The following is a 57,671-nucleotide window of genomic DNA, read 5'->3' as shown; positions in this document are numbered from 1 at the left end:
TGGCCTACCCCGTCGAAGTGCGGCGCATTCTACCTATACCAATCTTGAATGCAATGCTTTTCTGCTTCCAACAAGTCGTTTGCTCAAAATACACACAAACGTCCAGTAAACAGCCAGTCTCTGCGAGTACCAACCCTTTGCGCAATGTGTCGAGATTTCTTACAAATATTATCAAGGTGAAAAAACATGGCAGAAATATCAATAACTTACCTATTGGTTCACATTTTGCTTACACTTTTTGCTAGCTTGGTATCCAACCAGGACACCATACCTGATAATCCAAGGTCTAAGCCGCTTAGCTGGTTTTCACCTTATATACGATGCACTAACCCTATCGCCAAATCTTAAGATTGGCCGTTAGTATTGTGATGGATATATCAGAGTAACTAAGAAAAGAATTATAACAGGAGAATAAGATGACGTTCAGAAAGTCGCTATTAAGAGGCTTGATTACGGCAGCCCTCACTTCCAGTGCTATTGCCAATGGCGCGATAGCCAATGAAGTTCATATTAATACCAACAAGCTGAAGGAAACTAAGTCAAATCCCCCTGCTGTCAATAAAGGCAGCGCCGAAGTTACCGCTTATATTGTCCAGTTGAAAGGGCAATCCGGCGTAGCGCATGCGCAATCAATTGGTGAGCTGACACCCAGTAATTATCTGGCAGCGAACAAAGGCAACCTGTACAACGAACGGTCAGCCAACATGCAAGCCTATACAGCAAGGCTCAAAGCCAAGCAACAGGCTGTGGTAAAAGAAATTGGCGCTGCAGATGTTCTTTACAACTATGTTCACACATTCAATGGTTTTGCAGCTCGCCTGACAGCTGAACAGGTAAGGAGCCTGCAAAGCCATCCCGATATCGCCGGTGTCTGGAAAGATGAAGCCCAGCAAATTATGACATCCAACACCCCAGAGTTTCTGGGGTTGAATGATGCCAACGGCCAACATACCCTGGGAATTAAAGGCGAAGACGTTGTCGTGGGCATAGTGGACACTGGTATATGGCCAGAGAACCCAAGCTTCGCAGATGATGGCAGTTACAGTGACCCTACTGATATTGGCTGGACTGGCACCTGTGACGCCGGAGTCGAAGCTGACGCCGGAACCTTCAACTGTAATAATAAACTGATCGGAGCCCGGTATTTTAAGGCGGGTTTTGAAGCAGCTTATGAAGTCCAATATGCGCTGGGTGAGTTTGAATCTCCCCGGGACGCAGATGGCCATGGCAGCCACACAGCTTCTACCGCCGCCGGTAACGAAGCTGTTCCGGCTTCCATTTCGGGCATCCCCCTGGGTACTGTCACCGGTATGGCTCCCCGTGCCCGGGTTGCAGCATACAAGGTCTGCTGGAACAGTGACTATGTGAGCCCTGCAGGTGTTAACGAGCGTGGCTGTTTCTATTCTGACAGCATGGCCGCCATTGACCAGGCTGTAGCCGATGGTGTTGACGTAATCAACTACTCTATCGGGGGCAGCCTCACTGACCTGACCACTCCTGCTGCGGCCTCTATGTTACGCGCAGCTAATGCCGGGGTATTCGTGGCGGTATCCGCCGGAAACGACGGTCCGGAGGCCGTAACAGTCGGTACACCCGCCCCCTGGGTGACTAACGTGGCAGCCTCAACTTATGACGGCACCTCTGCCTTAATTGGGAATGCTCTCGAAGTCAATTCCGGTGATCTGGCAGGCAGTGCTTTCTTGAGCGTACCTGCTGCAATTTCACCAGCAGTGCCTGAAGGTGGCATGAGTGGCGATTTGGTAATTGCAGAGCCACTGGAAGCTTGCGGAGCATTGACGAATCCAGCTGAGATGGCGGGTAAAATAGCCCTCATATCTCGCGGTAGCTGCGCGTTCACCGATAAAATCAACAACGCTGAGGCCGCAGGTGCAACTGCTGTAGTGGTATACAACAACGCAGCCGGGTCGCCCTTCGCTATGGGCGGCGATCCGGTGAATATCCCCGGAGTGATGGTCAGCCTCAATGATGGTCAGGCGCTTCACACCAGTGCCACCAACGGCGCGGTTAATGTGACCCTGAGCACCAATTTAACCTCAGACAGCGTTACCGAAGTGGGCAACATCATTGCTAACTTCTCGTCACGGGGGCCCAATGGTTCCACCACGGATATCATCAAGCCCGACATCACTGCCCCAGGTGTGAAGATTCTTGCCGCTACCAGCTCTGACCCCATGTTTGAGCCCGCTGGCGAGTCTTTCAAGTATCTGCAGGGTACCTCTATGTCGTCGCCGCATATTGCAGGTCTGGCTGCACTGTTAAAAGGACAGCATCCAGAATGGACACCGGCCCAGATCAAGTCTGCCCTGATGACCACAGCCAGACAAAACCTGGTCAAGGAAGACGGCGTCACTCAAGCCGATCCATTTGACTTCGGTAGCGGTCATGCCGCACCGGTGCTGGCCAAGGATCCTGGTCTGACCTACAAGTTAAATGGTGGAGACTACCTGGGTTTCATGTGTGGACTGGATGAAGATGCCTTTGTGGAAGCCGAGTCAGGTATGACCTGTGCCGAACTGGAGGCTGCTGGTTTTGCCACAGAAGCAAGTCAGCTCAACTATCCATCCATTGCTGTTTCCAAGCTTTCTTCAAGCACCACGGTTTCTCGTACCGTGACAGACGTGTCCGGCATTGGCGGTAATTACATTGCCAGCATTGAGGCGCCGGCCGGCATCGAAGTTGAGCTGAAGACCTATGACTCAGAAGGTAACGAAACAGAAACGGATGTGCTGGCAGTCGCTGCCGACGGCACAGCCAGTTTCACGTTGACCTTTACCAAGACTGAAGCGGCGGTAGACAATGAATGGGCATTCGGCGCCATTACATGGACCGATGAAAATGGTCATGTGGTACGCTCACCAATAGCCATCATGCCGGTGCCCTCAGTGAAGATCGAAGCTCCGGAAGGCCTGTCCATTACCTTGAACCGCAATCGTGCCTCATTCCCTGTGAAGATGCTGTATAGCGGTGCCACCAGCTTGGATTATGTCGGCCTGGTTGCTCCGTTTGGCAGCGCTGGTACTGTGGCACAAGATCCCGATTCTACTTACGCCTTTAATGAAGCGGGGCTTGGTTTCCACGGTTATCTGGTTCCGGAAGGTACCCAGGTGGCCCGGTTCAGTCTGCGTGACAGCTTGGTCGATGTGGAAGGCTCGGATTTGGATCTTTATGTATATCGGTGTGACCAATGGCTCTGCACTCTGGTTGGCCAGTCCACTAATAGCAGCTCCAATGAAGATGTTATTCTGACCAATCCCGAACCCAGAGCTAATGGGGATATCGGTGATGTTTACATTACCTTTGTTCATGGCTGGGATCTGGCCGGTGCGGCAACCACAAACTATACCATGCCGGTATGGATTGCGGACCAGGCAGAGTCCTCAACCAGGGTGAATTCAAGTCGTCGAGCAATCAATGGTCGATATAACAATGTGAATATCACTGCGTCTGGCCTTGATGCAAACACCCTGTACATGGGCGCCATCACTTTCTATGATGATGAAGGTGTAGCACAGGGTACGACGGTCCTGGAAGTTCAACCTCAGTAAGCTTTGACTGAAAATAGGCTGGGATATGCCCCAGCCGCTGTTAAAAGGCCGGTTTTAACCGGCCTTTTTATTTTCTTATGCCAGCTGGATCTACAGGTTGTTAATCGATACAGGCTCTAAGACAGCCGAAGCCTAAATCTACCTTACGGGCATTCTCAGATGTACTTGCTCTTTTCAGGGCAAACAAGACAGCTCTGACAAGCCGATCTCAGAGGATTGAATAACCGCCTCTTGCTTAATTCAATTCAGATGGATGAGCCAGGGTATGTGGAAACGCCTTGCAAATCACTGCATCAGCGACAGGAGAAGAGCGCGGACAAGTATTTCTTGCATAGAGCGAGGCGAGGTGGTCTTTATGATATCTTAAGCATTGTCCACCTGTGGTTTCGATGAACAGCGCAGACATCTACAGCCAGATAACTGGCCAATCCAACAAGCATCCAGAAGTTAAAAATGCAGAAGGAGGACAATGTAGGCACCGTTCAGATTGACCTCAGATAGAAGAACGAGCGCCTAGTAGAAAGAGCCGTCTTGGCTGGCCAAAATAGAAAAGGCCGGCTATAGCCGGCCTTTTAATATCAAGCAAAACTATTTGGTGAAGACTCAGGCACGCTTTTTAAGGCGCAGCCCCATCAATACCAGCATCATTGAGAAAAGGGCAATAGAGGTCGGCTCTGAAACGACGCTTGCCTGCCCCAGACTCAAATTACCAGCGTAAAACAGGCCTTGCGCATCAAATACACTGAAGTAATTGAAATCAGGATTGTCAAAGGCATCGTAATACCCATCGATCGCCCATCCAACCAGCGCAAAATCCACATCAAAATTGAGGAATTCTATACCTGCATACAGATTGTCTGGATTGAAGATGGCCTGGAAGAACAATACGTCCTCTCCCGGTATATCGAAGCCAAGGAAGTTGAAGGAAACCGCAGCATATGCTTCACCGAAACCACCGAAGATATCGGCATCATCAGTATTAATGCTGATGGTCCCAATAACATCAGAGCCCTCCATGAGGTCCTGAGTAATCAGCACCGCATTGGCATTGGATGAGATTCCGAGCATTGTAAAAATCAGACTTGTTGCAATGATTATTTTTTTGAAATACTTCATATCTTTAACCCATTATTGTTGTAAGTAAACGCGGGGGTGTAGACACCACAAGATATCATAAGCAATAACCAAGCCCATTTTCTTTATCTTTTAAATTCATAGGTTTAGCCGAGATTTATGATAACAGTGAGTGAAATTGTAAAAGAAACGGACAAACTGTACCAAGACGCGAATCCGGCAGCATCTGCTGTTTCAGGCACAAAGCCCACGGGGCTGAAGATTATTTTTGAAGCAATCCGATTGAACCAGATCCATATTGAAAGAACGCTACAAAGACATGCCGCCCAAAGCAACATGTCTATTCAGCAAAGAGACAAAATTTAGGAAGGCCTGTTTGTATGCCGTTCGGATGACTCGTGTTCACTCTTCTCAGAACTGTTTGTGGGCTCGGTTGTAAAGTCAGCGTCGGAGTCATCCGTATCCCCTACCACATGCTCCAATTTCACCTTATCAACACTTCTAAAGGTATTCACCGGCCCCGCCACCGCGTATAAAAGGAAAGCAATAAACAGCACTAACGAAGGTTGAGTGGCCACAATGACTATAATCAACATCACCAACAGCAAGGCGACAAACGGCACCTTGCCGTGCCAGTTAAGCTCTTTAAAGGAGTTGTATTTAAAATTACTGACCATCAACAGACCAGCTGCGGCAGTGACCAGTGCGACTATGACACCATAGTCCGTGCCAACAGCGTCATACTCTACCCCTACCCACACCATTCCAGCTACCAGTGCCGCAGCGGCCGGGCTGGCCAACCCCTGGAAATAACGCTTGTCCACAGTGGCTATGTTGGTGTTAAACCGCGCCAGTCGCAACGCCGCACCGGCAACGAAGACAAAGGATGCCAACCAACCAAGTTTCCCTAATTCCGTCAGCCCCCAATTGTAGGCTACCAACGCTGGGGCAACACCGAATGACACCATATCAGCCATCGAGTCGTATTCTGCGCCAAATTCACTTTGCGTATTGGTCATACGCGCCACCCGACCGTCCAGACCGTCAAACAACATAGCGACAAAGATGGCGATGGCCGCCGCCTCAAATTGACCATTCATGGCCGAAACAATGGCGTAAAAACCTGAAAACAACCCACCGGTTGTTAACAGATTCGGCAATAAATATATTCCCTTTCGCTTGGCTTCTGACATAGATACCTCTTTCTACTCATATCTAAACAATAACATAGAAGAACGTTTTGGCTGTAGCCCTAAAACTGTCTAAGCAGCTTGCTCTACTTTAGATTGCGTTGCCCCTGAACTTAGATTCCAGCTTCATAGTGAAGTGCTTTTGCAGGGGATCCGGCTTAATGACAGTGTCAGGATTTTTAACATAGCATCATCAGCAACAACCCTTCCTTTGGAAGAAAGCTAATTAAATACAACAGCTTGTGAGCTGGCCCAGAATTTGCTTATCACTAGTGTGGCGCAGTATATTCACCTTCGAGGAACAAACGATGTTTAAGAAATCGTTACTGATAATAATAAGTTTGTTTGCCGGTTCGGCAATGGCAGGGACAGAAACCTGGGATTTCGGAACAGCCGATGCCGCACTTGACAGTTGGGGCATGGGAAACTCCATTACAATGAATGTCGGCGGAGTCGAGCTGGTAATTAGCGGCTGGTCAGATACTGGCGGTTCCAGTGATAACAGATTCGAAACCGGGCAACTGATGAAGTATGGCAATGGCATTGGTTTGATTAACCGGGATGAGGGTGACAACGATCCTAACCATTCCATAGACAGCAGATACTCCAACGATTATGACTTTCTGCTGCTGGAATTCGATACTGCTGTTCGCCTCGATGAATTCGGCCTGAGCTGGCGGATGGACGGCGATATGTCCGTGGCTTCCTATAATGGTGACTTTGCTGGCTTTGACAGTTCATCCACCTGGGCCAACCTGATCAGTAGTGGCTGGGAAACCACAGGTAATTACAACAATGTCGGCACTTCCAGCTACCAGGCAACGGGTGCTTCTACGTACTCAAAGACCTGGCTGATTAGCACCTTCAACGCCGCATTCGGCACTCCCGACGGCGGGCTGGATTTGGGCGATGATGGTTTCAAGCTCAAAGGCTTGGTCACAACCTCTCCTCAGTTGACTCAGGTGTCAGAGCCGACAGTGTTGTTGATCTTCTCTCTTGGGCTGGTCATGCTGTTCGGACGCGCCCGTCGAAGATAGTTTTTATTCCGGACGGTTTGAAGGTAAAGTATTTTTAACTTTGTCCCAGCTGTTACCCTGATGAATCATTTCTACCCTCTATTAGGCCTGGCAATGCTGATAAGCAACCAGGCCTTTGCAGTTTCCGAAGCTGAAAACTATGAATCAGCCATGTCAGCTTTTACCCAAGGTAAGAACGAAGAGGCATTTATTTATCTGAAAAATGCCTTGCAGGAAAGTCCCTCTCATCTGCCCTCTCTCATTTTACTGGGCAAAGTCTACTTCAATACCGGAAACCTTGCCGCCGCCGAGGAGCTATTCCAGGAATCCTTGCAGTTGGGCGCAGACCTGAATCTTGTCTTACCCATGTTGGGAAGCAGTTTGATTCTGCAGAAAAAACTCGCTCCCCTCCTGGCTCTTGAAAGCCGCTATGTTGAACTCAGCAAAGACGGACGGTTCGAATGGCACCTGCTCAGAGGACAGGCCTATTTATTGGAGGGTAAAGCTGAATTGGCAAATACAGAATTCAATTCAGCCAATGAGCTCTATCCAAATGATGCCAGGGCAAAAAACACCTTAGCTTCCTTTCATATCAGTCAGAAAGACTATGTAAAGGCCGCTGCTCTTGTACAAGAGTCATTGAATATTGCCCCTGACAATGAAAAAACCTGGCAACTCAAAGGCGATCTTCACTATCTGCAAGGTGAAAAGTTAGCAGCACTACAGGCTTTTACCAAAGCATTCAATCTGGACGATCAGGACCCGGTCATACTGCGCAGCATGGCTCAAGTCCATTTTTCTTTAGCCAATTATGCAGAAGCAGAAAATTATATAGAGATGGTCCTGACACAATCACCCAACGATCCGACTGCGAATCTAATCAAGTCATGGCTGCTATCCAGTAAGGGAGAGAGTAAAGCAGCAGCAGAGCTTCTGGCTGCTCTAAGCCTTAACCTGTCGACATTGGATCCTAAGGATCAGCTATATGTCAGCAATAGCCGCTACGCTTATGGTGTATCAGAGTTCTTGCAGGGGCACCATGAATCGGCGCAAGCCATTTTGACCTCTTATCTGGAAGACCATCCGAATGACAACATTGCCTTGAAAGTGCTGGCGATGACTTTTGTCAGTGCCGGTAAGTCAGACAAGGCGATACAATTACTCAGACAAAGAGAACGGCAAGTCCTGTCCAATCTGGATCTTGGATTAACATTGGTCGACTTGTACCTGGACGACGAAAACATCTTTCAGGCAGAGCAAACCATCAGGTCATTGCAGCGAAAGTTTGGCGAGTCTCCTGCGCTGCTGTTAACTCAGGCCAAGTTGCTGGATTTACAGGGCAAGTCCACCGATGCCCTTGATGTGGTGCAAAGAATTAAGACGACTCAGGAGAGTACAGGATTTCAGTTGCTCAAAAGCAAGCTCCTGCTCCAGACCGGTGCGCTGACCGAAGCGCGCCAACTGGCCGAGGCAATAAAGACAGATCAAGAAACGGATACAGACAAATTACATCTGCTCGCTGCAATCGACTTGGCGGAAGGCCAATTGCAAATGGCGGAAGAGAAACTTCGCAAAGTGCTTAATATTTCTCCACAAAACCTAAGTGCAAAGTTCAACCTGGCCAGGGTGGCCCAACAGAAAGGTGATACCTCCAAGGCTTCGGCAATTCTCACAGATATATTGCAGAGTCACCCCAGGCACCGATCAACGTTATTCTTCCTTACAGACATGGCCCTACAAAAAAATGATCTGAAAGAAGCCGAGAAATGGCTGAATAAAGTGTTGATCTATTACCCTGAGCATTTGAAGGCAAAGGAAATGCTACTTAACGTCCATATCCAGCAAGAACATTGGCAGGAAGCCTCAACCATTGCCAGCCGGTTGCGCCAGGAGGACCGCCTTAATGCGGATTATCTGTTGCAGCAAGCCAGGGTCTTTACTGCACTTCGCAATCAGCAAGGTGCACAATATAATCTGGATGTTCTGGCTGACCTTTGGTCGGGCTCTGCTGAAAAGCTCAAGTTCCTATCAACTGAACAACTCAAGGCTGGCGATCTGTCCGGAGCCCGTGTCAGTCTGGAACGCGCCCAATCCATCTCTCCCGATGACATCGACGGCAAAGTACAGTTGGCCAGGGTACTGTTGAAGGCCGGCGATCTAACCCAAGCCAAGCAAATGGTCAGACAACTCTCCACCTTAACCATCGCCCCTTCACCACTCGCATTGCTCAGCGCAGAAGTTGCCGTTGCAGAAAAAGATTGGCCAGCGGCGATTGAGAACTATCGGCAGGCCCTGGAAACTGACAACCAAAACCTTGCGGCATTGGTTGGTTTTTACCAGCTGACCAGAGTCGGCCAGGGTGGTGAAGAGTTTCGGACTCAGGTCGAGCGCCTCCTGGCGTCACAAGCCTATCCAAATTGGGTCACAAAGTTGCTAGGCGACAGTTATCTGGATAGTGGCGCGTTGCCTCAGGCTCAACAACATTATGAAAAATTGTTGACTACAGAAGAGTTTGCCAATCATCCTTCCGTGCTCAACAACCTGGCTAACATCTATGCGCAATATGATTTGAGCAAAGCAATACAGACAGCCACCAGAGCGCTGGAAACGGGAGGGGAAAATAATCCGGCGTTGCTCGATACATTGGGTTGGCTCCATGCTCAAAACGGTAGCTACAGTCTGGCCCTGACGCATCTTCGCAACGCCTATTCGATGAATGCCTCCAATCTGGAAGTGCGATATCACCTGGGTTATGTTCTGGCCAAGTTAAACCGTATCGATGAAGCCAGGAGCCAGCTACAAGCTGCTACCCGGGAAAACAGCTATCCCGGCTATCAGAAGGCCGTTGACCTGCTGAACAGCCTTCAGTAAACCGTGACAAGCAGGGCCATATGGCCCTGCTTTCGCATCATGCTATGGTGAATCCAGAGTCTGATACATCAACCTGAACAACTGACTCTGGCAGGATATCACCAGCCAGTAGCTTCTGAGCCAGCGGATTTTCTATCTGACTTTGAATCGCACGCTTCAATGGCCGTGCCCCATAAACAGGATCGAATCCCGCGTCAGCCAGTTTGTCCAACGCTGCGGCGCTCAATTCCAGTCGATAGCCCTTTTCAGCCAGTCGTTTGGTTAATGCACTGAGTTGAATCTCAGCGATAGCCTTAATCTGATCATGGCCCAATGGATGGAAGACGACCGTATCATCGATGCGGTTGATAAACTCCGGACGAAAATGCTGGCTGACCACCGTCATAACCAGTCGTTTCATTTCTTCGTATTGACTTTCCTGATGCTTATCCTGAATAACGTCAGAGCCGAGATTTGAGGTCATGATGACCACGGTGTTTTTGAAATCCACCGTGCGCCCCTGGCCATCTGTCAGCCGACCATCATCCAACACCTGCAACAGAATATTAAAGACATCCGGATGAGCCTTCTCCACCTCATCCAGCAGCACCACAGAATATGGCTTGCGTCTTACTGCCTCGGTGAGGTAACCACCTTCTTCGTAGCCCACATAGCCTGGGGGTGCACCCACCAGCCTGGAAACTGAGTGCTTCTCCATAAACTCCGACATGTCGATACGGACTATTGCATCCTGGGTATCGAATAAGAATTCGGCCAATGCCTTACAGAGTTCTGTTTTTCCCACTCCGGTTGGCCCCAGAAACAAAAAGGAACCAATGGGCCGGTTAGGGTCTGCCAAGCCGGCACGGGAACGCCGAATGGCATTGGAGACGGCATTTACCGCTTCTCCCTGGCCCACCACTCGCCTCTGCAGTGCCTGCTCCATACGCAACAGTTTTTCCCGCTCTCCCTCAAGCATCCTGGATACCGGGATGCCGGTCCAGCGTGACAGGACATCGGCAATTTCCTCATCCGTGACTTTATTCTTCAGTAACTTGGTTTCCTGAGCTTCGGACTCATCGGCCCGCTCCAGGCGACGTTCCAGTTCCGGGATACGTCCATACTGCAGTTCGGACATCCGGCTGAGATCGCCGGCGCGACGAGCGATCTCCAGATCAAGCTTGGCCTGTTCCAGTTCCGACTTGATATGCTGAGTCCCCTGCATGGCCTCTTTTTCCGCCAGCCATAACTTTTCCAGCTCCTTGAACTTTATTTCAAGCTGTTCCCGCTCCTGCTCTATCAGCTCCAGCCTTTTATGGCTGGCGTCATCGGTTTCCTTGGCCAGCGCCTGCTCCTCAAGTTTGAGCTGAATAATGCGACGCTCAAGCCTGTCCATCTCTTCCGGCTTCGAGTCAATCTGCAGGCGGATGCTAGAGGCCGCTTCATCAATAAGATCGATGGCCTTATCCGGTAATTGCCGATCACTGATGTAGCGATGCGACAAGGATGCCGCTGCGACTATAGCCGGGTCGGTAATATTAACCGAATGATGCAACTCGTATCGCTCCTTCAGGCCGCGCAGGATAGCAATGGTGTCCTCCACGGAAGGCTCATCCACCAGCACTTTCTGGAAACGCCGCTCCAACGCTGCATCTTTTTCAATATATTGGCGATATTCATCCAGCGTAGTGGCTCCCACACAGTGCAGCTCGCCCCTGGCAAGGGCCGGTTTGAGCATATTGCCCGCATCCATGGCCCCTTCGCCCTTTCCTGCCCCGACCATGGTATGTAATTCATCGATAAAGAGGATCACTCTGCCCTCTTCCTTGGCCAGTTCATTTAGTACCGCTTTGAGACGTTCTTCAAACTCCCCCCGGTACTTGGCTCCAGCCACCAGTGCGCCCATATCCAATGACAGCACCCGTTTGTTTTTCAACCCTTCAGGTACCTCTGCATTGACAATTCGCTGTGCCAAACCTTCTACAATGGCAGTTTTGCCCACTCCAGGCTCACCAATCAGCACCGGGTTGTTCTTGGTCCGGCGTTGCAAAACCTGGATGGTCCGGCGAATCTCCTCATCGCGACCAATGACCGGATCAAGCTTGCCCTGCTCGGCCCTTTCGGTAAGGTCAGTAGTGAATTTTTCCAGCGCCTGGCGCACATCTTCAGCGTTAGGATCGGTCACTTTCTGACCACCCCGCAGTTTCTCTATGGCCTCTTCGACTTTGTTATCAGTGAGCCCCAACTGTCGAAGGGTTTCCCCTAAACGGCCCTTGTCCTGCAACGCAGCCAGAACAAAAATCTCCGATGTGATGTAGTCATCTTTGCGTTTCTGGGCAATCTTGTCGCACAGGTTAAGCAGCACAGCTGTGTCTTTGCCCAACTGCACGTCGCCGCCTACGCCCTGGACTTTTGGCAGGCGTTCGATAATTTCAGACAGAGCAGAACGCAGGGCATTGTTATTGACCCCGGCTTGATCCATCAAGGGTCGGACCGATCCTCCTTCCTGGTTCATTAACGCCATCATCAGGTGGGCGGGTTCGATATACTGGTGATCTCTGCCCAGCGCCAGAGACTGGGCATCGGAAATGGCGACCTGAAATTTGCTGGTCATTTTATCCAAACGCATGATAGCTACCTCTGTCATTCATAACTGAGCTATTTATGGGTATGAATCGTCTGGTAATCAAGTCATAGTGGGCCAAGAAGCTTGCGCTGGATCAAGCAAACAAAGGCTAACAGATTAGAGTTCTGTCAACCAGATGGCGCTGACCATCCTGCCCGTCTGACCATCACGTCGATAAGAGTAAAATCGCTCTTTGTCGGTGTAAGTACAGAAACCGCCCCCATAGATTTCCTGTAATCCTGCTACCTGGAGTTTGTGTCTGGCGATCTGATAAATATCGGCCAGGTACTTATGAGACATCTGTGGATGAAGTTTAAATGCCTTTTGCTGAGCGGGAAAAGCTGACTTTACATCTTCCCCCACTACAAAGGATTTGGCGCTAATGGCCGGTCCCAACCAAGCCAGATAGTCACCCGCACCGCCAGGCAGGTTTTTCAGGGTGTTTTCCAGTACCCCCGCAGCCAGTCCGCGCCAACCTGCATGGGCGGCAGCCACAGCATGGCCGAACTTATGACAAAAAAGTACCGGCAGGCAGTCTGCTGTCATCACAGCACAGGTTACTCCTGGCATGACAGAAAAGGCGGCATCAGCCTGCTGATCCTGTTCACTGCCCCGGGTCAACCGGACAACCCGGTTACCATGAACCTGACTCAGCCAGACAATCTGCTGATGCTCCGGCAACTGCTGACGATTGTCCTGCACGTGCTGCGGGTCATCACCGACATGCAATCCCATATTAAAACTGTCGAAGGGAGCCTGACTTCTGCCCCCCTGGCGGGTCGAACAGAAAGCCTGCACAGATTTCGGTGCGGGCCAGTCAGGATAAATGAAGTGCTCAGTCCCAGCCCTGGTCATGCTCTTTGTCGTCCTGCTTTAACGCCGCCAGTAAATCCACCATATCCTGCGGGATCGGAACCTGCCAACTCATCCAATCCCCCGTCACCGGATGGGCCAGTTCCAGTTGCGCCGCATGCAGTGCCTGTCTGGAGAAATCCCTGAGCATCTGTCTTAACGACTCACTGGCCCCTTTGGGAGGGCGAGGCCGGCCACCATAGAGAGGATCGCCAACCAGAGGGTGATGCAGATAGGCCATATGCACCCGAATCTGATGGGTACGCCCTGTTTCCAGCTTCAGCCGTAAATGGGTATGGGCACGAAACTTCTGCATTACCCGGTAATGCGTCAGCGCCGGCTTACCGTTCATCCTCACCGCCATACTGGTACGCTTGGTTTCATGCCGGCCAATAGGCTCATCCACCGAACCGCCGGCCACCATGGTGCCATTAACCACGGCTTCGTACTCACGGCTAATTTCCCTGGCCTGCAACTGTTCCACCAGACTGGTCTGCGCGGGTATGGTCTTGGCCACCACCATCAGACCCGTGGTGTCCTTGTCCAGCCGGTGAACAATACCCGCCCGGGGGACAGCCCCAATACCCGGCACATGACTGAGCAGAGCATTGAGCAGCGTGCCACTGGCATTGCCAGCGCCGGGATGAACCACCAGGTCCGCCGGCTTGTTCAGTATAAGGATATGCTCATCTTCGTACTGGATATCCAGGGTAATTTTTTCCGCCTGGTGTTGCTGGGATACTTCAATGCTGGCCTTGATCTCAACTTCTTCGCCACCCAGCAGTTTTTCCCTTGGCTTATCCACCACTTTGCCGTCGAGCCGGACCTGGCCGGCGAGAATCCATTCCTTGATGCGCGAACGGGAATAGTCGGCAAACAACTCGGCCAGAATCTGGTCAAGACGTTTACCTATCAGCTCATCCGGAACAACAGCTTGTAACTCAATTTTCTTATGCATGAAAAGACACAGGCGGGCTGCAGCGTGACCCTGGCTAGCCGCCGTCTAGCACAAAGGGAAATCCGCCCACCCAATTCCGCTGGGGTATTGGACGGGAATATCATGTGCATAGCCACCCACAGTCGGGTAGAATGCGATGATTTTACGGGCACTTATTAGGAAATCGGGTGTCTATTCTAGCGGATTTTTCCCCCCGGCAGAATCGCGATAATATAATGAGCCTTATGAACAGAAGATTTATCCCCCAAACAATATTGATTACCGGCGCTCTCCTACTTTCCGCCTGCTCGTCTTCCCCCGAAGAGGACGAATTGGCGCTGGTTAACCAGGGTCCCCAGATGCTGTATGAGAAAGCCAAGGAAAATATGGAGAACGGTAACTTCAACGCCGCAGCCACGACCCTCAGCGCCCTGGACTCCCGATATCCTTTTGGCCCCCTGTCGCATCAGGTTCAGCTCGACCTTATTTATTCCTATTACAAAACCCGAAATACGGATCAGGCCCTGGCCACTATCGATAGATTTCTGCGTCTGAACCCCAACCATGCAGACATCGACTATGCCCATTATATGCGGGGTCTGGTCAATATGGATGCAGACTCAAACCTTTTTCAGGATTTTGTTGGCATCGACAGAGCCGACCGGGATCCATCCAAGGCCAGGGAAGCATTCAAGGATTTTCGCCAGTTGATCGAAAAGTATCCGGACAGCAAGTATGCTGCAGACGCCCAGAAGCGTATGCTGTTTATCAAGGATCGGCTGGCCAAGTATGAGCTTGCCATTGCCCGTTACTACATGAAGCGTCAGGCTTATGTCGCGGCAGCCAACCGGGGCCAGTATGTGCTGGAGTATTTCCCTGACTCACCTCATCTCAAGGAAGCGCTGGAATTGATGGTGGAGTGTTACGACCAGTTGAAACTACCCGAGCTGAAAGCTCATGTGTTGCAGACTCTGAAGTTGAACTTCCCGGACAGCCCCTACGCAAGCTGAACGGTAATGCCGATTAAAAAAAGCGCCCCCTGGCGCTTTTTTATTTGAAGAATAAATGACTGAAAGGATTGAGCAATCGCGCCAGCCCGGATGTGAAGTGTAAAGGCTGATCCACTATGCTGAACACCAGGCACCCCTCGTCTGCGTCAGTATGAGGCATATGGGTATGCCGACCATCACATAAAATAAAGTCACCGGTGTCATAGTCACGTAATCCGTCAGAAAACTCCCCATCCAGCACCAGGGTCAGCTCACTGCCCCTGTGAGTATGTTCCGGAACACTGCCGCCTTTCTCCATATAGATAAAATCCGCGCGCCCATCAATACCCAGGTCCACCCTGGCCTGCCACAACTTACCCACCATATGCGACCAGCCGTTAATCTGGCTGGCATAACGGCGCAAGGCTCGGGGCAAAGTAAACTGCCTGCCGTCCAGCTCCAGAGTCTGATGCAGGGCAGGTGTGCCACCTATCTCAGCCGGTAACTCGACAATTTTCCTGCACATCTCTGCATAAGCGGGATCCAGGGGCACCTGATTGGCCAGCATTTTATCTGCCAGCGAATTCTCCATCTCAGTCACCTTGCTGCGACATTGCAAACACATGTCCAGATGGGCTGAAACAATCAGGCCTTCACCGGCGTTACAGGAACCTTCGACATATCGTTCCAATTGAGCATAACTAGGGTGTAACTTAATCATCTTGATCCAACATCTCTTTGAGTCTTTGCAGCGCCAGCCTTGTTCTGGATTTGACGGTGCCAAGAGGAATCTCCAAATCGTCAGCCACTTCCTGTTGGGACTTGCCTTCAATGTAAATGGCCTCAATCACCAGCCGCTGCTTTTCCGGCAGACTTTCAAACAGCACACCAACCTGCTGCAGCGTCATTTGGTGATCCAGGCTGATTTCTCCCGGTGATGCTGTCTGTTCACAGAGGACGGGCCACAAATCCTCCGAGCAGATATCTTCCTTACGGTTGCGCTGCTTGCGCAACATATCAAAGCGGATATTTCTGGCGATGGTGAAAATCCAGGTAGAGGGAGTCCCTTTGTCCACGTCGAACAGGTGCGCCTTCTGCCATACATTTGCCAGGGTCTCCTGCACCAGCTCCATCGCCTGGGCTTCGTTGCCCATCTGCTTCAACGCATAAGAACGCAAGCGGGGAGCAAAATGGCTGAAGAGCTTGGAAAAGGAACGTTGACAACGACGCAAGGCCACGGCTTGCAGGTAACCAGCCATTTCCTCTACCACTTCAAAGGGCACAGAAGTCCGGGTCTGTCTGTCTTCCAATTGAATCCCAACTAGCATGAGTCCACCGCCGATTTTTTACATTGCAATTCATTACGGACGATGTGACAAAAAAGATCAGTCCACCAATTGTGTCAGAAACCTGAGTATTTTGCGGCAGTCTTTTTCCTGCAACAGCGATTGCTTGTAACCTGCATCAACAGGAAGCATCTCCAGCCAGCGGAACAATACCCAAAGGGGATCATCAAATCTGGGATCAGTATGAAGGTTGTTCATCTCTGGAAATCGTTGAAAGATCTCACGCAGCTTCTGCCCAATTGGCTGTATGCTTTGTGGTTGAGCGTCCCACTTCCATTCATCGACCCAGCGGCATTGGCCAATTCTCAGACCGTCCGGCTCTGTGCGGATGCTCTCAATCCTGACACAACGACCCGCTTCGACAGTAATGCCCAATAGCCCATCTTCCAAGACCGTGAAATCAATTACCTCCACCATGGTGCTTATCGGATATATGTGCTGATTCCTTTCCTGGTCTCCTTTGTTGTTGAGCATACAGATCCCAAAGTGCATCCTTCCCGCACAGGCCTCCCTGACCATTCTGATATAGCGGCGCTCAAAAATGCGCAACTGCATCCTGCCGCCAGGCAGGATATGTGCCGACAGCGGAAACAAAGCCAGTTCGATAGTGGGATCTTTCAACATCAGCTACACAGGTGATTATGCTTGCACCTATTACGGCGGCATCCGAAAAAGGATCGTCCTGAATACCAGTTTACATCCTGATCTTTTATTCTGAATCAACGTAATGAATACCAAAAACCAGCATCAGAATTTATGCAAAGTCTCAGTCAAAACTTCCGGACCTTTTATGAGCAGTTGTCAGTGCAAAGCCTGACGGAGCTTGACAGGATTTACGCCCAGGATGTGGAGTTCATCGACCCCGTTGGAACTCATTTCGGACTCAAATCCCTGCACAGTTACTTTCTGAATCTGCTTAAGGCTTGTCAGGACTGCCGTTTCGAGCTGACCTGTGTCGATGAGACAGAACATTTTCACTATGTCAGTTGGCTTATGCATTACCGCCACCCGAGGATTAACGGAGGGCGTACAGTGCAGCTTTCAGGTATCAGCCAACTGCGAATTGAGCAGGGGAAAATCTGTTATCAACGGGACTACTACGACCTTGGCGCTATGTTGTACGAGCATGTTCCCCTGCTCGGACGGCTGATTGTATGGATGAAGGGAAGGCTGAAGGCATGACCAGAATTTTAATCACCGGTGCCACATCCGGCATCGGCAAAGCGTTGACCCAGGCCTCTGTTAAACAGGGCTGGGAAGTGTTCGCCTGTGGGCGAAATCAGCATCAACTGGCAGAGTTGCAGAAACTTCCTTTGGTCACCCCCCTTAAATTTGATGTCTCAGATGCAAACCAGTGTATGGCAGCACTATCCGGGCTGCAGTTCGACATTATGGTACTGAATGCCGGCACCTGTGAGTATGTGGATCTGGACGAATGGAACGGCAAACTCTTTCAGCGTGTGTTTGACGCCAATTTTTTTGGCGTGGTTAACTGTCTGCAGGCCCTGTTACCTGACATGCGTGAGGGAAGCCAATTGGCCATTGTTGACAGCCTGGCCAGGCTCCTGCCGTTCACCCGCAGTCAGGCATATGGTGCCAGCAAAGCCGCCATACATTATCTGACCAAATGCCTCGAGGTGGATCTCAAAGCCCGCGGTGTGCATGTGCAAAGTATCAGTCCCGGCTTCGTCAGGACGCCCCTTACTGAACAAAATGATTTTGACATGCCCTTTCGGATCAGCGCTGAACAGGCCGCCGCTTCCATTATCAAAGGATTGGAAAAACGGCGCAGCAGCATATATTTCCCGACCCTGTTCGCCCTGATGCTCAGGACCCTGTCACTTTTACCCACGTCCTGGCAAACAACACTCTGCAGAAGGATGAAATCTGAATGAACCAGAAGATTGCCATTGTCGGCAGCGGTATCTCTGGATTGGTTTGTGGTCATTTGCTCCATAAACATCAGGATATTACGCTTTATGAAGCTAACGACTATGTCGGAGGCCATACCCACACCGTCGATGTGCAGGTGAACGGGCAGTCCTATGCCATTGATACCGGTTTTATTGTCTTCAACGACTGGACTTACCCTCTCTTCCTTCAACTGATGGACAAACTGTGCGTGCCAAGGCAACCCACGGAGATGAGCTTCAGCGTCAAGAATCTTGAAGAAAACCTGGAGTACAATGGTAATACCATCAACAGCTTGTTTGCCCAGCGTCGCAACCTGTTGAGGCCGAGATTTTATCTGCTGATAAGGGATATCCTCAGGTTCAACCGTTTGTGCAAAGCCAGGCTATCCGAATCGGACGGCCTGAGTCATCAAACCCTGGGCAGCTTTTTGACGCTAAATGGCTTCAGTGACTTCTTCTGCAGAAATTATATTCTGTCCATGTGTGCCGCTATCTGGTCGGCGAGCCTTGACGATGCCAAAGCCTTTCCTTTGAAATTCTTTCTGCAGTTTTTCAACAACCATGGGTTATTAAACATTCAGCACCGCCCCCAGTGGTATACCCTGATTGGCGGTTCCCGCGCCTATATTGCGCCGATGACGGCAGGCTTTACCGACAAAATACTGCTCAACAGCCCTGTGCTGGCGATCGATAAAGGTCCAGCGGGTTATCAGGTACGTGCCAAAAATCAGCCAGATCGCCAGTTCGATCAGGTTATCCTGGCATGCCACAGTGATCAGGCTTTACGCATGTTATCTGCGCCCAGCAAAGCGCAGCGTGACATTCTGGGCGCTATCCGATACGCCAACAATGAGGTGGTTTTGCACACTGATACCAGTTTGCTGCCGAAACGTCCACTGGCCCGGGCCAGTTGGAACTATCTGCTTAAAGGCCAACCTGGCGAGCGTTCCCTCCCCGCTTCAGTGACCTACAACATGAATACATTGCAGAGAATCCAGTCGGATACCACCTTTTGCGTCACATTAAACAACAGTGCAGATATTGACCCGGACAGCATATTGCAGCGATTTGACTATGCCCATCCGCAGTTTGACGAAAAGAGTCTGCTGGCCCAGCAAAGGCGTCACGAAATTTGTGCTCAGGATGGCCTGCATTTTTGCGGCGCATACTGGTACAACGGCTTTCATGAAGATGGCGTACGCAGTGCCCTGGATGTCTGCCGCCGCTTTGGAGCTGGCTTATGAGTGAAAACGCCTTGTACCGTGGCATCACCTGGCATAAGCGGCACCAGCCCAAGGTGCATACCTTCCAGTACTCCTTACATTTGTTCTGGTTGAATCTGCATGAACTGGAGACGCTTTCCCGGGGTCGTCTGTTTTCTACGGCCACCGGCTCTCTCTTACGGTTCAGGCGCCGGGACTATCTGCAAAACGCAGAACAGCCTCTTTGGCAGGAAGCCTTGCAGACCATGTCGGATCTGGCAGGTAAAGCATTGGACGGAAAAGTATATCTGCTCGGGCAGGTCCGCTGGATGGGGCTGTATTTCAGCCCGGTAAATTTCTATTTCCTGCAGTCAGAAAATGGCGACTTTACCCATATGCTCGCAGAAGTGAGCAACACTCCCTGGAACCAGCGACACTGCTATTTGGTGGATCTGAAACTGCAAGCTGACAGCCAGAAAGTTTTTCATGTTTCGCCCTTTAACCCTATGGATATGGCATATCAGTGGAGCATAGCCCAGCCGGGCGAACATCTCTCTCTGTGTATCCGTTGCAAGCGTCAAGAGACGGAGTTCGAAGCAGGACTGAAGATGACGAAAATTCCACTGAACTCAAACAGCCTTTTTCGCGTATTGCTGAGCACGCTGACATTAAAAACCCTGTTCGGGATTTATTGGCAGGCCCTGAGACTCTTTATCAAAGGGACCCCCATACATTCTCACCCGACAGGCAAATAAGGAGTCCTGATGGCATCGGCTGAGCACACCATGAAGCAATCGGTCCAGACAACCTGGTATACCAGGGTGGCCAGAAGCAGCCTGTTGGCATTACTTGACAGACTGCCCCAGGGGCAGTTGATTGTTAAAGAACATGGCATCCCCCTGGCAAAGTTCGGCCAGGATTCCTCCGAACTTCAGGCTGAAATAGACGTGCTCGACTGGCAGTTCTATCCGAAACTGCTGCTCGGCGGCAGTGTGGCGGCCGGTGAGACCTTTGTTGAGGGATGGTGGAGAACGCCGGATTTAACTGCGGTGATCAGGTTATTTGCCCGCAACATGCCCTTGCTGGACGAACTTGAAGCCAGACTAGGCTGGCTGCTGGCCCCACTGACTTTCTACAGCAGGCTCCGACTACGCAACTCAAAAAACCAGGCCAGACAGAATATCAGTGCCCATTACGATCTGGGTAACGCTCTCTACAGCCGGTTTCTGGACTCAAGCATGATGTATTCCGCTGCCATCTACCCAAACCCGGCGGCCACGCTTGCTCAGGCACAACAGCACAAGCTCAGGACCATTTGTGAAAAGCTTGCCCTGACTGCCGATGACCATTTGCTGGAAATCGGCACAGGATGGGGCGGACTGGCTGTTTTTGCCGCCAGACATTACGGCTGTCGGGTGACCACTACCACTATCTCCGAGGAGCAGTATCAGTACAGCCGGGAGTTGTTTGAGCGGGAAGGTCTGGCCGGGAAGATAACCCTGCTGAAACAGGACTATCGGGAGCTGCAGGGCCAGTATGACAAGCTGGTCTCCATCGAAATGATAGAAGCAGTCGGCAAGGAGTATCTGCCCACTTTTTTCAGCAAATGCAACAGCCTGCTGAAAGAGGACGGCCTGATGCTGTTGCAGTCCATCACCATTGCCGAACATCGTATGCAGACCTACGCCAAGGGCCAGGACTTTATTCAGAAACATATTTTTCCAGGCGGCTTTCTGCCCTCGGTCAGTCTGCTTGCCGGGCACCTGGCCCAATACACAGATATGCTGTTAAGGGACTGCCATGACACTGGTTTGCATTATGCCCGGACCTTGCAGGACTGGCATCGCAACTTACTGGAGCGAAAACAGGCTCTGTCAAAGTTTGGCTATGACGAACGCTTCATCAGGTTGTGGAGTTTCTACTTCTGTTACTGTGAAGGGGGCTTTCTGGAACGGACCATCAGTACGGTGCAGTTGTTGATGACCAAGCCGGGTTACCGATATGAAATTCAACGCTGCTAATCCCTGGTTCAATGTCATCTGGTTCCAGCTTTGCTGGTTGGTGGCGGTGCTCGGCAAAAACGAGGCCTTATGGTTACTGGGGAGTCTACTGGCCATTCATTTTATTCTGGTGGCGGATAAAAAGACTGAGCTGTTATTGGCATCAGTCTGCGCTCTGCCCGGCATTCTGGTCGACAGCCTTCTGGCCCTGTCAGGGGTTTTCGTATTCTCCCCTGCCCCCCTTGCGCCATTGCCGCTTTGGTTGGCGGGACTATGGCTGGCCTTTTGCGTGACCCTGAGACACAGCCTGTCCTTTCTGCAAAACAGGCTGGCGCTGGGAGCCCTGCTAGCCGCTATAGGCGGACCCACCAGTTACTTAGCCGGGATGAAACTGGATGCCGTCGACTTTACTTATGGGCCCTATGTGACTACGGCTGTGTTAGCACTTATCTGGGCTGCTCTGATGCCGGTATTGTTGCGATTGAACCGGTCTATCGCCCGGGAGTCCGGTTTATGAAGCTGCTGATATTCCCTTTCCTGGCACTCGGCCTGGCGCTGTTCAGTATTAAACCCCTGGCCAGTCCATTGGCTGACCTGAAGCTGGTCGGCCAGGCAAAGCTCAGTGTCTGGTTCTGGGATATTTATCAGTCCAGCCTTTACAGCCCGGACGGAAAATACCGACAGGGGCATTATCCGCTGGCGCTTCAAATCCGCTATCTGCGTGATATCAAGGCCTCCGAGCTGATAGAAGCGACAGAGGAACAGTGGCAGGCGTTGGCATTGAAAGACAAGGCCATCCCTTCGTGGCTGAAACAACTCGAAAGTATCTGGCCGGATATTCAGAAAGGGGATGAACTGACTCTGGAAGTGACCCAGAACAGGATAAGCCGTTTTTACCACAATGGGGAGCCCATAGGGACCTTTGAAGATCCGGATTTTGGTCCGGCGTTTCTGGCGATCTGGCTTGCCGAGAATGCCAGCTATCCAAAGCTGAGAGGCCAGTTAACAGGGAGAACTCAACCATGAAATGGCAAATGCTATCCGCTGCCGCGCTGCTGAGCGGTTGCTCAGCCTCATTGGACGAATACCGTAATCAGACCCCCGCCTTCGACCTGGCTGGCTACTTTGACGGCCATGTAACAGCCTGGGGTATAGTGGAAGACTACAAGGGCCACCTGACCCGTCACTTCTGTGTGGAGATAGTCGGCAGTTGGCAAGGCAACCAGGGCCAGTTGGATGAGACTTTCTATTATGATGACGGAGAGATCGATACCAGGTTATGGACGCTGACCATAGAAGACAATGGCTGGGTAACCGGATCGGCGGACGATGTCATTGGCATAGCCGGGGGCCGGGCCAGCGGTAATGCCTTTAACTGGCAATACAGGCTGGAGGTGCCGGTAGAAGGCGATCTGTATGAATTTGCCGTCGATGACTGGATGTATCGCCTGGACAAGCACAGGCTGATGAATCGCTCCTACCTTAAAAAATTTGGCGTAACCCTGGCCGAGGTTTCTATCTATTTCGATAAGTCCGATGCAAACCAGGGCTGCCCTGCCGCAGATCAGCCTTAGTCCAGTTAAACGGCATCCTCGTTCTCTTCACCGGTGCGGATGCGGATCACCCTTTCCACATCGTAAACGAAGATCTTGCCGTCACCTATTTTGCCTGTCTGCGCCGTCTGCATGATGGCCTCAATTGCCCGTTCTGCCTGTTCATCGGGCAGCACCAGATCGATACGGATCTTGGGCAGGAAGTCCACCTGATATTCGGCACCGCGATACAGTTCAGTATGGCCTTTCTGGCGCCCGAAACCTTTCACCTCAGTGACCGTCATGCCAGTCACCCCGACATCGGCCAACGCTTCTCTCACATCGTCCATTTTAAAAGGTTTGATGATGGCTTCAATCTTCTTCATCCTGTTTTTCCTCGTCAAAGCTCGTCGTAAATGGTTGGAATGGGTTGGCGTTTATGCTGTGTCCGCAGATAGATGTAGGTCAGTTTTTCGCTGACCTCGGGGGCGACGTCCTTACCTTCCAGAAAATCGTCTATCTGATCGTAAGTCAGCCCCAGGGCATCCTCATCGGTTTTTTGCGGATTCAATGTTTCCAGGTCGGCCGTTGGTGGCTTTTCAATGACATGTTCAGGAGCACCCAAAGTCCTGGCGATTTGCCTGACCTGGCGTTTGTTTAGACCAAACAGAGGGGCCAGATCACAGGCTCCGTCGCCAAATTTGGTGTAAAAGCCCGTGATATTTTCTGCAGAATGGTCGGTGCCCAACACCAGACCGTCCATCATGCCGGCAATTTCATACTGGATGATCATACGGGTTCTGGCCTTGACATTGCCTTTGACAAAGTCCTGCTTGGCTTCATCGTCGGGCCACAGATCCAATTCAGCCAACGCCTGGCTGGTTTGTTTATGGATGGCGTCGGCGCCGGGTTTGACATTAACCGTCACGCAATGGGTGGGACCAATGAAGTCGATACTGGCCTGGGCGTCCTTCTCATCGGCCTGCACCGAATAGGGCAGGCGCACGGCAACAAACTTGTAATGCTCGTGATGCTCCTGATTGAGCTCTTCGACGGCTATCTGCGCCAGCCTTCCCAGGGTACAGGAGTCAATTCCTCCGCTGATACCCAGGACCAGGGTATCCAAACCCGAATGGCGCAGGCGGGATTTGATGAAATTGACCCGTCGGGTAATCTCAAACTCAGGATCAATATGCGGCAGTACCCGCATTTCTTTGATAATGGCTTTAGTATCCATAGGATGGCAGCTCACTCCACTTGGGTTTGGCTGCCATCATAAATAATCCCGGGGCATTTTTCCCGCTCAATTTGGCCTATTGCACCAATTCCAGGATCAGGTTGTATTCCCCGCTTGAAGTCTGGTTAAGACCATCTGGCAGACTGATCTGATTGGTTTCAAGGATACTGCCGTCCGGTTGCTGCACCTTGATAGTAACGGCATAGCCTGTCTGGCTGAAATTGAAGGTGATGGTACCGGACCAGTTTTCAGACACGTCTTTGCAACTGAAGAAAGGGGTGGCGTTTCCTTTGGGGATGGTCACCGAACAAGTAAACTGTGACGGATCGGGCAGGATGGTCATGGAGGCCAGATTTACATAACTGGCTTTCTTATCGTTATTCAGCTCACAGGCCTCGTTCACACCGTTAATAATCCTGAGGCAGTTGACATCTCCGATCAAACCGAAGAATTTCTCAATGGCGGTCTTACCGTCCACCGTCACCTGGATGCTGTCGCTTCGCACCGCAGCCAGTTCGCCAGGACTCAGGGGCGAGGCACCGGTGATCCCCGCATTGTGAGGATAACTGCTGACTTGCAAGGCGGTTTGCCCGTCCTTAAGCGCTTCCAGACGGCCACGGCTGTAGGTTCCATAAAAGCTGTTGACCGGATCCACTATGGTTTCGATAGCCTCCTGGGTCACATTGGCAATGGTGCTGTCGGCGGATGACCAGTTGGCCAGCAGCGTGAGGTTAACATCATAGAAAGGCGTGATGGCTTTCCAACTGGCATCCCCTGCAGTAATCCGGCTTTGAACCTCGGCCAGATGATCTGCTTTCATATAATCCATGTAAATACCGCGGGCAATGATCTGATAGGCGCCTGGCGGAACGGTGATATCCCTGCCTCCGGGTTTGGCTGGAGCGGCGCCTCCTTGTATGTCGCTTGCCAGCAGGCTTTCCGTGTACCCAGTATAAGTGGCCAGATTGGCTTCAATAAACAGATGAGCATCATCAAACTCTATAATGTCGAGTAACTGCCAGTCCGGGTAAATTTCAAACAGTCCGTCCACCCGCTTGAATCGACAAATCTCATCATAAGGATCTCCGGCAGCACTGGCAGGGCTGAAATTTCCCGCCCCCAAATACTTGTAATGGCCATGAGGCAAACCACCTTCCTGCCGATAGTACTGCTCTTCACTGATCATATTGGCGGTATCATGGTGATCCCGGCAGCATTGGGTACACAGGGTGGGTTGTTGATTGTCTTGGGGCACGCCTGTCATCTTGCCGACCATGCTGCCGGGTAAGACCGTCAGTTCCCCGTCGTTCAGGGTAGTCATATGAGGAGTCGCTCCCGCCCCCACGCCCTGCATTGTGCAGCCACACTCCACTGTCACAAAATCTTCCTGTTCCAGTTTGGTCACATTGCCGGGCAACTCCAGGTACCGGACCGTCTCAAACTGTACCTGAGTCTTGTCCCCCTGCTTGCTGACATCCGGTACCGGCTTGCTTGTCTCCACCTTCTGGTTATCCCCCAGGTCATAGGCGATGACATCCGGTGCCAGACCGGGGGTATAGGTCACTGTGGGGGAAGCCTTCGAATTGGCCGACTCGTTAATGGCGTGGAGCGACGACGCCATGACTACCGGTGCCAGGCTGGCTTCCAGATCCAGGGACTGGGTCTCTCCTTGCTGATCTGTCCAGGTTACCGTCACCTGTACCTGCTTCTGGGCTGGCCAGGGAGGCAGAACCGCAGGCAAGCCAGGATCCCCGGCAGGCAGCCAGGCGTCCCCCAGGCCGTCCGCATCCGTATCGACAAAATATTGGTCCTCTGCCTGCCAGCTGCGGTTGAAGGTATAGAGCCTGCCACTTTCTGTCATGGTGATATCCACATCACCGGCAGCCAGATTTCCGCCGACATCATCGGCGATATTGACATAAGCAAACTGTCCCGGCTGGGCATTTAAACTGGTAAAGGTGCGTAAATCCTCAATCTTTTCCTGAGCGATACGCAGCGCCTGGGCACGCAGGTTCACCTCTGAATCGCTGCGGACATAGAGGCTCTGCAGCGTGACGTACCCCGTCACACCAAGCATAATGATGAGTGCCGCCACCAATACTTCTACTAAGGTAAAGCCATTTCGTTTCATCATATGCTCCTAGAAATCACGCCAGCTACCGGGTATCCGCCCCACTCGCCGAAAAGCGTCATGTTCCTCAATAGAAGACAGCACATCGGCGTCATAAACCGCATTATAGGTACCGTTTGCATGGCCAACAGGATGATTGGAAGCCACGACCCCGTTTACTCTGGCCCCCCCTATCATATTGATCTCAAATGGATTGACTGTGGTGGGCTTGCGAAAAGAAAACAGGATGCCGTTCAGCTCAGCCCCCCCGTTCATGGTGATATCCCCGTCAGTAACAATCAGGATGACCGGGTTGGCGAGGCTGCCGATTATAGTATTGGCATTAACACTGCAATTACCGTCCACCCAGATAAGCCCGACACTGGCCGGTCCCAGACCCGCGCAGGAGTTCAAGCGCAAGTCTGCATCGGCTCTTAATTGCGGCCACTCGGCTTCCGGTACATTAAACAGATACTCCATCAGATCAGGGGGAAAGCCGGGATCATCGTCGACAATATCCAGCCCTTTAAAGCCTTTCTCTGAATAGGCATCACTGCTACAGGTACCGGTCTGAGATTCATGCAGGCCACAGGTGGTGCCGCTGCCATTATTCATGTCAACGGCCATATCGGTCCAGATGGACAGTGGCACACCGGTGCCTCCCCCATTGGGGTTGGCGGTGACTTCGAAGTTGCCGCCCACATTCAGCCCTCCGGCCACTATCAGAGGGGCATCGGGTGGATTGGCCAGTACCGAATACAACAGGGCCTGCTCCTGAATTGTCACTGTCCCAAGACCATCCGGGGATTGTCCCTGGGAGGTCAGACTCACCACAGTGACCGTACTGGACTGACGCGGTACCTCCTGACGAACGCCGCTGACCGTATAGGTGGCATTGGTATCCAGATCGTCAACTACGGCAGCCCCGTTCCAGGCAGGTTCTTCGGAGAGCAATCCCAGCACACGCATCAGACCCGCTTCAGCTGCGCTAAAGCCAATACGATAGTTCTGTTCATTGAGCAGGACCTTTTGCTCCAGGACCTTGACCCGGCCGGTGTAGAGCGTTACCGCCAGGACTATGATGAGCAGCAGCACCACGGAAATCAGGATGACGGCCCCCTGCTGACGGGAGGGTTGTGTGCAACTAGTCATAACTTCTCACCGATATGGTTTCCTGATAGGTGCGGCTGATGTTGGGATTGTCGGTCAGATGGCCGGTAATAGTGAACGTAACGTCAGAGCGGGTCACATTGTTGGACACGACCTGATTGAGCACAAACTGCAACTGCGACACTTCGACCATGCCGGTATCGGTCAGATCCTGCCAGCCCACCTCTGTACAAGTCAGGCTTCCCTGGCGCATTTCAATTGCCTCATCCCTGAGCCGGAAGCCAAAATTCTCATTGCCTGCAAGCACATCCAGGACACCATCCGCATCCTGGTCATAGCTGAACAGAATACAACTGTCAGCGGCTTCTCCGGCATAAGCCGAAACTTGCAGGGAATTTCGAAAAGGTGACGGATTGGCAACAGGATCGGCGACCATCAAAATTGAATTGGCGTTGTAACCGGCACGCCTGAGCTCCCGTCCAATCAGCAGTGAAACGGCTTTGAGTTCTTCATTAAGACGCGATTGCATTAAGAGATTGCTGTTGGTTCCAATGCCATAGCCCATGACAGAGGCCAGCAGCATCAGGCTGACAAGCCCAAGGGTGGCAGCAATCATCAACTCCACCAAACCCAGACCTTGATGTTTTTGCCTACTCAGCACGCTGGGTACCCCGCGATATCACCTTGAACGCGACAAATACGTGCCCTAGCCAGATTGCTAAGAACCAGTCTCAGCCTGTCGTCAGCCCGGTCAAATTGCATCGAACCTGCACTGCCCACTGCCAGCCCCCGCATACCGTCGATAACAGACTGGCCGCCGACAAAGGTGACATTGGAAACACTGACACCGGGGAAATCCTCTGCATCTGCCACCTGTTCCACACCATTAACCAGACAACTATTGGCCTGAGTGCAATCGCAAGGGCCGGTGTCACTGATGCCCAGACACCAGTTTGTTCCATCGTTGATATCAATAGTGATATCAGCCCCCTGACTAATGGCGGTGGAACGGGCCAGGCCGAGCATATAGTAGCTGCTCTCAGTGGCTCCTTTGACATAATGGCTCTGAAAAGCATTAATTACTGCCGGTGCCCCCAGGGTGAGGGTGATGGCAATCACCGCAATAGCCATAAGTATTTCAAGCAGGGTAATACCGGCAGAATTATTAGGAGGGTGTGGTTCGCTTTCCATGGTTTTTGGAACGGTTCTATAATTAAAGTAAGAAACCAGATACTGTCTCTTGCCCAGACATGAGAAACCGCAGATGCCGATAGATAATAGCGTAAGATTCAGACCCTGTCGGGATCAGTATTATTCGGAGTGTAGCCAAGGATTTACATTACTCGAACTGATGATTGTCATCGCCATCGTCGGCATCATTGCCGCCATTGCTTTTCCCGCCTATCAGAGCCAGATACAGGAATCACGCAGAGGCAATGCCCAACAACAATTACTGCAATTGCAGCTGCAACAGGAAAATTATCGGCTGAACAATAATAGCTATGCCACTGAGGCAGACATCGGCATGCCGGTAAGCGATTACTATACCTTCAGCATCAGCAATGTCAGCGCTACCACCTATCAGCTCAATGCCACAGCCAAAGGCAGCCAGACGGCTGATGCAGCCTGCACGCCCCTGACCCTTGATCAGTCGATGAACAAGGCCCCCGCAACTTGCTGGTAGGAAAAACGGTTTGGCGCGTTGCACTACAGCACAGAATAACTTCTGCCTGAAATCCATACCTGTTTCGTGTCCGCTTCAAGTTATCCTGTGAGCATCAAAACAGTCTGTTTGAGGTCAAACATGAAAACTTTACACCGGTCTGAGCAAGGTATGACGCTATTGGAGCTGATGATCAGCATTGCTATTGTCAGTATTCTGCTGGTGGTAGTGGCCCCAAATGTCAGAGATATACTTATCAGCAACAAAATTACTTCGCAGCTTAATGAGACCAGCGCGGTCATGCAATTAGCCAGGCATACGGCCATTGATGAGCAGAACACAGCGATTTTTTGTCCCACGCAGGATTTTGCCAGTTGCACTTCGGACTGGACCGATGCCAAGATGGCTTTTATCGACCTGGATGCCAGTGGCGGCAGGAACAATAACGAGGAGCTGCTTGCCAGCACTGATGTGAGCCCAGAGGGCATTGATATAAAAGGGCCCAATGGGGCCATTCAGTTTGATCGTAGTGGCGCCGCCAACCTCAACACTATGCTGCTATTCTGTGATGAGGACGGTGAGGCCAGATTCGCCAGGGGGCTGGGTTTAACCGTCAGCGGCAGAGTAAAAGTCAGTCAGGATACAGACAACGACAGTATTCATGAAGATCTGAATGGCGTTGCCTTAAACTGCAACTAGTTATCTAACAGGCCCAGCAATATTCCCCGGCAGCCAGGCTGCCATCTTTATTCTGATCCCAGCCTTTACGTCCATCGCTGAAGTAATAGAGATCGCCGTCATCGGCTTGGGGAGTGCCACTAACTGGCTCCGCCTTGATGCTGTAACTATTGCCAGTGGCAGAGATGGTGGCAATCTTCAGATCATATTTCTTGTTGCCTGCAGGCTCACTGGATGGCGAATGAGCATGAAAAACGGCGGGACTGCCTGTATCGGCACCGCCTGACGCGGCACCTTTGTAGCTATAATTGGCCACCTTATGTCTTTCCATTGCTGCGGCCAAAGCCATCAAATCGGCCTGAGCCGCCCCCCGATTGCTCCCTACCACAAAGCTCACATAGGACGGGTAAGCAATGCTGGCGATGATGCCGATAATGGCCACCACTATCATTAGTTCTATCAGAGAAAAGCCGTTATTACTGATCTGTTTCATTTTCCGTCTTCCAACTGCTGCGTTGAACCCGTTCAAAGCGGCCATAAATATTCTCCGCCAGACATTCGAAGTCTGACCCACAGGGATCCTCCTCATCAATGACAGCCGAGGTGCATTCGGTTCCCAGGCAGACTACCGGCTTGATGATATCCTCAATGAGTATCTTGGTATCGGGAGCTATGCCGGTCTGCTTAAGGTCTGCGAACCGGTCTGCATGCTCTTTCTCATTGTTGTTGTTCAGATCCACCACGGCATTGCCGTTGATCAGTTCCACCAGATAGGCACGGCTGTTACCGGTGGGAGGAGCACATTCGCTCTCAGCGATGGAAGCCGGTATATAGGTGGTAAAGAATAGTCGGTAGTTAAGGATCAGCGGCGACGCCAGAACCTTCTCTCCCCCACTGCCCAGACGGATATACCAACCGGCCTTGTCAGCAAAAGCAGCGGTTTCCAGATCTTTTACTTCACTGTCGCTGTTGGTCAACAGATGATTGGTGGCATCGTAAAGATCATTTGCAGTGAGTGGAGCTGCCGGCATGGTGTAATTTCCATCCGTATCCAGGACAAACACGCCGCTGTCCTTGATCATATAAAAATTGTCCTGGATCTCTGTATTCAATGGATGGGCGCGGTAACCAGTGCCCAATGCCACGGCATAGTAATGCTCATTGGCCAGGCTGATTTCAGAAATATCCGGACCATAGTAGAAACGTCTGTTATCCGCAGCCGATCCATCTGCCGCCAGGCTGGCCATCAGCCCTCCTGTGACCAGTTCGCTGGTACCACTGCCGTTGTGGATATCCAGCCGGAACAACTGCCCACCAGTGTCAACCACATACATATGATCGGCAAAGCCGTCATTTTCTCTGTCGACCACAGAGATCCTGGCCGGAATGCTGTAATCCATGCTGGCAAGATTCAAATCAGCACTGCTGTTACTGGCAGACCAGAGTAACTGACCGGTATCGGCGTCAACCATATAGACGGCATTACCCACCACATCCGGCCCCCGCAGAACCTTGTTGTCCTGATCCGTATCGTAGCCACCACCAAAGATAAGTACCGTCTTGCTAGCGGCGCCAATCTTGACCTTGGTTACCGTAGGCCTCGACCAGGTCTGACCGAGTTTCTCGAAACCCGGGCTACCGCCCTTGATTTCAAACATCAGACTGGGAGCCATCTTGTTGGTAATATCAAAAGCATAGTAGTTGTTTCCGCCGCGGCGCATTCCCGCATAGAGGATCTTCTTGACGCCTGTATCGCGAAATACCAGATCCCCATCCATCCCATATATATGATTGAAAGTGGAATTATCCTGATAGAAGTCATACAGATTGCCCAATAACTCCTTGGGTGCAATGGCAAAGTTTTCCTCACCCGTATTGGCGTCAAAGGAATGCAGAAAACCGTGATTAGTGGCCACCATAATTGCACTGTCTGTAGTGGAATAGTTGACGATGACAGGCTGAGAGTGAATAGTATCCCCCATTTGCAGGCGAACATCCGCGACTGAACCGTCGTTGTCATCATCAAATACATCGACGCCCCTTGCCCACTTCAGTACGGCATCCCGCACAATCTCAGGATCGGCCACCGCCGCGATGCCCAAATCACCGGCCAGTATATTGTCATTATCTTCATGCAGGCTGTTTGCACTGGCGATGATGGAACCGGGACCGTTGAAATAGTATATATTTCTCACCAGATCCAACTGGCTGGCCGCGCCGCCGTCCCGCACGTCATTGCCATCGGCAAGGGTTGACCAGTAGCTGTGTGAATTGTCATGGAAGAAGCCCGTGCCATCATCCACTGCGTCCTGTCCGTTCTTATCGAGAATAACGTCACCGTTTATCTTGTACTTTTTCAAATTGCCGGGCCAGATAGTGCCTTCGGCCGGTTTGAACAGCGCAAAATAGAGCTCATCCTTATGGGTCAGTCGGTTCAGCTGGTTAACCGCCACACCAGGGGAAACGAAGGTTGCGTTGACGTCCTTGACCGTTTTCAGAATACTTTGAAAGGCGTCGACCAGATTCTCAGCGTTATCAGCCTGATAGAAACCGCCGCCACCGTTGAGGGCCAATTGGTTAAGATAGTTGTTGGCCGTGGCATTGGCCGCAAAACCTATGGTATGGGTCACAATTCGGGCATCAATAACCGAGTCCGAGCCCTTGCTGACGTTTTTAATCAGGTCGATGCCACATTTCTCACCACCACTGCCGCCAGCCGTGCAGCTCTTGCCAAGCAATGCCTCGATCTTTCCGACACTGTGGTTGTTATTGGCCTCTCCGTCAGACAGCAGAACGATATGGTTGTTGGTCTGACATTGCATGTCCGTGATCGGGGAGATATAGCTGGCGCCGGATGGAATATATTCATAAATGCAGTCATAGTCAGACAAATCGTCTTCGTTGCAGCCCGGGGGACGTACCGGGTCCGCCCCCAGGTAAGATAGGCGGTGGCTGACCCGGGTGGCTCTGCGCACACTGCTGCTGACCGAGGAAGTTCCCCGGGCCAGGCCATAATCCACTTCCAGGCCACCATAGTATTTAATGCCTTCGTACAGAGTATCGACAATAGGTGTCAGGCCATTGGCATTTAACTCATCCACTTTGTTCAGCAGATGCTCCCGCACCGTTGAAACGGTTCCGGGCGTGGCATTGCCTTCATAGCGGATCACCAAGCGTGGGGCTTCAGAAGGTTTACCTTTGTAGGAGTATGCGCCACGCACACCCTCAATGTCGGAAATAACAAAGGCCATTTCGTTGCCGGGCTCCCATCCTGCCCGGTTAACCAGATGCTGCACAATGCTGACCAGGGAGGGTGTCTGGTAAACATCATTCTTGTACCAGGACGGAATATTTGACCAGGTCACCCCTGCGGTTTTGGGTAGATCCCTGACCATATAACGTTTGTGGGGGCTGAAATCTGCAGCATCGTCCACATTAACGCCAGAGATAACAAAGGAGGCGCCGCCACTGGTGTCTTTGTCATAGGCAGTAAATTCGATATAGGCCTGCTTGATGACAGCATTCTTCGGCAACAGCAAATTAGTAAACCTCATGCCCACGTAAGCGTTATAGTCGTCATTGAAGGTGAGCTCGGTACCGGTAGAGTCGTAACCGTTGCCTTTCTCTTCCACATTGTCTTTCTCGGAACCGACCTGATAGACCGATTCACCCGAGACACAGCCCGTGGCGCTTGCCTTGTCATAGGTCACAACCAATTGGGCGGACAAACCGCTGCCTTCTTCATGGGCCTGAATAAGTCTGGAGCTTGTCCCCCCCAGGCCCTGTCCGGTGACAATAATGTTCAGCGCGTTGCCGCCGCACCAACTGTTCTGGTCGACAATTTCCTGTACCACCGCACTGATATCCGGAGTCGTGACCAGTTCCCCGGAAACAGGCCAGTCATTGTCGGTATTCCAGCTAACATTTGATGCCGTCTTACTGCGTGAAGATATATTATTGCTGGTATTGGTGAAGGTATCCGTATCCCCTATCAGTTCACCGCTAAAACTCATGTTGGCAGCCACGGAATTAAACTGATCCGAGGTAAAGCGGATAAAGGCCGAGGTGATGCTGGCCCCGCGGGGGATATTGAGGTCAGTGAAGCGCAACCCGCTGGTAACGGTTTCGGTGCCATCCACCAGTTTAATCGCATCATCCCCCAGTGTGACCAGTCCGTTTTTTTCATAGGCGTCATCACTGGGATGCAGCACTGAAGTTACCACCTCAGGCTCAACCGGTTCATCAATGGGCCTGACCGGATAGAGCACCGGCCCCCCGTAGTCGGAAAAACGCATCAGGCCGGCGTTAATATTGGTCACGGACTGCAGGACCGTCTTCAATCCTTCCTGCACCCTGGCCATCCGCGAATAGTCTGTGCCGTCCTTGCCGTCCATACTGCCGGAAGTATCCATGATAAACAGCACATTGGGATTATAGGTTGTCGCCCCTCCTCCGGTACCCAGATAGATTTCCAGGTCATCCGCCCAGGTCGTCAAACTGATGGAACAGGTCAGCAAACAAGATGCAAACAGGGAAACTCTCGTTCTTAAGGACATAACCACCTCGACCTTACTGATTGCCCTGGGCTGGGGCAAAAACGGATGCTTTGAGGGTATTGGCAATAGCATAGGACTGACCGCTCAGTTGCCCGCACCCCCTGACCAGAAATACATGACAACTGATATTGCTGCCGCCAATCACGTTGCTGGAGCCTTTACAGGCCTGCTCCCCCACGAAGGCCGTTCTCGACCAACTGGTAAGCTGGGGATTGTTGTAGTAGTTGCCGGCCGCGTCATGGCGGGTACCCGCCGTCAAACCCGCACTGGTTAATTGCCGGGCCGTCCAGTTGACGGGATCGAAACAGCTCAGGTCCTGATTGGTCAAATCAATGGCGACGTCCTGTCTGGCTTCGGACAGCGGATCCAGCAAATTATCATCCGTCAGCACCAGCGTGTCCTCAGATTCAAATATGACCCCGGCCAGGGCTGCCTCCGCCGCATCAAAGGCCAGTAACTGCTTCTCCATTGAAACAGCCATCTTGTTCTGCATCAGGCTGCTGCTGACTGCTGACACCCCCAAAATGGTGAGGCTCATCAGTACCAGTAGTGCCAAGACCAATACCAGTCCTTGTTGTTTCATATCTTTCTGCTTCTCAGTTGATTCTTTAAATTACGCAACGAAATGGTCGTCTCGAACTGTTTGAAAAGATGTTGGCCCGGAGGCGTTTGCTGCTCTTCGGTCAGCAATCGAAAATCAGGTTCATTATTCAGGGCGATTTTACCGTCGCCTTTGAGCAAAACCGCAATCCTGATTGTCACCACTGCAGAATCGGCAAGCCGCTCTGCAGCCAGTTGGTCGGCGGCGACATATCGAATTGGCCGGGCCGAGAAGTCACCGGCATCCTGGTTATTGGCGATGCCATACAGAAGCTGGAAGCTGGCAATCTGGTCCAGTAACACCACGGGATCACTGTCAGAGCCAACCGGCGCCGACCGTAAGCCCCTCAGGACTCTTCCGTCATACCCCCGGCATTTAAGCTGTTCGTCGTCAATGTAATATTCATTGACGACAAAAAACTCATCTCCGCCGTAGCCAAACTCGGCGCCACGACAATCCTCGCTGGCCTGGAAGGCCACCACCAGTCTGTCGTTTGCCCCATTGGCCCCCTGCTGCGCACCCAGACCGGGGGCGTTAACGAAGTCACCGGGGAGAACCACAGCCCGGTGTTGAAGAAAGGACTCTTCATCGATAATGTCCACGCTGCGATCCAGATCCGGGGACAGGGTGTCATAAAATCCGGTCATCATCAGATCGCCGCGAATGCGGGTAATAAAATACCGGCCATTTTCCTGCACTGAGGCGACGGCTCGGTTCAACCGTTCGGTGACCTGATTGCTGACCATCACCTGCACTATGGCGCCGGAAATCAGTAATCCCAGCGTGAGGCTGATCATCAGCTCGACCAGACTGAAGCCCTTGTCTTTCATAAGGTGACATCCAATACGACACAATCTCTTGGCTCGGCGCCGGCCACCGGGTTACAAGCGGCATTCAACTGCCGGTCAATGTTCTGCCAGCTCTCGGTGGGCCACGAAACGATGATCCTGTGCCTTGAGCCCGAACTGCATGCATCGGCATCCAGCCCGTCATTATCTGTACAGGTTAGGGACACTGTCGCAGCAGGATTACTTGAAGCAAGAGAACAGGACACCTCGTAGGCGTCCAAGGCGGCGAACTCTGCCTGGTTGCAGTCTCCACCGTGACAATCCGGTATGTCTGCAGGATGAGCCAGACAATAGCAGGGGTAGGGATTGGCGCCGGTACAACCACTTAAATTGGCAAAGTTGTACAAATCGTCATCGAAATAATCGTTGTGTACGACCAGCCCGTTTCCCGTAGAAGAGAGCACTGCATTGGCTCTTAAACGCTCGGCCAACTGCTGGGTGACAGTCACAGCCTGGGAACGATTCAGGGCATCGGCATTAGAGAAAGAACCTACGAACTGTAAAGAGGCCACACCGAGCAGACCTATGGAAAGAATAAACAGGGTAACAAGCACTTCAATCATGCCTATGCCCCTGGCCAGGCTAAATGCTACTCTACTCATTTGATAACCTTCACTCACATCTCTCCAGTACTACGCAACAGACATTACCAAGACTGGCTTTGTGAGTATTAAATTAACGTACTTTCTTCCCGACTAGGTTATGGCTCCGTGCGCTATGGTATGATTATTTAGCATAGAGAATACGCCTAAAAACGACAAAAGGCGCTGATTCGCGCCTTTTTTCGTATGATTCAAAATACTCAGCCCACCTGACGGACTCTGAGCTCCTTAGGCACGGCGAACTCAATATTTTCCAGGCGGCCGGGTGTTTCTGTTACCTGCGTGGCTCCCCACTCCTGCAGTTTTGAAACCACGCCTTGCACCAGAATCTCCGGTGCCGAGGCTCCTGCCGTGACCCCTATATGTTTTGCTCCGTCCAGCCAGACCTGCTGGATACAATCTGCTCCGGCTATCAGATAGGCCCTGGCGCCAATTTTGTCTGCCAGTTCCTTCAGCCGGTTGGAATTGGAGCTGTTTTGTGCGCCGACCACCAGCAGCACATCACATCGACCGGCCAGCTCACGAACCGCATCCTGACGATTCTGTGTGGCGTAACAGATATCGTCCTTACGGGGCCCCTCGATGGCCGGATACTTAGCCCGCAGAGCATCAATAACCTCCGCCGTGTCGTCGACAGAAAGCGTCGTCTGGCTGCAGTAATAGAGTTGATTGGGATTCTTTACCTGGAGGCTGACCACGTCAGCGGCCGACTCGACCAGATAGATGCCTCCCCTGGGGTTGTCGTACTGCCCCATGGTGCCTTCCACTTCAGGGTGGCCCTGATGGCCAATAAGGATGCATTCGATCCCTTTCTTGCTGGCCCGGGTGACTTCCATATGTACCTTGGTCACAAGCGGACAGGTGGCATCAAAGACCTTCAGCCCCCGCAATTCGGCTTCCTGCCTGACCGCCTGAGACACCCCATGGGCAGAGAAAATGACAATGCTGTCATCCGGCACTTCATGTAATTCATCAACAAACCTGGCCCCACGGGATTTGAGTCCGTCCACCACAAACTTGTTATGCACCACTTCATGACGCACGTAGATGGGAGGCGGAAACATTTCCAGCGCCCTTTCCACTATAGTAATGGCCCTGTCCACGCCGGCACAGAACCCCCTGGGGTTGGCTAGATGTATTTGCATAACCGGCTGCCTTCAGTCGTTGATCTTGATGATTTCAACATCGAATATGACCCGATGTCCCGCCAGCGGGTGATTAAAATCCACTGTCACTGATTCTCCTTGCACGTCCCTGACAATTCCCGGGATCTCTGCCCCGCCAGGCTGGGAAAACGCGATAATCATCCCCGGTTTGGGCGTCGCTTCGGCAGAAAACCTGGACCTGTCCATATGGTGGATATTGTCCGGATTTGGCTGGCCGAACGCATCCTCCGGTCCCAGCGTAAATGCCCTTCTTTCGCCCTCTTTCATGCCCAACAGGCAGGCTTCAAAATTGGACGTCAGACTGCCATCACCTATCTTAAGTCTGGCGGGTTTGTTATTGACCCGGGTACTGTCTGCCGCCGACCCGTCTTCCAGCTTCAGATCAAAGTGCAGGATTACCTCGCTGCCATCGTTGATCAGTTTATCAGCCATCAGCCTTCACCCCATTGTTGCGAAAGGCATCGATCACCAACAAGCCGGCTCCGACACAGATGGCGCTGTCGGCCAGGTTGAACGCCGGCCAGTGCCAGTTGCCCACATAGAAATCAAGGAAGTCCACCACATAGCCATAGACCAGTCTGTCGTAAAGATTACCCAACGCACCGCCCAGTATCAGGCTGAACGCAACCGGCAGCAACACCTGCTCGGCCTTGCTTTGTTTCAGCCAATAAAGGATAAGAGCACTGACAGTGATCGCGATGGCAGTAAAGAACCAACGTTGCCAGCCTCCGGCATCACTGAGGAAACTGAATGCCGCCCCATAGTTATGGACATAGGTCAGATTAAAGAACGGCATGATGCTGATGGACTGATACAGTGTCATCGCATCCATGACCCAGATCTTTGTCAACTGGTCCAGCACAATGGTCAGCAATGCCAGCCACAGCCAGCGCAACCCACTTTGTTTAAAGCTATCAAGCATAATGACGCTGTTCACCTTCGCCTTCCACATTATCGATACAACGTCCACAGAGTTCCTCATGTTCCTTATGGGTACCCACGTCCTCTCTGTGGTGCCAGCAGCGTACACACTTGGCCCCGGCAGTCTTATTCACTGCCACCCACAAACCTTCCACTTCCGTGTTCTCAAGGTTTGCAGGTTGTTTATCAGCTTCAATCACGCGGGTGGCCGAAGTGATCAGCACAAAGCGCAGTTCGTCTGCCAACAGCTCCAACTGAGCTGCCAACTCGGGTCTGGCATACAGGGTGACCTGCGCTTCCAGTGAGCCGCCAATCCTGCCTTCACGACGGGCATCTTCCAACGCTTTATTAACCACATCCTTTACTTCGAGAAGCTGCTGCCAAAATGCATCGCCCAGTTTCGGATCGATCTCTATACCCTCCAGGCCCCGGTACCACTGATCGGTAAACACATACTGGCTGCGTTTACCAGGTAGCGCTTGCCAGATTTCCTGCGCCGTAAAACTCATAATCGGAGCCATCCAGCGCACCAGCGCTTCGGCGATATGATACAAGGCGCTCTGGCATGAGCGGCGTGCCAGACTGTCGGCCTTGGCCGTATATTGTCTGTCCTTGATCACATCCAGGTAGAAACTGCCCAGTTCAATGGAACAGAACTGCATTAGTTTCTGCACCACCACCAGGAAGTCGTATTTCTCATACGCCTGTTGAAGCTCTTCCTGAAGCCTTTTGGCGCGACTGACCATCCATTTATCCAGCGCCACCATGTCAGCCACCGGCACCAGGTTCTCCTGTGGGTCGAAACCATTCAAATTGGCGAGCAGGAAACGCGCGGTGTTGCGGATGCGACGATAGGCATCGGCAGCACGCTTGAGGATTTCGTCAGACACCGTCATTTCCGAGCGGTAATCGGTTGAAGCGACCCACAAACGCAGGATGTCCGCGCCCAGCTTATTCATCACATCCTGGGGAGACACCACATTACCCAATGACTTGGACATTTTCTTACCCAGGGCATCTACCGTAAAGCCATGGGTCAGAACCTGTTTGTACGGCGCATGGCCCTTGGCCGCCACTGAAGTCATCAGGGATGACATGAACCAGCCTCGGTGTTGATCCGACCCCTCAAGGTAAAGATCGGCGCTGGCCGGAATATCATCACGGCGATCGACGACAAAATAATGGCTGACGCCTGAATCAAACCACACATCCAGGGTGTCTTTGACTTTGACATAGGTATCCACTTCATCACCGAGCAGCTCCCGCGGATCCAGATCCCACCATGCCTGGATGCCATTTTGTTCCACAAGCGTGGCGACTTTTTCCAGCAGAGCATGGCTGTCCGGGTGCAGATCGCCTGTATCCTTGTGCACGAACAAAGCGATAGGCACACCCCAGGTACGCTGACGGGAGATACACCAGTCGGGCCGCCCTTCAACCATTTTTTCTATCCGGCTTTGTCCCCAGTCCGGGATCCACTGGGTTTTGGCAATCTCGGCCAGGGAGTCACGACGCAGGCCCTGCTTATCCATGGAAATAAACCACTGTGGGGTGGCCCTGAAAATAATCGGTGTTTTGTGCCGCCAGCAATGGGGGTAACTGTGCTCATAGGCATGATGATGCATCAGGCTGCCTGTTTCTTTCAGCACTTCAATCACATGGTCATTGGCCTTAAATACATGTTCACCTGCAAACAGCGGCGTATCGTCCAGGTAAACGCCGTTGGCACCCACAGGATTGGCCACTTCCAGACCGTATTCTTTGCCCACGTTAAAATCATCCACACCGTGTCCGGGGGCCGTATGTACACAGCCGGTGCCGGATTCCGTGGTCACATGATCGCCCAGGATTAAGGGCACACTGAAATCATAAAAAGGATGCCTGACGCGCAGGTTGTCCAGCGCCTTGCCCTTGCAATAGCCCAAAGCGTGATAATGACTGATGCCAAACCTGTCCATGCACTCGTCCATCAACTCGGCTGCCAGAACCAGGCGTTGCTTGCCTTGCTCGGTGTCAGCCTGAACCAGCACATACTCCAGTTTGGGACTGACACTGACTGCCCGGTTCGCTGGTAAAGTCCAGGGTGTGGTCGTCCAGATAACGACGGAGACAGGTCCTTCGCCCACATGGTTTTCAGGATGGGCAAAAGCCGCGACCAGGGCGTCTTCATCCACTACCTTAAAGGCCACATCAATTGAAGGAGATGTCTTGTCCTTGTATTCCACTTCGGCCTCGGCCAGTGCTGAACCGCAGTCCGTACACCAGTGGACGGGCTTGAAGCCTTTTTCCAGGTGACCATTGTCAATGATCTTTCCCAGGGCACGCAGGATGTCTGCTTCTGACTGAAAATCCATGGTCTTATAAGGTTTATCCCATTCTCCCAGCACACCCAGGCGCACAAAGTCGGTTTTCTGACCGTCAATCTGCTTTTCAGCATACTCCCGGCAGTACTGGCGGAATTCGGCCTCACTGACTTTCTTACCCGGCTTGCCGACTTTCTTCTCTACTTGCAATTCAATGGGCAGGCCATGACAGTCCCAGCCCGGCACATAAGGCGCATCAAAGCCGGACAGGGTTTTGGATTTGACAATCATATCCTTGAGAATTTTATTCACAGCATGGCCGATGTGGATGTCGCCATTGGCATAGGGAGGGCCATCATGCAGGATAAAAGGCGGGTTGCCGGCCTTTGCTGCACGAATCTTGTGATACAGCCGGTCTTCCTGCCATTGCTTGAGCATCTGCGGCTCTCGCTGAGCCAGGTTGCCACGCATGGGAAATTCGGTTTCCGGCAAATTCAAGGTATGTTTGTAATCGCTCATCGATCCTCTGTTCCGCTCTGGTTCTAATCGCTACTGGCGTTGCAGCGTTGAAGTTACAGCCTCTGTCAAGCTGACAGCAGGGCTCTGGCTTGGGTGGCATCCTGCCGAATCTGTTGTTGCAAAGCCTCCAGGGAGGGAAATTTCATTTCATCCCGGATCTTGGCTGTCAATTGGACTTCTATGGTCCTTCCGTAAAGGTGTTCGTTCATGTCAAACAGGTGCACTTCCAACTGAGAACGCTGTCCGTTCACCGTGGGGCGATTGCCTATATTGGCCACTCCCCGGTACTCTTGTCCGTTAAACCTTACCCGTACGGCAAATACGCCGGCAACCGGTGTCCGGCAACGTTTAAGCAGTACATTGGCGGTGGGAAAGCCTATAGTCCGGCCTTTTTTGTCGCCATGCACTACTTTGCCCACGATGCTGAAAGGTCTTCCCAGCATAGCCTCAGCCCGTCTGAAATCAGACTGTGCCAGCGCTTCGCGAATGGCAGTGGAGCTGATGCGGCAATCCTGCAACCTGAAACTACGGGTACTGACCACCTGAAAACCGAACAGTTCTCCTTCCTGCTTCAGCATGCTGAAGTCGCCTGTACGGCCTTTGCCGAACCGAAAGTCGTCACCCACCACCAGAAATTCTATTCCCAGTTTCTTGACCAGCAGTTCTTCGACGAAGAAATTGGCAGACAACTGAGAAAAATGCCGATCAAATCTGATGCAGAGTAAACGGTCGACGCCCAGTTTTCGCAACTGCTGATACTTGTCCCGCAAACGGCTCAACCTGGCTGGCGCTCCTTGCGGGTTGAAGACTTCCTCCGGCTGCGGTTCAAACACCATCACAGTAGCGGGCAGGTGCATTTCCCGTGCTTTTTCCACCAGGTTTCTGACTACCGCCTGATGACCAAGATGCACACCATCAAACTTGCCGATGGTCAGCACACATCCTTTATGTCTTTCCCGGATATTGTGCAGGCCCCGAATCAGCTCCACCAGCTACCCCTTATCGAGTGTTCAAGCCATGTACTGCCCGTGCAGCCGGCTTATACAGCAAAAATCACGCGATTATAACCCACTGGAGCCTGAATTAAAGCCTGTCGGCAAGCTGCTTGCCGAAATCCGCCGGGCGTATTCCAAGCAAAACAGCACTTATCACCAGGGTCAGGACAGCACAGAAAATCAACCAGCCCAACTGTACCACCTGTTCGAGTACCGACCATTCAAGCCAGGCCGGACCGGCCGGCTGAAGGTAGATCACCACGGCGACCATAGCGGCAGTGGCCAAACCAACCCGCAGCAGGAACAATCCTGTCTTGTTGCCCAACTGGTAAACCCCAAGCTTGTGTAGTTTCTGATAAAGAAGCGCCGCATTGAGACTGGCCGAGAGGGAAGTGGCGATAGCCAACCCCACATAACCATAGGGAATGGCAAAAATAACGTTGAAAACCATATTGGCCGCCATCGACCAGATACCGTAACGAACCGGGGTTTTGGTATCCTGGCGGGAAAAAAATCCCGGTGCCAGCACCTTGACCAGCATAAAGCTCAACAATCCACAGCCATACGCCATCAGGCTGTATGAAGCCATTCTGGCATCCTGGGCGTCAAATTCCCCGCGCACGAATAATACTGTCAGCAGAGGTTCTGCCAGCACGACCAGACCAGCGGCCGCCGGGATCCCCAGCAGGCAAACCATACGCATGGCCCAATCCATATTGTCACGAAACTCCTGGCTGTTGGCGCTGACATAGTTACGTGACAAGGTGGGCAGAATCACCGTGGCGATGGCAATACCGAACAGACCCAAAGGAAATTCCAGCAGGCGGTCAGAGTAATACAACCAACTGATGGAGCCGGTCACCAGGAAGCTGGCTATAAAGGTATCCAGGAGCAGATTTATCTGGCTGACAGAAACACCGAACAGGGCTGGAATCATCAGGCGCCGAACCTTGCTGACCTGCGGGTCGCGCCATCCCCATTGAGGTTTGACCAACAATCCGGTGCGGGCCAGAAATGGCACCTGAAACAGCAGTTGCACCAACCCGCCGAAAAACACCCCCCAGGCCAGGCCGATGGCCGGCTGCTCCAGTCGTGGGGAAAGATACAGGGCGGCGGCGATAATACAGATATTGAGCAACACAGGTGTAAAGGCTGCGACGGCAAAGCGGTTCAAGGTATTGAGGATAGCGCCGGCCAGCCCGGTCAGGGTGATAAAAAACAAATAAGGGAAGGTGATCTTAAGCATCAGACTGGCCAGCTCATACTTGGCCCCATCCGGATTGTCATTCAGATAATCGAGAAACCAGCCCGTACCAAACAGCGCCGCCAGTACCGGCGAACCTATGACACCAATCAGCGTGACCACCAGCACCAATGTACCCAGGGTGCCGGCGACCCTGGCCAGAAACAGCTTAAGCGCCTGCCCGTCCCCCTGGTTATGCACTTCACTGAGCACAGGTACAAAAGCCTGGGCAAAGGCCCCTTCGGCAAACAGACGACGGAGGAAATTGGGGATCTTGTTGGCAAAAAAGAACACGTCCGCGGCGGCGCCCGCGCCCATCAGGTTCGCTACAACCATATCCCTGACCAGACCCAGAACCCTGGACAACAGGGTCATCGAACTGACAATCAATCCGGATTTCAGCAACTTAGCCGACACAACTGGCCCCATGTGATAAAATGCGCTCTATTATGGCCATTTGCCGGCTGAAATGAAACGCAAAAGAATCCCATCCTGCTGGCCAATAAAGCGTCAAAAGCATTTGACAATCTGGCGGTTTACGGGAATAATCCGCACCCTTAAATTTTGACAAGAATCTTTTGGGAGTTTCACCTTGGCTAACATCAAGTCTGCTAAGAAACGTGCTATCCAGGCCGAAAAGCGTCGTCAGCACAATGCCAGCCGTCGCTCCATGACGCGTACCAGCCTCAAGAAAGTGATTGCTGCTATTGCCTCTGGTGACAAAGCTGCTGCTCAGACTGCGTTTAACGCTGCTGTGCCCGTGCTGGACCGTATGGCTACCAAAGGCTTGATCCACAAGAACAAGGCTGCCCGTCACAAGAGCCGTCTTGCCGCTAAGATCAAAGCTTTGGCCTGATAGCAATAGTTTCGCCATGCTGCTGTATTAAACGGCAGTAGTAAAAAAGCGCCACCCGGCGCTTTTTTTGTATCTTCACCCTGCCCTGCTGTCAGGTGAATTTACAAATTTTTACTTTTGAACGCCCATTTCATGTCCGGCCATGGGCAGACAGTCCAACCCGGCTCTGTTAAGATCTTTCCCCCATTTGGCATCGTGCCATGCACCCCAGGCGAGCAATAAAAGGCGTTTCAGTGACTAAGACCCAGTTTCGCATGTTGGCGGGTATCGGCCTGATACTCTTCTTGTTGGTTTTTCTGATGTTGGTGCCCACGCCAAAGCTAATCACCTACGAGCGTTCCAATGTTGTCTCCAAGGGTGTGTATTGGCGGGGCTTTGGTGAGTCCGGCATGTTACTGGATGCTAACGCCAGTTTTGTCAAAATAGATCCCAGCACGCAATACCTGCATGTCTGCTACGAGTTTGAAAAAGGTGACAGTTGCCAGCAATACCGGGTTATCGAGACCCAGGGCCTGCTGGCCGTGATCCGCCATCTGCTATGACCCGGGGCGCATCGCCCAGATTTGTCATCACAATTTAAAATTAACGTCACCAAAGTGTAAGCCCGCGTTCTTAGCCTGGAAAAAATCATTGCAGAGGCGCGCCCCATGAACAGGAAAAACCATTACCGGACAGTCTGGCTGTCCGATATTCACCTGGGATACAAGGATTGCAAGGCGGAATACCTGCTGGATTTTCTGCGCCACAGCAAGATAGAGACCCTCTACCTGGTAGGTGACATCGTCGATATGTGGGCCATGAGTAAACAATTCCTCTGGCCAACATCCCACAATCAACTGTTTCATCGCCTTTTGGCCCTGACCGGCGAGGGCACCAGGGTTATCTACCTGCCCGGCAACCACGACGAACCGGCGCAGAAATATGACGGCATGGCCTTTGGTGAGGTTGAAATTCACCGCCAGTACATTCACACCACCGCAGATGGTCGCAGACTCCTGCTGCTGCATGGAGACCAGTTTGATGAGGAAGTCTGCTTCGGCAAGTTCCACGCCTGGATTGGCGACAAGGCCTATGACTTGTTGCTGTTCATTAATCGCTGGTACAACAGGTTTCGCCACCTGGCTGGCTATCCTTACTGGTCCCTGGCCGGTTATATCAAAAGCCGGGTGAAAGGGGCAAATGAGGCCATCGGCCGGTACCGGGAAATAGGCTGTCGGACTGCGCGGGAAATGCAGCTCGACGGTATCGTCTGTGGTCACATCCACCACCCTGAAATCAGCCGCCAGCAGGAGATCACTTATTGCAATACCGGCGACTGGATTGAAAACTGCTCGGCGCTGACAGAAGATGCTTCAGGCAAACTGAGCCTGGTGTTCTGGACCCGCATCCAAACCAGTTTACAAGCGGTTAGCGGAAAGGCGCGAACCAAGCAGGCAGCCTGATACCAGGGTGTGTTTCTGGTCATTAAATCGCAATAAAAGGCTCACAAAACCGTCACCTTGGATGAGTAGACTCTGGACCAATAACAGTTCAGAAAGTGTCTTATGTTTACTGTCGACGACGTACTGCAAAAACATTATCCCAGACTGACCAGCCATCCCCGCCTGCTTGCTCCGATTCGATTTATTCTCAAACGCCTGCTCCATGAACGGGAATTCCAGGAATTTGCCAGGGAATATCCTTATCTGCAGGGCGTCGACTTTGTCGAGCAGGTACTGGAATATTTCAACTTCAGCTATTCGGCCCGTGACAGCGAAAAGGAACGTATTCCGGTACAGGGCAGACTGGTCATAATAGCCAACCATCCCATCGGCACCCTGGATGGCCTGGCCCTGATCAAGCTGGTCAGTGAAGTCAGACGGGATATCAAGGTCGTCGCCAATGAAATGCTGATGGCCGTAGGACCACTGCACAATATGCTGCTGCCGGTCAATAATATGAACGGTGGCACGGCCAGGGAAAACCTGACCAGGATCCACCACCATCTGGCTGATGAGGGCGCAGTGATCCTCTTCCCTGCCGGCGAGGTTTCCAGGCTTCGCCCGCAAGGCGTCAGGGATACCCGCTGGCGCTCCGGCTTCCTGCGCATCGCTTCTGCCGCCAAGGCCCCGGTTCTGCCCATTTTTATTGACGGCAAAAACTCGCCGGTGTTCTACGGTGTCTCCATGCTGTACAAGCCACTGGCCACCTTGTTTCTGGTGGCCGAAATGTTCAAGCATCGCAAGAAACACCTGCCCATGCGCATTGGCGAAATGATTCCCTATGAGTCCTACCAGGGACAGAAAATTTCGTCACGCCAGCAAGTCAAACTGTTCAAGAAGCATCTGTACCGTATCGGGCTGGACAAGGAAGGTATTTTCCCCACCCAGAAGGCCATTGCCCTGCCCGAAGACAGGCGGGAGCTCAGCCGAGCCATGCGCAAGGAGTGTGAGTTGCTTGGAACCACGGGGGATGGCAAGGAAATCTGCCTGTATCAGTACCGGGACAGCTCCCCTATCATGCGGGAAATAGGGCGCCTGCGCGAAGTGGCATTTCGGGCTGTTGGTGAGGGCAGTAACAAGCGCCGCGACATCGACCAGTATGACAGCCACTATTACCACCTGTTGTTATGGGACAAGGACGAACTGGAAATCGTCGGCGCCTACCGTTTCGGCGATGCCAAACAACTTATCACCAATCGGAACGGACCGGGCCTCTACTCCGCCAGTCTGTTCGACTATGGTGAGCAAATGGCTCCCTATTTCGAACAGGGGCTGGAACTGGGCCGCAGCTTCGTACAACCCAAATACTGGGGCAAGCGCAGCCTCGACTATCTGTGGTATGGCATCGGCGCCTTTCTGACCCGCCATCCCCAGTACCGCTATCTGTTTGGTCCTGTCAGCATCAGTGGAGCCCTGCCCTCTGCCGCCAAAGATCTCTTAGTGGTCTTCTACCAGCTCTATTTTGGCGCTGAACGGGGGATGGCGTGCTCAAGCCGTCCTTATCTACTGCCGGCGGAACTAAAAAACGCCTTCAGCGGCGAGGACTACAAAGCCGATTTCAGCAAGCTTAAGCATCTGCTGGCCAACATGGGGGTGGCTATTCCCACCCTCTACAAACAATACACTGAAATCTGTGAGCAGGACGGGGTTAAATTTCTCAGCTTCGGCGTGGATCCTGATTTCAATGACTGTGTGGACGGCCTGGTATTGGTAGATATCTCCCGGTTAAAGGAGCAAAAGCGCAAGCGCTATATGCCGTAGCGGGGCTGACTGGCCGACAAAGCAACAAACTTGACCTCCACCTTGCCCGAGCAGGGATAAAACCAGACCCGCCGATACCCCTGCTCGCCCACATCCGCCTCCATTACCCTGACTCCTTCGGCCGTCAGGCCCGCAAAAGCTTCGGCCGCATTGATATCGCCAACCGGACTGCTGTCAGCAAGCTCCCTTAGCGATGCATCATTGGACCCGGGCAGCATATTGCCTCCGCCAAATATCCTGCCCTGGAATTCAGTCAGACGGGTGCCCCGTTTCAGTGCCAGATCCCGGAAAATCCGCATGCAATCTACCGCATAACGGGGGTCGGGTCGGCTGTTGCCATCTTTTATTCCTTCCGGCCGTCGTGGCAGCACAAAGTGGCACATACCGCCAAAATGTTTCCCTGGATGCCACAGGGTGATGGCCACACAGGATCCCAGCAAGGTGGTCATAGGCCGCGTTCCTTTGCCGAACACCAGATCACCGGGAAGCAGTACCAGGGGCTTTTTAGTCTGTTGCGCCAAAAGCAAAGGATCCTGTCAGTTGCAAGCCTGCAGAATCGCCGGGCCTATTTGTTGCAGGGGCAGTTGGGATACCACACCTCCTTTGCGGAATGCTTCTTTTGGCATGCCATAGACGACGCTCGTCGCCTGATCCTGCCCAATGGTCAGGGCCCCAAACTCTTTCATCTCCAGCATGCCATCCGCCCCATCATCCCCCATTCCTGTAAGAATCACCCCCACCGCATTGCTGCCCACATACTGGGCCGCGGAACGGAACAACACATTGACTGACGGGCGGTGCCGGCTGATCAGGGGGCCATCCTTGATGTCCGCATAGTAGCGGGCACCGCTGCGTTTAATCAGCATGTGCCGGTTACCCGGTGCGATCAGGGCATGCCCGCGTAACAGTGAATCGCCGGATTCCGCTTCCTTGACCCGAATTCGGCAAAGCTGGTTGAGCCGCTCAGCAAATGAACGGGTAAAGCCCTCCGGCATGTGTTGCACGATAGCAATGGCAGGACAATCAGCCGGCATTTGTTGCAACAACACACGGATCGCTTCAGTCCCCCCTGTGGAGGCGCCTATCACCACAATCTTTTCTGTGGTTCTGTCCATGGAGCGTTTTGCTACCGGAGCCAGCATTGCATCGGCCGACAGTTTAGGGCCGGCTTTGGCCGGCGCCGGGTGTAACCTGCTGACCTTGGCCATGGCCGCCGCTTTTACTGCATCAATAATGCGGGTACGGGCCTCATGCATAAAAGCCTTGGTACCTTTCAGCGGCTTAGCGATAATGTCCACTGCGCCGTATTCCAGTGCCTTGATATGAGTGTCGCTGCCCTGCCCCACCAGCGAAGAGCAGATAATGACCGGCAGCGGATGCTGCGACATCAGTTTACGCAGGAAGGTGATGCCATCCATGCGCGGCATTTCCACGTCCAGGGTGATGACGTCGGGACTGAGCTGGCGCATCTTTTCTGCAGCAAGAAAGGGATCGGCAGCAGTACCAATCACCTCGATATCCGGATCACTGTCGAGAATTTCCGTCAGCGTCTGACGCACCAGCGCAGAGTCATCGATAATCAGTACTTTGATCACAAACAGGGGACCCGCTGATAGATGGTGGGGCTGAGCACATCCAGACCCTGGCGTTGATTTCCCACGGATTCCGAGTGGCCCAGAATCAATAATCCACCCGGCTTAAGGGAGGCTTTCAGTCTGTTAATCACTAAGCTTCTGTCCCGTTCACAGAAGTAGATCATCACATTACGGCATAAAATTACGTCATAGCAGGGTTCGGCCGGATAGGATCCGGCTATCAGGTTGAACTGACTGAAGTTGACCCTGGCACGCAGGGCGTTGTCGACCTTGACCAGCCGTTTGGCCGGATCGCGACTGCGCAACAGGTATTTCTTCCTAAGAGGTATCGGGACCGGCGCGATTCTGTCTTCACGGTAGATGCCTGCTCTGGCACAGGCCAGCATGGACTCAGAAATGTCGGTGGCATCGATATGGAAATGGAACCCTCCACGCTCTGCGTTAAGCTCAGCCAGCACCATGGCCAGCGTGTAGGGCTCCTCACCACTGGAACAGGCCGCACTCCAGAACCGATATTCTCTGTCCGTGGCACCTGCGTCCAGTCGTGCTCTGAGATGCCGTTGCAGGAACTCGAAATGGCCCGGCTCGCGGAAAAAGTCCGTCTTGTTGGTGGTGAGGGCATCCACCAGCGCCTGCCTCTCCCCTTCTCCTGCTGCAGAGAGGGCAAAAGCCAGGTAGTCGGAGATGGTGGATTTACCCGTAGCCTTCTGGCGTTTGCGCAATCTCGTCTCAATCAACTGACGCTTATGAGGCGGCAACTGGATACCTACCGTCTTGCCGATAAATTCAGCAACCTTGTCATGGTCCTGTGCTGACAGCCCCTGGCAACCGGCAACTGTCATCAGTCCTCCAGGGCGACCTGTGACAGCCCAGCTGTGATCGCCGATGGCGATTCAACCGTCTGCTCCAACACCTTATGCAACTCATCGGCGGAAAAGACCCGTGACAGCCGTAACAGAATGATAAACTGCTCCTCATGGCGGGCCATCCCGTAGATAAAGGCACCATTGATGCGGTTGCCGATGCGTGGAGGCGGATTAATGTCCTCCACGGCAATCTCTACCACTTCTTGTACCCGGTCAGCCATAATTCCCAGGGGCGTTTCCTCCCCGTCTATCTCCACATGCACTATGATGATACAACTGTCGACTGTCGGCTCTGCCAGCTTCATCTGGAAATGACGGCGCAGGTCCACCACCGGAATCACTTTGCCACGCAGATTGATCACACCGAGCATAAAGTCGGGTGTCCGTGGCACTTTGGCGACCTGGCGGTATTCCAGGACCTCCTGAATGCCGCTGATTTCCACGCCTAACCAGTCACCGTCGAGAACAAATGACAGAACCTGCATGCTCGATACGGTATTTTTGTCGATTGTGTTGGCTTGCATCATTTACCTCAATAACGGACAAAGTCGTCGTCTTCGTCAAGGTTCAGCACTACACCACTGTTGGCAGCCGCAGCCGGGCGTCTGGCCGGTGCCACTTTGACAACTTTGCTGGTGCCAGCTTTGACCGGTGCGGCTTTTGACTGACGCTCGGCATCGATGTGGAAGAAGTCCACCGTGCTGTTCATCTGCTCAGCCTGAGCTGAAAGCTCTTCTGAGGTAGCGGCCATTTCTTCTGCCGATGCAGCGGATTGCTGCACCACCTGATCGAGCTGTTGCAATGCCTTGTTGATCTCTGCAGCCCCTTTGTCCTGCTCCATGGCTGCTGCGCTGATCTCCTGCACCAGCTCCGAGGTGCGCTCGATACTGGGTACCAGTTCTGCGAGCATGGTGCCAGCCCGCTCTGATACATCCAGGCTGTTTCTGGAGCGCTCGACAATTTCACCGGCCGCTTTCTGACTGCGTTCTGCCAGTTTACGGACCTCTGCCGCCACCACGGTAAAGCCCTTGCCGTGCTCACCGGCTCTGGCCGCTTCGATGGCGGCATTCAGTGCCAGCAGGTTGGTTTGGCGTGCTATCTCACTGATGATGGCAATTTTTTCTACTATGTCTTGCATGGCCGCCACTGAGCTTTGCACCGCTTCCCCGGTGGACTGGGCATCCAGGGCTGCCTGACGGGCGATCTGCTCGGTCTGCCTGGCATTGTCGGCGGTCTGGGAAATATTGGCGGTCATCTGTTCCATGGACGAAGAAACTTCCTCCAGCGACGCGGCCTGTTCGGTGGCCCCTTCGGCAATCTGCTGACCTGTGCTGCTCATTTCCACGCTGCCTGAGGTGACGTTGTTGGAGGCTTCCTTGATCTCGGAGACTATGTCACGCAACTTCTGGTTCATATTGCGCAGCACGCCATATAGATCCGAGTCACTGGCTCTGGGATCAAACTTCTGGTTCAGATCACCTTCACCAATCTTCACTGCAATGCGGCTGACTTCGTTAATGCGCAGGATGATCACAGTGGCAGCCAGGGCGGCCAGGATCACCGAAACGGACAGAGTCATAAACAGCTGGTTACGGGTTTCCTGATAACGCAACTCGGCATTGCTGACAGCCGTGGCCATCTCATCATCGTTGATTTGCACTATGGCATTAACTTGAGCGATGGCTTCGTTGAGTGCCGGTTCCCCTTTACTTTCCAGTAAATCGGCAGCCTGATTGTCGGTACGGGCAATCTCTTCCTCAGTGGCTCCGCTGTCTATGGTCAACACAGAAATGCCCCTGACTTCACGCGCCACAATGCGATAGTCATTAAGCTCAGATCTGAAGCGCTCCAGTACTTTGTCACCTTCGGCTGAGGCCATCTTTTCCAGGTCGGTCACCAGTTGATCCATGCTGGCATTAGTCTGCTGGATCAGGGATTCGATACTGGATTTGCTGTTGGACAAGCGGGCCAGGATATAATTTTTCTGCAGCCGGTCCAGGGTGAGAAGTTCCTTACGGATCTGCCCGGCCATCTTGACCTTGGTGGCCGGTCCCTGCACTGTCTCGTTGAGGCGGTTTCTTGCCCCGTCCAGGGCCTGCAGCCCCAGGAAACTGGTCAGCAGCAGCAGTGCCACCAGAAAAGTGAACCCTGTGTAGAGCAAGGTTTTAAGCGTAATACGTTTCATGGCTTTGATACCCTTAGTGAAATAGCTGAATCAAAAAGTGTTTTCTGTGGCTTGTGTCAGTTGCGCCAGGTCCAGAATCATGGCAATTCCCCCGTCACCGAGGATGGTTGCCCCCATCACTCCCGGGGTATCCCGGTAAAGTTTGCCCAGATTGCGGATAACCGTCTGGTAGTTGCCGATTACCTCATCCACCGTCACTCCCAGCAAGCTGTCCCCCGTCCTCACAATCACAGTTTGTTCGATGGGCGGCTGGGTCCCCTGCAAGGCGAAGCTCTCTCTGAGCCTGAGGCTGGGCACCAACTGCTCCCTATGCCGGATAAGACGGGTGGCGTTTTTGTTGCTGAGCTCCGAAGCGGAAGTTTCAATACATTCCTCCACCTGGTTCAGGGGAATGACAAATTTCTGTCCGGCCACCGAGACCATCAGCCCTTCGATGATGGACAGGGTCATGGGCAGCATAATGCGTATGCGGGTGCCTTTGCCCGGTTCGCTGTCCAGGGCCACCTTGCCTTGCAGTGCCTCGATGGAGCTTCGCACCACGTCCATGCCAACCCCCCGGCCGGACACATCGGAAATGGTATCGGCGGTGGAGAAGCCGGGCTCAAAAATCAGTTGATAAATGTCCTTGTCATCCAGTGGTGCAGAGGGAGAGACCAGCCCCCTTTCCTGTGCTTTTTTAAGGATCCTGTCCCGGTTCAAACCGGCACCGTCATCACTGATCTCAATCAGAATCTGTCCCTGATGGTGATAGGCGCTGAGTTTCAATGTACCCGTCTCCGTCTTGCCCTGGCCGAGCCGGACCTGGGGTGTCTCGATGCCATGGTCCAGACTGTTGCGCAGGATATGCACCAGCGGGTCCACCAGCTTGTCCAGCACCACCTTATCCAGCTCAGTGTCGGCCCCCTGGGTTTCCAGCTCAACGGCCTTACCCAGATCCTTCGATAAATCCCGGACCAGGCGCCTGAATCGCCCGAACGTGGAGCCGATAGGCAGCATGCGGATATCAAAAGCAATATCCCGTAAACCGTTGGCCAGCCTGGACAGCTCCTCCGCCAAGGTATTGAGGCGGTCATCTTCTCTCTCAAGCGCCAGTTGATCGAGACTGGCCTGCAGAATCACCAGTTCGCCCACCTGATCCATCAGGGCGTCCAGTTTACGTTGTGGCACTTTGAGGTTTTGCTCTTCCTGCTGTTTTTGCTGCTGTTGCTGGCGGATATAGCGCTGCTCAGACAAAGCCCGTTCTACCTGCTCCGGCTCCGCCAGACCGGACTCACTGAGCCGCTGACCGGTTTTGGGTTGGCTTTCCAGCCAGTCTTTCAGCGCCTTGTCGCTCAACACCCCCTGGCTGACCAGCAATTCCCCCACCCGCCAAGCCTCATCTTCTGGAAGGACCTCAACCTGTATCTGCCAGTCGTCCTGTACGAAGATAAACACTTCTTGGATGGCATTTTCACCGGCATCGGTGCTAAGCAGCATAGTGGACTGCAGATAGCAGGATTCGGGATCAAACTCACAGGCTGCATAATCTTGGTTTAGATAGGTGGAAACCTGACAATTGCCCAAGCCGCCGAGCTCCCGAATAACAGGCAGCAAGTCAAAGCCCTCTCGAAAGGCATTAGCACAGGGAAGTAGTGTGATGCGGTAAAGCTGCACTATCTCTGAGCGCTTCGAGGGCGCCTCCTGTGTTGACGTCTCACGGGCGCTGGGCTGCTCAGGCAGGTGCAGCTTAATCTTGGCCAGAATGGTTTCGCTGATGGCCATCAAGTCCGCAGAGGGGGCAGGATAACCCAGCAGGGTTTCGATATGGTCGCGGCTGTTCAGCACCAGTTGGATGATATCCTGATCCAATTGCAGGCGACCGGCGCGCAGCTCATCGAACAGATTCTCCAGATGATGAGTGAAGTAGGACAGATGATCAAAGCCCACCATGCCCGCGGATCCTTTGATGGTATGCATGGCGCGAAAGGCCAAGTTGATATGATCCGTATTACCTGGATTGTTTTCCAGCTCCAGCAGGGCGGACTCCAGCGCCGCCAAGTGCTCACCGGCCTCATCAATAAAGGTCTCAAGCAGATCATTCACGCGCCTTGCTCCTTATGCCAGTTCAAGCCGAGCAGCTCTGATGCCTGAAGGACAGCATCAGACAGATGGGTCAGCGTCACCGAACCGCCCGCTTGCCTGATCCGCCGCATAAATGTCATCAGCCACTGAATACCGGCCCCATCAATCTCAGCCACTGCCGACAGATCCAGCTTCCAGTTCCCGACACTGGGTCCCTGGGGAAAAATTTCCTTTTCCAGGCCCGCTACGTCGTAGATGGTCAGAGTCTCGGGTGCCCGCCAGTCAGTTATTTGATTCTTTGCCACTTAAGGAATTCCTCTAAGCCAGTTTGGTCACGGCAGAGAGCAACACATCCGGCTTGAACGGCTTCACCAGCCAGGCTTTGACACCGGCGGCCCTGCCCTCATCTTTCTTGTCTTGGCCGGATTCTGTGGTCAACATCAGAACCGGGGTAAAACGGTAGGCGCTGATTTCCTTTGCCGCTTTGACAAAGCTCAGGCCATCCATATTGGGCATATTGACGTCGCTGACGATCAGATTGATTTTCTGACCGTCCAGTTTGCTCAGGGCATCCTTACCGTCCACCGCTTCAATGACCTGGTGACCCGCACCTTTCAGGGCCAGGGCGACCACCTGCCGGACCGACGCCGAGTCATCAACTATCAAAATGGTTTTGCTCATAGCAACCTCAACTGGTTAGAAGAATTCGATTTCCTGAGCTTCTGCCATGGGGCTGGCATGTTTGCCGCCGAGGGCGTGTCGCTCGAGATCTGTGGTGGCCCGTCTGGCCAGAAACGCGGTGAAGCCGGTGTCCAGGTTGACCAGCCCAGATTGATCTTCAGCCGCTGTCCTGCCCGACTCAGCGACCTGCTCCAGGGTCTCCACCAGATGCTCAAGGATTTGGCTCAGTCGGTCCTGGAATTGCAGGTGATAAATCACCTGCTGCATGTGTTCTGATACTTCGCTTCTGAGGAATAGCAGGTTGTTGGTGTCTTCCATCAGGGCGTCGAGCTGGCCGGTGATTTCTCCTATGGCTTGCTTACTCACCTGGTGATTCTGCTGATGCTGCTCACGACTGTCGTCGAAAGCCTGCTGGGCCTCTTTCACCAGCGTCATCAGACCGGTCTCGAAGCCTTCGACACTTTGGTTGATCTGTTCCCCCGTGGTGGCCGAATGGCCCGCCAGCTTTCGTACCTCATCTGCCACCACTGCGAAGCCGCGGCCAGACTCGCCGGCGCGTGCCGCCTCAATTGCAGCATTAAGGGCCAAAAGGTTGATCTGGGCGGCGATCTTCTGAACATCCTCGACCCGCTGCCTGAGCCCCTGCAGGCGTCCTACCAACTGTTCCATGGCCAGCATGGTCTGAGTATCACGTTTGGCGGATTGCTCCATCCCTTCCCACAGCAGGGTCAGGCTGCTGTCAGCCGTCTGGGTGACTTGATGAACCCGCTCCTGCTTCTGATGCAGTTCCTTGTCAGTGACAGCGGCAAATCCCTGCTCCAGAATAAGATTGATATCACTGAAATGCCGACTGAGTGCTTCGGTGGACTGGGTCATATCCTGTTTACTGTCATTCAGAATCCTCTGTATGACCGGCATGCTGGTACTGAGGTCGCAGAACAACATTTGTGTGGCCTGAACCGTTTCAGGTGGTGGTATGTGCAGTTGCAAATTCTCAAGATCGCGGGTACGGGCATTCAGTGCTGTCACTACGTTTTTTTGAAGCTTCTCATATAAGACCCCGCTAATGCCCATCAGAGCCATAGCACCAAAGATAAGGGCGGAGTTGGCAGTCAATACCAGGGCCCCTGCCAGGGTGCCGACAGCCAGAAGCAGACAGCCCCGGGGTAGAAACACTGGCGGCAGGCTCCGTAGTAGCATTGATGTCATCCTCTTTTTGCACTGTTCCTTGGCCTGACGTCGGGCACATGGCTCTATGTCTGGCCTGAGGAGAAAAATTTGAGGATGAGAGCTTACGATGGCGGATCAAACCGCTCTATTCGTAAAACTACCTATTTTCAACAAAGAACTGGCTTAAATATTTCAGGTTTCACCCTGTTGAGCCTATCCGAAGAAGCGATTTCAGAATTATATTCGTCTGAAACAAAATGCGAATCACCACAGGTTTCTTATACTTTGGGTTCGCTAGACAACAAGGAGTTTGACTATGGCGATCGTCTATCTGGTTGATGACGATGAGCTGGTGCTGGCCTCATTGGAGAATCTGTTCCGGTTTGCCGGTTATGAGACGCACAGCTATCGCTCTGCAAAAGATTTTATCAATGCCCGCCCTGCTATCAAAGACAGCTGTCTGGTTCTGGATTTGTCCATGCCACAGATGAGTGGTCTGGAATTACAGCAGCAATTACAAAGCCTCGGTTTGGAGTTGCCTGTGATCATCTATTCTGGCAGTGCAGACGTGGCTTCTACAGTCAAGGCCATGTCAGGAGGTGCCTATACTCTTGTGCAAAAGCCCGCATCTGGTGAGGAACTCATCGGGGTGGTGCAACAAGCCATCGATAAACACAAACAGATTCAGGCTGACAAATTACCTCGGGCGGAGGCCAGGGCAAAACTCTCTCAACTCTCAGAGCGAGAGAGGTCTGTGGCACGGTTGGTGGCATGTGGCAAGTCAGCATCGGCCATAGCCCATCAACTCTACATAAGCCCTCGCACTGTGGAGGCCCATAAGGCAAGTATCTTCAATAAATTGAAGATCAAGTCCGTGGCGATACTCGCTCAGTTGGTGGTGCTGTCAGATCTGGGCAAAAATGCCAATAACGGGTCCCCGAATTAATACGCAAGATAGCAAGTTGGTCCGCTCAGTTTGCACTGCTGTTTAACAGTTTCCTGATCCTGGCCAGCAGGGTTTCACTTTTATATGGTTTTTGCAGCAGATCCGTGTAGCCAGTCATATCACCATTATTGCCCGTGTAGCCAGAGGTTACTAAGGTGGCGATATGCGGATGAATTGACCTGGCCTGCTCGGCGAGCTCAAAGCCGTTGTATTTGCCAGGCATCACCACATCGGTAAAGAGTAACTCAATATCTGAGCGCAGCATTAGTAACTCCAGTGCTTCCTCACCGTGGGCCGCCTCTAGCACCCGATAACCCGTCTCAGTCAGAATGCGGGCGGTACTGTTTCTGACCAATGAATCGTCCTCCACCAGCAGTATCAGCGCTTGTCTGGCCGCTTCAGGCTCACCCGGATTCTGCTCCAG

At 52.6% G+C, this 57,671-nt stretch carries 56 protein-coding genes (1 of these 56 only partly in view); 21 read left to right on the top strand and 35 right to left on the bottom strand.

The annotated features are described in order from the left end of the window. The first annotated feature begins 416 nt into the window (after positions 1–416). Positions 417–3,566, top strand: a complete 3,150-nt coding sequence (locus tag J0A66_RS17980) for a S8 family serine peptidase (protein ID WP_206575234.1) — start codon at positions 417–419, stop codon at positions 3,564–3,566. Positions 3,567–4,169: 603 nt separating this feature from the next. On the opposite strand, the gene J0A66_RS17975 is transcribed toward J0A66_RS17980, so the two are convergent. Beyond that, complete coding sequence (locus J0A66_RS17975; protein WP_206575233.1) at positions 4,170–4,682, bottom strand: hypothetical protein; 513 nt, start codon at positions 4,680–4,682, stop codon at positions 4,170–4,172. Positions 4,683–4,808: 126 nt separating this feature from the next. Between J0A66_RS17975 and J0A66_RS17970 the strand changes: the two genes are divergently transcribed. Further along, entirely contained in the window at positions 4,809–5,006 is a 198-nt protein-coding gene (locus J0A66_RS17970) for a hypothetical protein (protein WP_206575232.1), read from the top strand. Here the strand turns inward: J0A66_RS17970 and pssA are convergent. Continuing rightward, positions 5,003–5,833 carry a CDP-diacylglycerol--serine O-phosphatidyltransferase gene (gene pssA, locus J0A66_RS17965; RefSeq protein WP_206575231.1) on the bottom strand — a complete coding sequence of 277 codons (831 nt, stop codon included), beginning with the start codon at positions 5,831–5,833 and terminating at the stop codon, positions 5,003–5,005. The genes J0A66_RS17970 and pssA overlap by 4 nt on opposite strands. A gap of 305 nt (positions 5,834–6,138) precedes the next feature. Here pssA and xdp1 point away from each other — a divergent pair, with 305 nt between their 5' ends. Further along, positions 6,139–6,867, top strand: coding sequence for an exosortase-dependent surface protein XDP1 (xdp1, locus tag J0A66_RS17960; protein ID WP_206575230.1), 729 nt, complete (start codon positions 6,139–6,141; stop codon positions 6,865–6,867). Between the two features lie 60 nt (positions 6,868–6,927). Then, positions 6,928–9,717 (top strand): XrtA/PEP-CTERM system TPR-repeat protein PrsT, encoded by a 2,790-nt coding sequence (gene prsT, locus J0A66_RS17955; RefSeq protein WP_206575229.1) that lies wholly within the window; start codon positions 6,928–6,930, stop codon positions 9,715–9,717. Positions 9,718–9,754: 37 nt separating this feature from the next. Here prsT and clpB read toward each other — a convergent pair whose 3' ends face one another. From clpB to rluD, 3 genes are all read right to left on the bottom strand, one after another. Continuing rightward, on the bottom strand, positions 9,755–12,325 hold the full coding sequence (gene clpB / locus J0A66_RS17950) for an ATP-dependent chaperone ClpB (RefSeq protein WP_206575228.1): 2,571 nt from the start codon (positions 12,323–12,325) through the stop codon (positions 9,755–9,757). A gap of 114 nt (positions 12,326–12,439) precedes the next feature. Further along, positions 12,440–13,177: a peptidoglycan editing factor PgeF gene (gene pgeF / locus J0A66_RS17945; RefSeq protein WP_206575227.1), complete on the bottom strand. Its 738-nt coding sequence runs from the start codon at positions 13,175–13,177 to the stop codon at positions 12,440–12,442. Continuing rightward, positions 13,158–14,132 carry a 23S rRNA pseudouridine(1911/1915/1917) synthase RluD gene (gene rluD / locus J0A66_RS17940; protein WP_206575226.1) on the bottom strand — a complete coding sequence of 325 codons (975 nt, stop codon included), beginning with the start codon at positions 14,130–14,132 and terminating at the stop codon, positions 13,158–13,160. The genes pgeF and rluD overlap by 20 nt, the downstream gene beginning before the upstream one ends. Positions 14,133–14,356: 224 nt before the next feature. Between rluD and J0A66_RS17935 the strand changes: the two genes are divergently transcribed. Then, positions 14,357–15,121 (top strand): outer membrane protein assembly factor BamD, encoded by a 765-nt coding sequence (locus tag J0A66_RS17935; protein WP_241264278.1) that lies wholly within the window; start codon positions 14,357–14,359, stop codon positions 15,119–15,121. A 40-nt stretch (positions 15,122–15,161) separates the two neighbouring features. Here the strand turns inward: J0A66_RS17935 and J0A66_RS17930 are convergent, their stop codons facing one another. The 3 genes from J0A66_RS17930 to J0A66_RS17920 are packed head-to-tail and all read right to left on the bottom strand — an operon-like array spanning position 15,162 to position 17,070. Beyond that, the gene (locus J0A66_RS17930; RefSeq protein WP_206575224.1) at positions 15,162–15,821 is read right to left on the bottom strand and encodes a ChrR family anti-sigma-E factor; all 660 of its coding nucleotides are present in this window, start codon (positions 15,819–15,821) and stop codon (positions 15,162–15,164) included. After that, a complete protein-coding gene (locus J0A66_RS17925) occupies positions 15,814–16,428 on the bottom strand; it encodes a sigma-70 family RNA polymerase sigma factor (protein ID WP_206575223.1) in 615 nt (204 codons plus the stop codon). The genes J0A66_RS17930 and J0A66_RS17925 overlap by 8 nt, the downstream gene beginning before the upstream one ends. A 57-nt stretch (positions 16,429–16,485) precedes the next feature. Next, the gene (locus tag J0A66_RS17920) at positions 16,486–17,070 is read right to left on the bottom strand and encodes an LON peptidase substrate-binding domain-containing protein (protein WP_206575222.1); all 585 of its coding nucleotides are present in this window, start codon (positions 17,068–17,070) and stop codon (positions 16,486–16,488) included. 132 nt (positions 17,071–17,202) lie between these two features. Here J0A66_RS17920 and J0A66_RS17915 point away from each other — a divergent pair, with 132 nt between their 5' ends. The 8 genes from J0A66_RS17915 to J0A66_RS17880 are packed head-to-tail and all read left to right on the top strand — an operon-like array spanning position 17,203 to position 23,135. After that, positions 17,203–17,628 (top strand): nuclear transport factor 2 family protein, encoded by a 426-nt coding sequence (locus tag J0A66_RS17915; protein WP_206575221.1) that lies wholly within the window; start codon positions 17,203–17,205, stop codon positions 17,626–17,628. Further along, on the top strand, positions 17,625–18,341 hold the full coding sequence (locus tag J0A66_RS17910) for an SDR family NAD(P)-dependent oxidoreductase (RefSeq protein WP_206575220.1): 717 nt from the start codon (positions 17,625–17,627) through the stop codon (positions 18,339–18,341). The genes J0A66_RS17915 and J0A66_RS17910 overlap by 4 nt, the downstream gene beginning before the upstream one ends. Next, on the top strand, positions 18,338–19,603 hold the full coding sequence (locus J0A66_RS17905; RefSeq protein WP_206575219.1) for an NAD(P)/FAD-dependent oxidoreductase: 1,266 nt from the start codon (positions 18,338–18,340) through the stop codon (positions 19,601–19,603). Before J0A66_RS17910 ends, J0A66_RS17905 begins: the two co-directional genes overlap by 4 nt. Next, positions 19,600–20,316 carry a DUF1365 domain-containing protein gene (locus tag J0A66_RS17900; protein ID WP_206575218.1) on the top strand — a complete coding sequence of 239 codons (717 nt, stop codon included), beginning with the start codon at positions 19,600–19,602 and terminating at the stop codon, positions 20,314–20,316. The genes J0A66_RS17905 and J0A66_RS17900 overlap by 4 nt, the downstream gene beginning before the upstream one ends. 9 nt (positions 20,317–20,325) lie before the next feature. Next, on the top strand, positions 20,326–21,582 hold the full coding sequence (locus tag J0A66_RS17895) for an SAM-dependent methyltransferase (RefSeq protein WP_206575217.1): 1,257 nt from the start codon (positions 20,326–20,328) through the stop codon (positions 21,580–21,582). Beyond that, entirely contained in the window at positions 21,563–22,078 is a 516-nt protein-coding gene (locus tag J0A66_RS17890; RefSeq protein WP_206575216.1) for a DUF2878 domain-containing protein, read from the top strand. Before J0A66_RS17895 ends, J0A66_RS17890 begins: the two co-directional genes overlap by 20 nt. Beyond that, positions 22,075–22,587: a chalcone isomerase family protein gene (locus J0A66_RS17885; RefSeq protein WP_206575215.1), complete on the top strand. Its 513-nt coding sequence runs from the start codon at positions 22,075–22,077 to the stop codon at positions 22,585–22,587. The genes J0A66_RS17890 and J0A66_RS17885 overlap by 4 nt, the downstream gene beginning before the upstream one ends. Further along, complete coding sequence (locus J0A66_RS17880; RefSeq protein ID WP_206575214.1) at positions 22,584–23,135, top strand: DUF3833 domain-containing protein; 552 nt, start codon at positions 22,584–22,586, stop codon at positions 23,133–23,135. The genes J0A66_RS17885 and J0A66_RS17880 overlap by 4 nt, the downstream gene beginning before the upstream one ends. Before the next feature lie 5 nt (positions 23,136–23,140). On the opposite strand, the gene J0A66_RS17875 is transcribed toward J0A66_RS17880, so the two are convergent. The 6 genes from J0A66_RS17875 to J0A66_RS17850 all read right to left on the bottom strand — a co-directional run bounded on the left by J0A66_RS17875 (position 23,141) and on the right by J0A66_RS17850 (position 28,741). Further along, on the bottom strand, positions 23,141–23,479 hold the full coding sequence (locus J0A66_RS17875) for a P-II family nitrogen regulator (protein ID WP_206575213.1): 339 nt from the start codon (positions 23,477–23,479) through the stop codon (positions 23,141–23,143). 14 nt (positions 23,480–23,493) lie between these two features. Beyond that, positions 23,494–24,330, bottom strand: coding sequence for an NAD(+) synthase (gene nadE / locus J0A66_RS17870; RefSeq protein ID WP_206575212.1), 837 nt, complete (start codon positions 24,328–24,330; stop codon positions 23,494–23,496). A gap of 76 nt (positions 24,331–24,406) precedes the next feature. Further along, positions 24,407–26,461: a prepilin-type N-terminal cleavage/methylation domain-containing protein gene (locus J0A66_RS17865; protein WP_206575211.1), complete on the bottom strand. Its 2,055-nt coding sequence runs from the start codon at positions 26,459–26,461 to the stop codon at positions 24,407–24,409. Positions 26,462–26,470: 9 nt separating this feature from the next. Then, complete coding sequence (locus J0A66_RS17860; protein WP_206575210.1) at positions 26,471–27,592, bottom strand: pilus assembly PilX family protein; 1,122 nt, start codon at positions 27,590–27,592, stop codon at positions 26,471–26,473. Next, the gene (locus J0A66_RS17855; RefSeq protein WP_206575209.1) at positions 27,585–28,211 is read right to left on the bottom strand and encodes a prepilin cleavage protein; all 627 of its coding nucleotides are present in this window, start codon (positions 28,209–28,211) and stop codon (positions 27,585–27,587) included. The genes J0A66_RS17860 and J0A66_RS17855 overlap by 8 nt, the downstream gene beginning before the upstream one ends. Then, complete coding sequence (locus tag J0A66_RS17850; protein ID WP_206575208.1) at positions 28,205–28,741, bottom strand: GspH/FimT family pseudopilin; 537 nt, start codon at positions 28,739–28,741, stop codon at positions 28,205–28,207. The genes J0A66_RS17855 and J0A66_RS17850 overlap by 7 nt, the downstream gene beginning before the upstream one ends. A 73-nt stretch (positions 28,742–28,814) precedes the next feature. Here J0A66_RS17850 and J0A66_RS23605 point away from each other — a divergent pair, with 73 nt between their 5' ends. Both J0A66_RS23605 and J0A66_RS17840 read left to right on the top strand, forming a co-directional pair. Continuing rightward, positions 28,815–29,234: a type IV pilin protein gene (locus J0A66_RS23605; RefSeq protein WP_277603584.1), complete on the top strand. Its 420-nt coding sequence runs from the start codon at positions 28,815–28,817 to the stop codon at positions 29,232–29,234. Positions 29,235–29,354: 120 nt separating this feature from the next. Beyond that, positions 29,355–29,912 (top strand): GspH/FimT family pseudopilin, encoded by a 558-nt coding sequence (locus tag J0A66_RS17840; protein ID WP_206575239.1) that lies wholly within the window; start codon positions 29,355–29,357, stop codon positions 29,910–29,912. A gap of 4 nt (positions 29,913–29,916) precedes the next feature. Here J0A66_RS17840 and J0A66_RS17835 read toward each other — a convergent pair whose 3' ends face one another. The 11 genes from J0A66_RS17835 to murJ form a co-directional block, all read right to left on the bottom strand. Then, positions 29,917–30,384 (bottom strand): type IV pilin protein, encoded by a 468-nt coding sequence (locus tag J0A66_RS17835; RefSeq protein WP_206575207.1) that lies wholly within the window; start codon positions 30,382–30,384, stop codon positions 29,917–29,919. Further along, complete coding sequence (locus tag J0A66_RS17830; protein WP_206575206.1) at positions 30,368–34,447, bottom strand: PilC/PilY family type IV pilus protein; 4,080 nt, start codon at positions 34,445–34,447, stop codon at positions 30,368–30,370. The genes J0A66_RS17835 and J0A66_RS17830 overlap by 17 nt, the downstream gene beginning before the upstream one ends. Before the next feature lie 13 nt (positions 34,448–34,460). After that, positions 34,461–35,030, bottom strand: a complete 570-nt coding sequence (locus tag J0A66_RS17825) for a PilX N-terminal domain-containing pilus assembly protein (protein ID WP_206575205.1) — start codon at positions 35,028–35,030, stop codon at positions 34,461–34,463. Then, on the bottom strand, positions 35,027–35,878 hold the full coding sequence (locus J0A66_RS17820; RefSeq protein ID WP_206575204.1) for a PilW family protein: 852 nt from the start codon (positions 35,876–35,878) through the stop codon (positions 35,027–35,029). Before J0A66_RS17820 ends, J0A66_RS17825 begins: the two co-directional genes overlap by 4 nt. After that, the gene (gene pilV / locus J0A66_RS17815; RefSeq protein ID WP_241264277.1) at positions 35,875–36,498 is read right to left on the bottom strand and encodes a type IV pilus modification protein PilV; all 624 of its coding nucleotides are present in this window, start codon (positions 36,496–36,498) and stop codon (positions 35,875–35,877) included. Before pilV ends, J0A66_RS17820 begins: the two co-directional genes overlap by 4 nt. A 200-nt stretch (positions 36,499–36,698) precedes the next feature. Continuing rightward, positions 36,699–37,643, bottom strand: a complete 945-nt coding sequence (gene ispH, locus J0A66_RS17810) for a 4-hydroxy-3-methylbut-2-enyl diphosphate reductase (protein WP_206575203.1) — start codon at positions 37,641–37,643, stop codon at positions 36,699–36,701. Between the two features lie 12 nt (positions 37,644–37,655). Then, a complete protein-coding gene (fkpB, locus tag J0A66_RS17805) occupies positions 37,656–38,096 on the bottom strand; it encodes an FKBP-type peptidyl-prolyl cis-trans isomerase (RefSeq protein WP_206575202.1) in 441 nt (146 codons plus the stop codon). Beyond that, positions 38,089–38,586, bottom strand: a complete 498-nt coding sequence (lspA, locus tag J0A66_RS17800; protein WP_206575201.1) for a signal peptidase II — start codon at positions 38,584–38,586, stop codon at positions 38,089–38,091. The genes fkpB and lspA overlap by 8 nt, the downstream gene beginning before the upstream one ends. Then, positions 38,579–41,407, bottom strand: a complete 2,829-nt coding sequence (ileS, locus tag J0A66_RS17795; protein ID WP_206575200.1) for an isoleucine--tRNA ligase — start codon at positions 41,405–41,407, stop codon at positions 38,579–38,581. The genes lspA and ileS overlap by 8 nt, the downstream gene beginning before the upstream one ends. A gap of 65 nt (positions 41,408–41,472) precedes the next feature. Further along, positions 41,473–42,396 (bottom strand): bifunctional riboflavin kinase/FAD synthetase, encoded by a 924-nt coding sequence (gene ribF / locus J0A66_RS17790; protein WP_206575199.1) that lies wholly within the window; start codon positions 42,394–42,396, stop codon positions 41,473–41,475. A 94-nt stretch (positions 42,397–42,490) separates the two neighbouring features. After that, positions 42,491–44,062: a murein biosynthesis integral membrane protein MurJ gene (murJ, locus tag J0A66_RS17785; protein WP_206575198.1), complete on the bottom strand. Its 1,572-nt coding sequence runs from the start codon at positions 44,060–44,062 to the stop codon at positions 42,491–42,493. 175 nt (positions 44,063–44,237) lie between these two features. Here murJ and rpsT point away from each other — a divergent pair, with 175 nt between their 5' ends. From rpsT to olsF, 4 genes are all read left to right on the top strand, one after another. After that, positions 44,238–44,501 (top strand): 30S ribosomal protein S20, encoded by a 264-nt coding sequence (rpsT, locus tag J0A66_RS17780; RefSeq protein ID WP_206575197.1) that lies wholly within the window; start codon positions 44,238–44,240, stop codon positions 44,499–44,501. A gap of 233 nt (positions 44,502–44,734) precedes the next feature. Continuing rightward, on the top strand, positions 44,735–45,043 hold the full coding sequence (locus tag J0A66_RS17775) for a hypothetical protein (protein WP_206575196.1): 309 nt from the start codon (positions 44,735–44,737) through the stop codon (positions 45,041–45,043). Positions 45,044–45,148: 105 nt separating this feature from the next. Continuing rightward, entirely contained in the window at positions 45,149–45,943 is a 795-nt protein-coding gene (locus J0A66_RS17770; protein WP_206575195.1) for a UDP-2,3-diacylglucosamine diphosphatase, read from the top strand. 102 nt (positions 45,944–46,045) lie between these two features. After that, positions 46,046–47,743 (top strand): bifunctional ornithine lipid synthase OlsF, encoded by a 1,698-nt coding sequence (gene olsF, locus J0A66_RS17765; protein WP_206575194.1) that lies wholly within the window; start codon positions 46,046–46,048, stop codon positions 47,741–47,743. On the opposite strand, the gene J0A66_RS17760 is transcribed toward olsF, so the two are convergent. The 9 genes from J0A66_RS17760 to J0A66_RS17720 are packed head-to-tail and all read right to left on the bottom strand — an operon-like array spanning position 47,731 to position 56,331. Continuing rightward, positions 47,731–48,264 (bottom strand): chemotaxis protein CheD, encoded by a 534-nt coding sequence (locus J0A66_RS17760; protein WP_206575193.1) that lies wholly within the window; start codon positions 48,262–48,264, stop codon positions 47,731–47,733. The genes olsF and J0A66_RS17760 overlap by 13 nt on opposite strands. Positions 48,265–48,279: 15 nt before the next feature. Further along, entirely contained in the window at positions 48,280–49,338 is a 1,059-nt protein-coding gene (locus tag J0A66_RS17755) for a chemotaxis-specific protein-glutamate methyltransferase CheB (protein ID WP_206575192.1), read from the bottom strand. Continuing rightward, entirely contained in the window at positions 49,335–50,180 is an 846-nt protein-coding gene (locus J0A66_RS17750; protein ID WP_206575191.1) for a CheR family methyltransferase, read from the bottom strand. Before J0A66_RS17750 ends, J0A66_RS17755 begins: the two co-directional genes overlap by 4 nt. Continuing rightward, positions 50,180–50,728, bottom strand: a complete 549-nt coding sequence (locus J0A66_RS17745; RefSeq protein WP_206575190.1) for a chemotaxis protein CheW — start codon at positions 50,726–50,728, stop codon at positions 50,180–50,182. The genes J0A66_RS17750 and J0A66_RS17745 overlap by 1 nt, the downstream gene beginning before the upstream one ends. Before the next feature lie 8 nt (positions 50,729–50,736). Next, positions 50,737–52,389, bottom strand: a complete 1,653-nt coding sequence (locus J0A66_RS17740) for a methyl-accepting chemotaxis protein (RefSeq protein ID WP_206575189.1) — start codon at positions 52,387–52,389, stop codon at positions 50,737–50,739. A 30-nt stretch (positions 52,390–52,419) separates the two neighbouring features. After that, complete coding sequence (locus tag J0A66_RS17735) at positions 52,420–54,471, bottom strand: chemotaxis protein CheW (protein WP_206575188.1); 2,052 nt, start codon at positions 54,469–54,471, stop codon at positions 52,420–52,422. Next, entirely contained in the window at positions 54,468–54,755 is a 288-nt protein-coding gene (locus J0A66_RS17730) for an STAS domain-containing protein (RefSeq protein ID WP_206575187.1), read from the bottom strand. Before J0A66_RS17730 ends, J0A66_RS17735 begins: the two co-directional genes overlap by 4 nt. A 13-nt stretch (positions 54,756–54,768) precedes the next feature. Then, positions 54,769–55,131: a response regulator gene (locus tag J0A66_RS17725; RefSeq protein WP_206575186.1), complete on the bottom strand. Its 363-nt coding sequence runs from the start codon at positions 55,129–55,131 to the stop codon at positions 54,769–54,771. Between the two features lie 15 nt (positions 55,132–55,146). Further along, on the bottom strand, positions 55,147–56,331 hold the full coding sequence (locus J0A66_RS17720; protein WP_206575185.1) for a methyl-accepting chemotaxis protein: 1,185 nt from the start codon (positions 56,329–56,331) through the stop codon (positions 55,147–55,149). Positions 56,332–56,415: 84 nt separating this feature from the next. Here J0A66_RS17720 and J0A66_RS17715 point away from each other — a divergent pair, with 84 nt between their 5' ends. Both J0A66_RS17715 and J0A66_RS17710 read left to right on the top strand, forming a co-directional pair. Beyond that, positions 56,416–56,640 carry a hypothetical protein gene (locus J0A66_RS17715; protein ID WP_206575184.1) on the top strand — a complete coding sequence of 75 codons (225 nt, stop codon included), beginning with the start codon at positions 56,416–56,418 and terminating at the stop codon, positions 56,638–56,640. Continuing rightward, positions 56,618–57,247: a response regulator transcription factor gene (locus J0A66_RS17710; protein WP_206575183.1), complete on the top strand. Its 630-nt coding sequence runs from the start codon at positions 56,618–56,620 to the stop codon at positions 57,245–57,247. Before J0A66_RS17715 ends, J0A66_RS17710 begins: the two co-directional genes overlap by 23 nt. Positions 57,248–57,272: 25 nt before the next feature. Here the strand turns inward: J0A66_RS17710 and J0A66_RS17705 are convergent, their stop codons facing one another. Further along, positions 57,273–57,671: the 3' end of an ATP-binding protein gene (locus J0A66_RS17705; protein ID WP_206575182.1), read on the bottom strand. Its footprint extends 1,689 nt past the window's final position; 399 of the gene's 2,088 nt are visible here — the last part of the coding sequence; its start codon lies off the right edge, out of view; it ends in the stop codon at positions 57,273–57,275.

Source organism: Bowmanella dokdonensis (assembly GCF_017254865.1).
In the GTDB taxonomy this organism is placed as follows: domain Bacteria; phylum Pseudomonadota; class Gammaproteobacteria; order Enterobacterales; family Alteromonadaceae; genus Bowmanella; species Bowmanella dokdonensis.
The sequence above is the reverse complement of the archived record's forward strand: the minus strand, read 5'-3'. Positions and strand labels throughout refer to the sequence as shown.

Excerpts from the sequence above, each read along its gene's own strand:
- J0A66_RS17980 (WP_206575234.1), top strand. The coding sequence starts at position 417 with ATGACGTTCAGAAAGTCGCTATTAAGAGGCTTGATTACGGCAGCCCTC.
- J0A66_RS17975 (WP_206575233.1), bottom strand. The coding sequence starts at position 4,682 with ATGAAGTATTTCAAAAAAATAATCATTGCAACAAGTCTGATTTTTACA.
- pssA (WP_206575231.1), bottom strand. The coding sequence starts at position 5,833 with ATGTCAGAAGCCAAGCGAAAGGGAATATATTTATTGCCGAATCTGTTA.
- xdp1 (WP_206575230.1), top strand. The coding sequence starts at position 6,139 with ATGTTTAAGAAATCGTTACTGATAATAATAAGTTTGTTTGCCGGTTCG.
- prsT (WP_206575229.1), top strand. The coding sequence starts at position 6,928 with ATGAATCATTTCTACCCTCTATTAGGCCTGGCAATGCTGATAAGCAAC.
- clpB (WP_206575228.1), bottom strand. The coding sequence starts at position 12,325 with ATGCGTTTGGATAAAATGACCAGCAAATTTCAGGTCGCCATTTCCGAT.
- pgeF (WP_206575227.1), bottom strand. The coding sequence starts at position 13,177 with ATGACCAGGGCTGGGACTGAGCACTTCATTTATCCTGACTGGCCCGCA.
- rluD (WP_206575226.1), bottom strand. The coding sequence starts at position 14,132 with ATGCATAAGAAAATTGAGTTACAAGCTGTTGTTCCGGATGAGCTGATA.
- J0A66_RS17935 (WP_241264278.1), top strand. The coding sequence starts at position 14,357 with ATGAACAGAAGATTTATCCCCCAAACAATATTGATTACCGGCGCTCTC.
- J0A66_RS17930 (WP_206575224.1), bottom strand. The coding sequence starts at position 15,821 with ATGATTAAGTTACACCCTAGTTATGCTCAATTGGAACGATATGTCGAA.
- J0A66_RS17925 (WP_206575223.1), bottom strand. The coding sequence starts at position 16,428 with ATGCTAGTTGGGATTCAATTGGAAGACAGACAGACCCGGACTTCTGTG.
- J0A66_RS17920 (WP_206575222.1), bottom strand. The coding sequence starts at position 17,070 with ATGTTGAAAGATCCCACTATCGAACTGGCTTTGTTTCCGCTGTCGGCA.
- J0A66_RS17915 (WP_206575221.1), top strand. The coding sequence starts at position 17,203 with ATGCAAAGTCTCAGTCAAAACTTCCGGACCTTTTATGAGCAGTTGTCA.
- J0A66_RS17910 (WP_206575220.1), top strand. The coding sequence starts at position 17,625 with ATGACCAGAATTTTAATCACCGGTGCCACATCCGGCATCGGCAAAGCG.
- J0A66_RS17905 (WP_206575219.1), top strand. The coding sequence starts at position 18,338 with ATGAACCAGAAGATTGCCATTGTCGGCAGCGGTATCTCTGGATTGGTT.
- J0A66_RS17900 (WP_206575218.1), top strand. The coding sequence starts at position 19,600 with ATGAGTGAAAACGCCTTGTACCGTGGCATCACCTGGCATAAGCGGCAC.
- J0A66_RS17895 (WP_206575217.1), top strand. The coding sequence starts at position 20,326 with ATGGCATCGGCTGAGCACACCATGAAGCAATCGGTCCAGACAACCTGG.
- J0A66_RS17890 (WP_206575216.1), top strand. The coding sequence starts at position 21,563 with ATGAAATTCAACGCTGCTAATCCCTGGTTCAATGTCATCTGGTTCCAG.
- J0A66_RS17885 (WP_206575215.1), top strand. The coding sequence starts at position 22,075 with ATGAAGCTGCTGATATTCCCTTTCCTGGCACTCGGCCTGGCGCTGTTC.
- J0A66_RS17880 (WP_206575214.1), top strand. The coding sequence starts at position 22,584 with ATGAAATGGCAAATGCTATCCGCTGCCGCGCTGCTGAGCGGTTGCTCA.
- J0A66_RS17875 (WP_206575213.1), bottom strand. The coding sequence starts at position 23,479 with ATGAAGAAGATTGAAGCCATCATCAAACCTTTTAAAATGGACGATGTG.
- nadE (WP_206575212.1), bottom strand. The coding sequence starts at position 24,330 with ATGGATACTAAAGCCATTATCAAAGAAATGCGGGTACTGCCGCATATT.
- J0A66_RS17865 (WP_206575211.1), bottom strand. The coding sequence starts at position 26,461 with ATGAAACGAAATGGCTTTACCTTAGTAGAAGTATTGGTGGCGGCACTC.
- J0A66_RS17860 (WP_206575210.1), bottom strand. The coding sequence starts at position 27,592 with ATGACTAGTTGCACACAACCCTCCCGTCAGCAGGGGGCCGTCATCCTG.
- J0A66_RS17850 (WP_206575208.1), bottom strand. The coding sequence starts at position 28,741 with ATGGAAAGCGAACCACACCCTCCTAATAATTCTGCCGGTATTACCCTG.
- J0A66_RS23605 (WP_277603584.1), top strand. The coding sequence starts at position 28,815 with ATGCCGATAGATAATAGCGTAAGATTCAGACCCTGTCGGGATCAGTAT.
- J0A66_RS17840 (WP_206575239.1), top strand. The coding sequence starts at position 29,355 with ATGAAAACTTTACACCGGTCTGAGCAAGGTATGACGCTATTGGAGCTG.
- J0A66_RS17835 (WP_206575207.1), bottom strand. The coding sequence starts at position 30,384 with ATGAAACAGATCAGTAATAACGGCTTTTCTCTGATAGAACTAATGATA.
- J0A66_RS17830 (WP_206575206.1), bottom strand. The coding sequence starts at position 34,447 with ATGTCCTTAAGAACGAGAGTTTCCCTGTTTGCATCTTGTTTGCTGACC.
- J0A66_RS17825 (WP_206575205.1), bottom strand. The coding sequence starts at position 35,030 with ATGAAACAACAAGGACTGGTATTGGTCTTGGCACTACTGGTACTGATG.
- J0A66_RS17820 (WP_206575204.1), bottom strand. The coding sequence starts at position 35,878 with ATGAAAGACAAGGGCTTCAGTCTGGTCGAGCTGATGATCAGCCTCACG.
- pilV (WP_241264277.1), bottom strand. The coding sequence starts at position 36,498 with ATGAGTAGAGTAGCATTTAGCCTGGCCAGGGGCATAGGCATGATTGAA.
- ispH (WP_206575203.1), bottom strand. The coding sequence starts at position 37,643 with ATGCAAATACATCTAGCCAACCCCAGGGGGTTCTGTGCCGGCGTGGAC.
- fkpB (WP_206575202.1), bottom strand. The coding sequence starts at position 38,096 with ATGGCTGATAAACTGATCAACGATGGCAGCGAGGTAATCCTGCACTTT.
- lspA (WP_206575201.1), bottom strand. The coding sequence starts at position 38,586 with ATGCTTGATAGCTTTAAACAAAGTGGGTTGCGCTGGCTGTGGCTGGCA.
- ileS (WP_206575200.1), bottom strand. The coding sequence starts at position 41,407 with ATGAGCGATTACAAACATACCTTGAATTTGCCGGAAACCGAATTTCCC.
- J0A66_RS17770 (WP_206575195.1), top strand. The coding sequence starts at position 45,149 with ATGAACAGGAAAAACCATTACCGGACAGTCTGGCTGTCCGATATTCAC.
- olsF (WP_206575194.1), top strand. The coding sequence starts at position 46,046 with ATGTTTACTGTCGACGACGTACTGCAAAAACATTATCCCAGACTGACC.
- J0A66_RS17750 (WP_206575191.1), bottom strand. The coding sequence starts at position 50,180 with ATGACAGTTGCCGGTTGCCAGGGGCTGTCAGCACAGGACCATGACAAG.
- J0A66_RS17745 (WP_206575190.1), bottom strand. The coding sequence starts at position 50,728 with ATGCAAGCCAACACAATCGACAAAAATACCGTATCGAGCATGCAGGTT.
- J0A66_RS17740 (WP_206575189.1), bottom strand. The coding sequence starts at position 52,389 with ATGAAACGTATTACGCTTAAAACCTTGCTCTACACAGGGTTCACTTTT.
- J0A66_RS17725 (WP_206575186.1), bottom strand. The coding sequence starts at position 55,131 with ATGAGCAAAACCATTTTGATAGTTGATGACTCGGCGTCGGTCCGGCAG.
- J0A66_RS17720 (WP_206575185.1), bottom strand. The coding sequence starts at position 56,331 with ATGCTACTACGGAGCCTGCCGCCAGTGTTTCTACCCCGGGGCTGTCTG.
- J0A66_RS17715 (WP_206575184.1), top strand. The coding sequence starts at position 56,416 with ATGAGAGCTTACGATGGCGGATCAAACCGCTCTATTCGTAAAACTACC.
- J0A66_RS17710 (WP_206575183.1), top strand. The coding sequence starts at position 56,618 with ATGGCGATCGTCTATCTGGTTGATGACGATGAGCTGGTGCTGGCCTCA.